Here is a 57309-nt window from a genome sequence, read left to right on the forward strand (position 1 = left end):
CCACCGCAAAGTTGCTGCCGCCGCTGGTCGATGGGGCAAGCGCAATGCCCAGTTGTGCCGCGAGGTGTTCGGCCGCTGTCGGGCCATCCGTGAATCGCTCGGCGTAGGGCGGCGATGGCGGCCAAGGGGCGAACGGCGCCCCGGCGGCGGACGACAGGGCATAGGCATTGCCGCCGTCGGAGAGACTGTCACCAAACACGAACATGGCGTTATAGGCAGCCTGGGCCGGCAGGCCGGCCAGGAGCAGGCAGGACAACAGGAACGCGCGCATCTTGATGTCTCCTTTTGTTGTTTGTCAGCCGACACGGGTGGCGTGCCCGACTGCGGCACTTTTAACCCAGCGCCGGGGCGCGGGCAAGCGAGGGGATTCCCTGCCCTCGAGGTGGCGCGCGCGTCGGGCAGTGCATGAAGCCTGGCGTATCGCCTTGTGCAAGGTTTCCGTGCAGCCATTGGCTACAATGCATCTCCGCATCATCGACTTGGAATGCTCTGGTGACCAACCCTCATGCAGGTTGCGACCGCAGGGCGGCGTTGTCCACGCGTGCCCGGACAGCACCTGAATCCTTGCCCCTGCCTACCGCGGCCGTTCTTCCCGACTACGGCGACGAAGGCTTGTACGGCTTCGCCGCCGGCTTGCGCACCTGGCTGCATGACCTCCGTGCCGGTTGGCACCATGGTGGTGTCGAGCCCGGCGCGAGCAGCACGGTGGTGGTGATCGTCATCGATGGCTTGGGCGACGGCTTTCTCAACACCGTGGGCGCGGGCTCGACGCTGCTCGCGTATCGGCGTGGCAGCATGAGCTCGGTCTTTCCGAGCACGACTGCGAGCGCGCTTACCACGCTGCTTACTGGGGTCGCGCCGGCGGTCCATGGGCTGAACGGCTGGTTCATCCACGACCGTCGCTTCGGGGGGGTGATCGCGCCGCTGCCGCTGCTGCACCGGGGCGGGCCTGAGATTTCTGCGTTCCGCCTGCTGCCACGCCTGTGTCCGGTGGCGCCGATGTGGCACCACGCGTGCCGCCCCGTCAATCTGGTGTCGCCTGCCGAGATTGCCTACTCGCGTTTCTCGCTGCATCACGGCCGCGGCGCCCATATCGAGCCCTACGATGGCATCGAGGATTTCGGCCAGCGCATCATCGACATGGTCGATGCCCTGGCCTCCAGTGGTGGCCTCGTCCACGCCTACTACCCGGGCTTCGACGCTTTGAGCCATCTTCATGGCTGTCGGTCTGCGCATGTGCAAGCCTGTTTCTGGCGGCTCGATGCACTGTTCGCAAGCTTGCTCGATCGCCTGTCGGGGCGTGGCGTGCATCTGGTGGTGACGGCTGACCATGGCTTCATCGACGCGCCTGCCGCTGGTCGGGTGGATATCGCGCCGGGCAGCGAGTCTGCGGCGATGCTCGCCGCACCCTTGTTTGGCGAGCGCCGCCTGGCTTTCTGCAAGGTTCGGGAAGGGGCTGGCGACGAGTTCGAGGCTTGGGCAGGCACGGCGCTGGCCGGCAAGGCGGTTGCGATTCGCGCCCACGATTGCCTCGCTGCCGGCCTGCTCGGGCCGGGTGAGGCGCACTCTCGCCTGCTGGAGCGGGTGGGGACGCACGTGTTGCTGATGGAGCCCGGATGCACCATCGTCGATCAGGTCGAAGGCGAGACGCCTTATGCGCTCATTGGTGTCCACGGTGGCCTGACCGCGGACGAGATGCGAGTGCCGCGAATTGTCGCCTGCACCTGAGTGCAGCGGCGACTGCGCTTCAGTGCAGATCGTCGTCCTTGACGGGTACGGGTAACACCATGATGCCTTCGTCGAGCAACGCCTCGACGTCGTCGCGTGATGCGGCTCCGCGGATGTTGCGTGCCTCGGCTTCGCCGTAGTGGATGCGCCGCGCCTCCTCCGGCAGGCGCTCGCCCACGTCCTCGGCGTCGCGCGCCAGATTGCGCAGGGCATGGACAACCTGCGCAATCACTTGTGAGGGTGGCGAGGAGGCAGCGCTTGCAGGTTGGCCAGCATGTTCATCGTTGCCAACTGGCTTGCGTGTGCCGGGCATGGACGTGCGGGTCTGCACGTAGGGGGCGCTGGGCAGGCGGCAGATGCCGCGGCTGCTACAGATCGGACAGCTCACCAGACCGCGGGCAAGCTGATCCTCGAAGGCTGCGCTGGAGGCGAACCAGCCTTCGAATACGTGCTCATCGGGACAGGACAGATTCAGTACGATCAAGGCGGGCGTCCAGCGAAAAGAGGGTGCAGGCCCTATCCGGGCCGCAGTGCATGGACTTCAGCTGTGGTAAATGGTGCCCGGAGCGGGGATCGAACCCGCACGCCATGAGGCGAGGGATTTTAAGTCCCTTGTGTCTACCAGTTTCACCATCCGGGCGTTGTCGCGTCAGCGGCCCTGTTCGGGCAGCACGATGTTGACCTCAAGCACCTCGTAGTTGTCCTGCTTCTCGAGCTGCACCTTGATGTCGTCGGGGTTCACCGCGACGTACTTGGAGATGACCTCGATGAGCTCACGCTGGAGCGCAGGGAGGAAATCGGCCGTGGCACTGCCGCCGGCGCGCTCGTGGGCGATCAGCAGTGACAGGCGGTTCTTCGCGATCTCCGCGGTCTTCTTCTTTTCGCCGAAGAGGCGGGCGAGGAAGGACATGTCACTTGCCTCCGAACAGACGCTTGATGAGGCCCGGCTTCTCGTAATTGACGAAGCGTAGCGGACGGTCTTCGCCCAGGAAGCGGCCGACCACGTCGGAATAAGCCTCGGCCACGTCCGTACCCTTGAGATGGATGGCGGGAGTGCCCTGGTTGGAGGCGTGCAGCACCGACTCGGACTCGGGGATGACGCCGATGAGCTGGACCCGCAGCAGTTCCTGAACGTCCTTGTAGGAAAGCATCTCACCGTCATCGACACGCTTGGGCGAGTAGCGGGTGATGAGCAGGTGCTCCTTCACCGGCTCGCCGCCTTCGCGTGCGCGCTTGGACTTGGACTGCAGGATGCCGAGGATGCGGTCCGAGTCGCGCACCGAGGAAACCTCGGGATTGGTGGTCACGATGGCCTCGTCGGCGAACGTCAGCGCCATCACGGCGCCGCGCTCGATGCCGGCCGGGGAGTCGCACACCACGTATTCGAAGCCCATGTGCTCGAGTTCCTGCAGCACCTTCTCGACACCCTCCTCGGTCAGCGCATCCTTGTCACGGGTCTGCGAGGCGGGGAGAACGAAGAGGTTCTCGCAGTGCTTGTCCTTGATCAACGCCTGGTTCAGGCGCGCTTCGCCATTGACGACGTTGACGAGGTCGTACACCACCCGCCGCTCGCAACCCATGATGAGGTCGAGGTTGCGCAGGCCGACGTCGAAGTCGATCACTGCGGTCTTGTAGCCGCGCAGGGCGAGGCCGGATGCGAAGGCTGCGCTGGTGGTGGTTTTGCCCACACCGCCCTTGCCTGAGGTTACGACGATGACTCTCACGCTATCCCCTTGGTCTGATGCAATGCGCTGGCTCAGCCGAGCTGCAGCGCGTCGATGTTGAGTTGATGGTCGCTGCCCGTCAGTCGCACCATGGCCGGACGGCCTGCGATGGATTCGGGAATGCCGCGTTCGAACGTACGGAAAACGCCAGAGATCGAGACGAGCTCCGGCCCGAAATTGCTGGACATGATGCGAGCCGAGTGGTCGCCCTGGGCGCCCGCGATGGCGCGCCCGCGCAAGGGGCCGTAACAGTGGATGCTGCCATCGGCGATGACCTCGGCGCCCGGGCTCACGCCCCCGAGCAGGACCAGGTCGGCGCCGCGTGCATAGACCTGCTGGCCCGAGCGCAGCGGCCGGTCGACAAACAATGTCGGCGCGGGGCTGGGCGACGCAGCCGGCTGAGCAGCGGGCTGGGAGGCAGGCGCTGCCGCAGGCTCGGGCTGGCGCGCCGGCTCTGCGGCCGGCCGTTCCGGAAGCAGGGCGGCGTCCAGCAGCGCCAGTCCGGCCTGGCGGGCGCCGGCGTGGTGGTGTTCGGCGAGCCGGCAGGTACCGATCGGCTGCAGGCGGTAGCGTCGCAGCAGGGACTGCAGGCCCGCCCAGTCGATGCGCTCGGGGCCGTCGCGCAGGCTGCCGAAGTCGAGCACGACCGCCTCGCCGTTGAAGAAGTCGGGCATGCCGCCGAGCATCTTGTGCAGGGCGTCGGCGAGGACGGTGGGCTCTGCGGCCTGCAGCACGGCGACGGTGGCGCCCAGCGTGGTGTTGCGAAACTCGATCGGGCGGGCGGGCGCGGGCATGGACTGAACGTTCTTCAAAATCAAGGAAGTGTACTGATGCTCAGGCCATCGGGCAAGCGCGTACGGTGCATGCGTCGTGGGTGTCGCCTGATCCGCCGCCCACGCGTTGTGTGCCGTCAGTGCAGGGTCGGCGGCCGGAACAGTGCGTCGATGTCGTCCGCATCGAAGCGGTAGGTGTGGTTCGACAGGTCGTCGTGGACGACGATCTCTCCGTGTTCGGCGAGCATTGCGCGAACCTCCTGCTCGCCCAGGCCCTGTAGCATGGCCCCCACCTTGGCAGGGTCGGCAGGCCAGTCGTGGCGAACCGGCCGAGCCTCGAACAGGCGCACGGTCTCCTCGGCGAACAGCCGGCGCAGGATCTCCTCGGCCTCCAGGCCAAGCAGTTCGTCTTCGCGCACGGTCTGTGCCAGATGCTGCACCCGTGCCCATCCGTCGGCGTCGCGTTCGTCGGCGCCGGGCAGCTTCTGGACGAACAGCGCGACGGCGGCGTCCGCCGAGCAGGCCAGCCAGAGGCCTGCGGGTTGTTGCTCCGACTGGGCGAGATAGTTCTCGAAGCAGCGGGCGATGCTGTCGCCTTCGAGCGGGACCAGGCTCTGATAGGGCTGATCGAGGCCGGGGATGTCGAGCGAAAGCTGCAGGCGGCCGTCTCCGACCAGGTCGGCGACCCCGCCGTCGAGGGCCACCGAGGCAGGCACGGCGTCGGCCTTGGCGTAGGCGCGCAGGTTGAGCGATTCATTGCAGTCGACGACGAGCAGGCTGACCGGACCATGGCCGTTGACCTGGAAGGTCAGCCGCCCGGGCTGCTTGAGGTTGCCGGCGATGACGGCAGACACGGCAGTCATCTGGCCGAGCAGGCTTGCCACGGCAGGCGCATACCCGCGCTCGCGCTGCAGGGCCTGCCAGACGTCGGTCAGACGGACCACGGCGCCGCGGATGTCGAGTTCTTCCAGCAGGAAGCGCTGGACGTAACTTTTTGGGGGAAGGGCATTCATCAGTCGGTATTCCGTTGTCCCTGCACGCATGCAGGGGCTGTGTTGTTCAGCGTCGGGCGAGGTGCTCGAATGCTGCGGTATCGAGACCGACGACGAGTTCGCCGTCGGCGAACTCGACCACCGGGCGGCGGATCAGGCTGGGCTGGGCCTGCATCAGCGCGATTGCGGCAGCGGTGTCGGCAAGCGCTTGCTGTTCGGCTGAGAGTTTGCGCCAGGTCGTGCCACGTGTGTTGACGAGGGCCTTCCAGCCCAGGCGGTCGCACCAGCGGGTCAGCGTTGCGGTGTCGATACCGACCTTCTTGTAATCATGGAACGCATATGCGATGCCCTCGCCATCGAACCAGGCGAAGGTTTTTTTCATGGTGTCGCAGTTCTTGATGCCGTGGATGATCGGTTTCATGTCCTGAATCAGTGCTCTGAGGGTGGCGTGCGGCGGCGCGGTCCTGACTACTTGCCGTTGCGGGCGCGGGCGAAGGCATCGGCAAGGGCGTTGCCGGTCGCTGCGCGTGATGCGTCCTGGCGGCCAGCCGTCTTGTCCTGGGCGGGGGCACGACGGCCGTCATTGGTGCGGGGGCGCTGGTCGGCGCGTATCGCCGGGGCGCTGTCGCCACGGCGTGGCGTGGCGTCGTGCCGTCTTGCTCCAGGCTCGTTGCGCCTGGGCGTCGCTTCGTCCCCGAGCCGCATGGTCAGGGCGATGCGATGGCGCGGGATGTCCACTTCGAGCACCTTTACCTTTACGACTTGGCCGGCCTTGACCACGCTGTGGGGGTCCTTGACGAAGGTGTTCGACAGCGCGGAGATGTGGACCAGGCCGTCCTGATGCACGCCGATGTCCACAAAGGCGCCAAAGTTGGTCACGTTGGTGACCACGCCTTCGAGCAGCATGCCGGGCTCGAGGTCCTTGAGCGTTTCCACGCCCTCCCGGAAGGAGGCGGTGCGGAACTCGGGGCGCGGGTCGCGGCCGGGTTTCTCGAGCTCGGCGAGGATGTCCTGCACCGTGGGCAGGCCGAAGCGCTCGTCGGTGAACTCCGCCGGCTTCAGGCTCTTGAGGAAGCTGCCGTTGCCCATCAGCTCGCGCACGCCTTTCTGCACCTTGGCGAGAATGCGCTCGACCACCGGGTAGGCCTCCGGGTGCACAGACGAGGCGTCGAGCGGGTTGTCGCCACTCGGGATGCGCAGGAATCCCGCGGCCTGCTCGAAGGTTTTGGGGCCGAGGCGTGGTACGTCCTTGAGCGCGTTGCGGCTGCGGAACGGCCCCTTGGCATTGCGATACTCGACGATGTTGCCGGCCAGCGTGGCGTTGAGCCCCGAGATGCGTGCGAGCAGCGGCGCCGAGGCGGTATTGACGTCCACACCGACCGCGTTCACGCAGTCTTCCACCACCGCATCCAGGCTCTTGGCCAGCCGGCCCTGGTTGACGTCGTGCTGGTACTGGCCGACGCCGATCGACTTGGGGTCGATCTTGACCAGTTCGGCGAGCGGATCCTGAAGGCGACGGGCGATCGAGACGGCACCACGCAGGCTGACGTCGAGCTCGGGGAACTCGCGTGCGGCGAGCTCCGAGGCCGAATACACCGATGCGCCGGCCTCGGATACCACGATCTTCGTCAGGCGCAGCTCGGGGTAGCGCTTCATCAGTTCTGCGACCAGCGCGTCGGTTTCGCGCGAGGCCGTGCCGTTGCCGATGGCAATCAGCTCGACACCATGCTTTTTCGCCAGCGCGGCGATGGTGGCGATCGAGGACTCGCGGTCGCGGCGCGGCTCGAAGGGATACACGGTGGACGTGTCGACCACCTTGCCGGTGGCATCGACCACCGCGACCTTGACCCCTGTACGAATGCCCGGGTCGAGGCCGATGGTTGCGCGCGTGCCGGCCGGTGCTGCAAGCAGGAGATCCTTGAGGTTGCGCGCGAAGACACGGATCGCCTCTTCCTCGGCGCGCTCGCGCAGCTCGCTCATCAACTCGAGCTCGAGGTGGATGGAGATCTTTACGCTCCACGCCCAACGTGCAGTCTCGGCGAGCCAGCGGTCGGCCGGTCGGCCCTGGTTGCGAATGCCGAAGTGCACCGCAATGCGCCCCTCGCAGGGGTGCGGGGCGTCGGGGTCGTCGCGGTCGACGTCGAGTGCAAGGCGCAGCACGCCCTCGTTGCGCCCGCGCAACAGCGCCAGTGCGCGATGCGAGGGCATGGTCGCAATCGGCTCGGCGAAGTCGAACCAGTCGCGGAACTTGGCGCCTTCGTTCTCCTTGCCCTCAATCACGCTCGATCGTACCTGTCCGTGTTCGTGCAGCCAGCCACGCAGCTCGCCGAGCAGGCGGGCGTCCTCGGCAAAGTGCTCCATCAGGATCTGGCGCGCGCCGTCGAGCACCGCTTTGGTGTCGGCGAAGCCAGCCTCGGCATTCAGGTATTTCCCCGCCTCGGCCTCGGGCGTCAGGGTGGGGTCGGCGAGCAGGGCTTCGGCAAGCGGGCCGATGCCGGCTTCGCGCGCGATCTGGGCCTTGGTGCGACGCTTGGGCTTGTAGGGCAGGTAGAGGTCTTCGAGGCGCTGCTTGGTGTCGGCGTGCTCGACCTCGGCGCGCAGTTCGGCGGTGAGCTTGCCCTGCTCGTCAATCGACGCGAGCACGGTAGCGCGCCGGTCTTCGAGTTCGCGCAGATAGCCAAGTCGCTCCTCCAGCGTGCGCAGCTGGGTGTCGTCCAGGCCGCCGGTGACTTCCTTGCGGTAACGGGCGATGAAGGGCACGGTGGCGCCGTCATCGAGGAGCTGGACTGCGCAGATGACCTGGCGCGGTGAGACACCGAGCTCGTCGGCGATGCGATGTTCGATCGGGGGAAGCATGGGCGGAATACGGCCTCTAGGCGCTGGAGAGGGGGAGGGGCCGGATAGTGCAACAGGCAGCGCGCGAAGATCAACCGCGATTGCGTGATTGTGTGGGCGTGATTGCGGCCAGCGTGGCCGGGTGTCGATACAATGGCGCCCATCATGCGTCAAACAGTTCGCTCCCTGCCTCCTGCTGCCCCTCCGCCCGCCTTGCCCGCAGGCGCTCCCAGCATTCTGCCCGCCGCCGAAAGTGGCGCCGCCGCGCCTTTCCTGCCCATGTCGCGCAAGGAAATGGACGCGCTCGGCTGGGACGAATGCGATGTGATCCTGGTGACGGGCGATGCCTATATCGACCACCCCAGTTTCGGCATGGCCCTTGTCGGGCGCCTGCTCGAAGCCCATGGCTTCAGGGTCGGCATCATCAGCCAGCCCGACTGGCAGTCGGCCGAGCCCTTCCGTGCGCTGGGCCGGCCAAGGCTGTATTTCGGCATCACCGCCGGCAACATGGATTCGCTGGTCAATCGCTATACCTCGGACCGCAAGATCCGCTCCGAGGACGCCTACACGCCGAATGCCGAGGCTGGCAAGCGGCCCGACCGCGCGGTGACGGTCTATGCGCAGCGCGCCCGGGAAGCTTTCCCGGGTACGCCGATCGTCATTGGCAGCATTGAGGCCTCGCTGCGCCGGATCGCGCACTATGACTACTGGTCGGACAAGGTGCGGCGCTCGGTGTTGCCGGACGCCAAGGCCGACATTTTGCTCTTCGGCAATGCCGAGCGTGCGCTGGTGGCGCTCACCCAGCGCATGGCGGCGGGCGAGGCGATCGACTCGATTCGCGATCTGCGCGGCACCGCCTTCATGGTCAAGCCGGGCTGGCGCCCGTCCGACGAGTGGCATGAAACCGATTCACTGGCGCTGGACCGGCCAGGGCGCATCGACACTCACCCCGACCCCTACGCGATGGAGCCGGCGGCGGCTGCGCCCAGGCCGACGGCGGACGGCGCCCAGCCGGTGCGCATCGTACCCGCAGCAGAGCGTGTCGCCGCACGCCGCGCCGACCGTGCCCACACGGTAATCCGCCTGCCGTCCTACGAGCAGGTGAAGGACGATGCGGTGATGTACGCGCACGCCTCGCGGGTGTTCCACCTCGAGTCCAATCCGGGTAACGCGCGTGCCATGGTGCAGTGTCATGGCGAGGGGCCGGGCGCGCGTGACGTGTGGATCAACCCGCCGCCGGTGCCGCTCACCACGCCCGAGATGGATTTCGTCTACGGTCGTCCCTACGCGCGTGCGCCGCACCCGAGCTATGGCAGTGCCCGCATCCCGGCCTGGGACATGATCAAGTTCTCGATCAACATCATGCGCGGCTGTTTCGGTGGCTGTACCTTCTGTTCGATCACCGAGCACGAGGGCCGCATCATCCAGAGCCGCTCGCACGAATCGATCATCCACGAGATCGAGGAGATCCGCGACAAGTCGCCTGACTTCAAGGGCCACATCACCGATCTTGGCGGGCCCACGGCCAACATGTACCGGATGGCGTGCAAGAGCAAGGCGATCGAGGAAAACTGCCGACGCCTGTCCTGTGTGTACCCGGGCATCTGCGAGAACCTGAACACCGATCACAGCTCGCTCGTCGAACTCTACCGCAAGGCGCGCGCCGTGCCCGGCGTCAAGCGCATCACCATCGGCTCGGGCCTGCGCTACGATCTGGCAGTGCGCTCGCCCGAGTACGTCAAGGAACTCGTCACCCATCACGTCAGCGGCCTGCTCAAGATTGCGCCCGAGCACACCGAGGAGAACACCCTCGCCAAGATGATGAAGCCGGGCATCGGTGCCTACGAGGAGTTCGCCCGCATGTTCGAGAAGTTCTCGGCGCAGGCTGGCAAGAAGCAGCACCTGGTGCCGTACTTCATCGCTGCCCATCCGGGGACGACCGACGAGGACATGCTCAACCTGGCGCTATGGCTGAAGAAGCACAACTTCCGCCTCGATCAGGTGCAGACTTTCCTGCCCACGCCGATGGCGATGGCGACCACGATGTATCACTCGCGCAAGAACCCGCTGAAAAAGGTGTCGGCCGACTCCGAAGTGGTCGAGACCGCGCGTGCTGGCAAGATCCGCAAGCTGCACAAGGCCTTCCTGCGCTGGCACGACCCGGAGAACTGGCCGATCCTGCGCGAAGGCCTGATGCGCATGGGGCGCGCTGAACTCATCGGCAACGGGCCCAACTGCCTTGTGCCGCGGCATCAGCCGGTTGCCAACCAGGCGAGCGTTGCAACGCGCAAGCCGGCACCCGGGACGTGCCGATCGTCCGCGAAAGGCCGCAAGGCCGTTGACCGGCGGGGGGCGCGCTAGGAGCGGGCGCTTCCTTGGCCGCCTGGCAGTGCGAGTGCCGATGCCGCGCTGGTCTCGACGCGGTTGCGCCCGCCCGCCTTGGCGCGGTACATCGCAGCGTCGGCCCGGCGCAGCAGCGACTCGGCGCTGTCGTCCTCGCCGCTGAAGCAGGTCAGGCCGATGCTTGGCGTGCTCTGGAGCGTCGCGGAGCCCACTTCGAAAGGCTGGTTCAGCGCGGCGAGGATCTTGTCGGTGATGACGGTGCCCTTGGCAAAGGCCTCCGTGCTGGAGTCGCCCAGGTCCTCGAGCATGATCACGAATTCATCCCCGCCCAGGCGTGCGACCGTGTCGCCCTCGCGTACGCATTGGCGCAGGCGGCTGGCAACCTCGCACAGCAACTCGTCGCCGGCTTCGTGGCCGTGGGCGTCGTTCACCGCCTTGAAGTGGTCGAGGTCGACGAACAGCAGTGCGCCGTGGTGGCCGTGGCGCCGGCTGTTTGCAAGGCCCTGCCGTAGCCGGTCGAGCAGGAAGCGGCGATTGGGGAGTTGGGTGAGCGTGTCGACGAAGGCGAGGCTGCGCATGGTCTCCTCGGCGTGCTTGAGCGCGCTGATGTCGACGATCACCCCATCGAGCCAGAGGTCTCGACCCAGCGCATCGGCGTGCACCCGCCCGCGCTCGCTGACCCAGCGCACCGCTCCGTCACGACCGAGCATGCGGTATTCCACCTCGTAGCTCGTCTGCTTGTCCGCGGCGTCGCGGATGGCCTGCTCGATGCGAGGGATGTCCTCGGGCTCGATGAAGTCGGCGAAAGACACCGCTCCGGAGACGAACTCATCCGCCGTGGCACCGGTCAGCGCCTCGACGCTCTGGCCGATGTGGATCACGGGCCAGGGGGCGCCGACCTGGCAGCGGAAGACCACGCCAGGTACGTTCTCGACCAGGGCGCGGAACTCGTCCCTGCTGGCGGCAAGGCTGTTCGCCGCGGCCTGCATGCGCCGACGGTGGAGTGCGTTGGTACGCAATACCGTGAACAGCAGCACCCCTAGTGCCGAGCCGCCGACGAGGATCAACATCGGTTCCGCACTTTGGGAGTCGGCCTCGAAAGCCGCCGTGCTGCTGAAGCGCACCACCCAGTTGCGGCCGCCGACCTCCACCGCATGCGTCACCGTGTGACGTGCGTCGTGGCGCGCTGGGGCAGAGGCGAACAGCAGGTTGGCGTCGTCGGGGTGGTCGTCGAAGAGCTCGACGATGGCGTTGCGCAGGCCGTCGGCGAAGATGCTGCGCATCATGTCGTGCGCACGAAATGGGCTGTAGACATAGCCGAGCAGTGCGGTCCGTCGCCCCACGACATCACGGGTGTCGATCTGGCGATCGAAAACGGGGAGATAGATCAGGAAGCCGGGCTGAGTGTTCCGGCCGTCCTCCTGGACCAGCGTCACCTTGCCCGATAGCGCGGCTTGGCCACTGTCGCGCGCGCGCGACATCGCCTCGCGCCGCACCGGCTCTGAGTACATGTCGTAGCCGAAGGCACGCAGGTTGCGGTCGATGAAGGGCTCGAGGTAGACGATGCTCGTGTAGGGGTCGCGCGCGCCCGGCGGGTGGACGCTGTAGCCCGGAAAGCCCTCGCTGCGCACTGCGGCATGGTGCTCATCGAGCCTGGATGCAGGGATCAGCTCGGCAAAGCCGATGCCCTGGATGCCTGGCAATCCATCGTCGAGGTCGAGTGCAGCGACGTAGTCGTGCCACTCCTTGCGGTCGACATGCTCGCTCGCCGCGAACAGCGCCGCGCCACCGCGCAAGACCTGCTCGTAGGCGCGCATGCGCGACAGGAGCTGGTTGCGCGCCACTTCCGTGCCGATCATGAAGCGGTCCTGGGCCCGCGTGTCGAGATGGGTAGCCACGTACTGCGCCAGTGCGATGGTCAGCGCACAGCTCACGCCCAAGGCAAGCCACGCGGCGGCACTGCGGTCGAGCAGTCCCGGGGTGCGGCCTTGCGGAGCATTCGCTTCTGGCGGCATGGGGCGACGTTTCCTGCGCTGTCGTTACCGATCAGTGTTTCACGAATTTCGGGCGCCTGCCAGCGTCGTGGCCGGCGGGCTGCAGCGCTGCCGGGCTTGGCGGCAAGTGCCCCGACTTACATTCGCATGCGCTTTGGTGTCGCGCTGCAGGCCAAGGGCGGGCACAATGCCGGGCTTGTCCGAACCGGGCTGAGGATACCTGAATTCCATGCGTTATGAATTTCTCGTGGGCATGCGCTACACGCGCTCGCGCAAGCGCGCGCAGGGGCGCAACCGTTTCATCTCCTTCATTTCGTTCGTATCCATGTTTGGCATCGCGCTCGGGGTTGCGGCCCTGATCGTCGTACTGTCGGTCATGAACGGCTTCCAGGAGGAGTTGCGCACCCGCATCCTGGGGGTTGCCTCCCATATCCAGGTGCAGAGCCGCGGCGAGGGGTTGGAGACCTGGCAACAGGTCGCAGAGGAGAGCATGCAGCATCCTTCGGTGCGCGCGGCCGCGCCCTACGTGCAGGAGCAGGGCATGCTGTCCTTCGACGATGCAGTACGCGGCACCGTCGTGCGCGGGGTCATTCCGAGCGAGGAAGACAAGGTGGCCGACTTCGGCGGCTACATGCAGAGTGGCGACTTCCACGCCTTGCAAGCCGGGCGCTTCGGCATCGTGCTCGGGCGCGACCTTGCATTTGCCCTGCGCGTGCAACTGGGCGACAAGGTGACACTGATCGCGCCTCAGGGGCTGGTCACTCCAGCCGCGGTGCTACCGCGCGTCAAGCAGTTCGAGGTGGTGGGCATCTTCGAGGCTGGCATGTACGAATACGACTCCGGCCTTGCCCTGGTGCATGTCGCCGATGCCCAGGCGCTGTATCGGCTCGGTGATGCGGTGAGTGGCGTGCGGCTCAAGCTCGACGATCTGTTTGCCGCGCCGCGTGTGGCCCGCGAGCTGGCGCTGATGATCAGCGAGCCCGGGCTGATCGTGGCTGACTGGACGCGCAGCCATGCCAACTTCTTCCGCGCCGTCGCGCTCGAGAAGACGATGATGACGCTGATCCTGTTCCTGATCGTCGCGGTGGCCGCCTTCAACATCGTATCCACGCTGGTCATGGCAGTGCAGGAGAAGTATGCCGACATCGCCATCCTGCGCACTCTGGGTGCGAGCCCGGCCTCGATCATGACCATCTTCGTGCTCCAGGGCTCGATCATCGGTGTCGTCGGTCTGCTGGCCGGCGTCGCTGGCGGGCTTGCCATCGCCGGCAACCTCGATGTGGTGATCCCCGCGCTCGAGACGGTGACCGGGGCTACGCTGTGGAACAAGGAGGTGTATTACATCGACGAGTTGCCATCGAAGGTGTTGACGTCCGACGTGGTCAGCATCGTGTCCGTGTCCTTTGTACTCACCCTGCTGGCGGCGATCTACCCTAGTTGGCGCGCGTCACGGGTGAACCCGGCGGAGGCCCTGCGCTATGAGTGATCCCGTGATGATGCCGGCGGCTTCGTCGGTGGTGGCCTGCGAAGGCCTGAGCAAACACTTCCGTGAAGGTGCCGATGCGGTCAAAGTGCTCGACGGCGTGAATCTGCGCATCGAGCGTGGCGAGCGCGTCGCCATCGTCGGCGCCTCGGGTTCGGGCAAGAGCACGCTGCTGCATCTGCTCGGCGGGCTGGACGTACCCAGTGCGGGCAAGGTCAGCCTGATGGGGCAGGATTTCTCGGGCATGTCGGAAACGGCGCGTGGCCGGTTGCGCAACGCTGCGCTGGGCTTCGTGTACCAGTTTCATCACCTGCTGCCCGAGTTCAGCGCGCTGGAGAATGTCGCCATGCCGCTTTACGTCCGCCGTATCGCCCGCGAGGAGGCCGAGGCGCGGGCGGCCAGGATGCTCACCGAGGTCGGTCTTGGTCATCGCCTCGATCACGCGCCGGGCGAACTGTCCGGTGGCGAGCGCCAGCGTGCGGCGATCGCTCGCGCCCTGGTGAGCGAGCCGGCCTGCGTGCTCGCCGACGAGCCGACAGGCAACCTCGATAGGCGAACTGCGGGTGCGGTGTTCGAGCTGATGCTGTCGCTCAATGAGCGCTTCTCGACCAGCTTCGTCATCGTCACCCATGATGAAGCGCTCGCCGCACGCGCCCAGCGCACCTTGCGGCTGAGTGATGGCCGGCTCGAATAGTGCCGTCGCGGGAGGCGCTGCTGCCGTGCTCAGCGCGGAGCGGCGCCTCCCGTTCTTGCGCGCCGGGCTTTGCGCTGAGCCCACTGGCGCAAAAGCCAGTAGCGCCAGCTCCAGCGCACGCCCAGGTAGCCCACGATCGACAAGCCCGCCGCGAGTGCCACCAGGCCGATGAACAGGGGTCTGCCCAGGCTTGTCGTCCACGCGAGCAGATCGCTGATCCAGGTCGCCGGGTTCAGGCTGGCGAGTTCGGGGGGTGGAGCAAACGCAATGTCCCCGTTGCCAGTGATGAGGCTGCCGATCCCGAAGGCCAGCACATACAGGGGCACGATGGTGATCGGGTTGGTGTAGAGCGTCGTCAGCAAGGCGAGCGGCAAATTGACCCGAAAGGCCACGCAGAAGAGCGCAGCACTGAGCATCTGCAGCGGGCCGGGGACAAGGCCGCAGAACAGGCCCACGGCTACCGCGCCTGCGGCGGAATGGCGGTTCAGGTGCCACAGGCGCGGATGCAGCAGGGTGGATGCGAACGGGCGCAGCCAGCGGTTCGCGCTGATGGTCTGGTGATCGGGCAGGAGGCGCTTGAGTCGCTTGCGCATGGACTTGTCTTGCTGGCGCAGGGTTCCTGGACGGCGGCGCAGTCTAGCAGTTCGGCAGCCGTCCGGGCCCTTGTGTCCCGGCTGATGTGGGCTGCCGATTGTCACCACAGGTTTCGCTGCGGATAGGCAGCAGGCAATGCTTTTGGCATCATTCGATGTCATGAGGATGGTTGCGTTGGGTTTCCTGGCAGGCGTGTGCCTGCTTCAAACCCGCAGCACGCTCGATGCCGGGCCTGCAGCGGCGGGCATTGCACTTGCGTGCGTGCTGCTCGGGGCGCTGTTCGGCGCGAGCGCCAGGGGCTGGGCGGGGCGCTACGCCATCGCTGCCTGTGTCGTGGCGACGGCATGTGCGACGGGGTTCGCGTGGGCGGCGCAGCGTGCGGAGTGGCGCATGGCCGATGCCCTCGCCCACACGCTGGAAGGGCAGGATATCTCGGTGGCGGGGCGCATCACCGGCTTGCCGCAACCCTTGGCCGGCGGCTGGCGATTCGTGTTCGAGCCCGACGCCGCGCCGGAAGGTGTGCCCGCTCGCATCCAGTTGTCGTGGTACGAAAACCATCGTGCGCCGAACCCCCTTCCGGCCTTGCAGGCCGGCGAGCGTTGGCACTTCGTGGTCCGCCTCAGGCCCCCGCATGGTTTTGCCAATCCGCATGGTTTCGACTACGAGGGCTGGCTGCTCGAGCGCGCCATTCGTGCGACCGGCTACGTACGTGCGGATGCCGAATTGCTCGACGCCGCGCCAAGCGGTGTAATGCAATGGGTGCACCGTCAGCGTGGGGTCGTGCGCGAACGCATTCTCGCCGCATTGCCGGAGGGCGAGCATGCAGGCGTGCTCGCCGCACTGGCCGTGGGCGACCAGCGCGCAATTGCAGAGGCCGACTGGACCGTATTCCGCAATACCGGCATTGGCCATCTCGTGGCGGTGTCGGGGCTGCACGTCAGCCTGGTCGGCTTGCTGTGTGGCGGCTTGTGCAGCCTGGCGTGGCGGCGGGCTCCGGGCTTGGCGTTGCGTCTGCCAGTACACAAGGCGCGCGCCTTGGCAGCCCTTGCGGGGGCAAGCGCCTATGCACTGCTGGCCGGGCTTGGCCTGCCGGTGCTGCGGGCCTGGCTGATGCTGGCGGTGGCGGTACTGGCGCTGCTTTCCGGCCGCAGGCTGGCAGCTTCGCGCGTGCTGGCGGCAGCGCTGCTGGTGGTGCTGGTGGCCGACCCGTGGGCCGTGCTGTCGGCCGGGTTCTGGATGTCATTTGCGGCGGTGGCGATCATCCTGGCCGTGCTCGGTGGTCGCGTCCGCCCGCCTTCGGGATGGCGCGCCGCGTTGCGCGTGCAGTTGGCGATCAGCTTTGCGCTGGCGCCTGCGCTGCTCGCCCTGTTTCAGTCCTTCCCGCTCGTGTCGCCGCTGGCCAATCTGGTCGCCATCCCGGGGGTGAGCTTCGTGATCGCGCCGCTCGTGCTGCTCGCGCTGATCGTGCCGGTCGATGGCCTGTTCGTCCTGGCACATGGCGCCACCGTGATGATGATGGATGTCGTGCGGCCGCTTGCCGAGCTCGAACACGCGCTCTGGGAGCAGGCCCGGCCGCCGCCATGGCTGATTGCCGCTGGGGCGCTCGCCGTCGCCATGCTGTTGTTGCCACGCGCGACGCCCGGGCGTCTGGCGGCGCCGGCGCTGCTTGCCGGACTGGCGTTGTGGGCACCCCCGCGGCCGGAGCCGGGTGCTTTCGTAGCCCGCACGCTCGATGTCGGCCAGGGCTTGGCGGTGCATGTACAGACACACCGCCACGACATGCTGTTCGATGCCGGTCCTGCTTACGGCATGAGCGCCGACGCGGGTAGCCGTGTCATCCTGCCCTACTTGCGCGCGCACGGCGTTGCCGCGCTCGATCTGCTCGTGCTTTCACACGATGACATCGATCATGTCGGCGGTGCTTCGAGCCTCCTTGAGGCGATGTCGGTGGGCACCGTGCTTGCCGGTCCACATGACGCTGATGCGCGCTGGGGAGCGGCCTGGGCAGCCCAGGCCGGCGCGGCGGGTACGGCGCGGCGTTGCCAGCGCGGCCAGGCATGGGAATGGGATGGCGTCCGTTTCGAGGTACTGCATCCGGGCGGTGAGGTGGCGCTTGCTGGCTCGTCACGCCACGATAATGACAACTCCTGCGTGCTGCGAGTGCTTGGCCCCGGGGGCGCGCTCTTGCTTACCGGCGACATCGGACGCAACGCGGAGGCACAACTGATCGCCCGCGAGCGCGAGGGTTTGGAGAGCGACGTGGTACTGAGTCCTCACCATGGCAGCCGCAGTTCGTCTTCGCAGGCGTTCGTGGCAGCGACCTCGCCTGAGCACGTGATCCATTCGGCGGGCCGGCGTAACGCCTTCGGTCATCCGCATCCCGAGGTGTTGGCACGCTGGACGCAGGCGGGGACACGCAACTGGCGTACCGACAGCCAGGGCGCGGTGACGGCGGCGTTCCCGGCGCGTGGCGGCGAGCGCGTCCGCATCAGGGCGGAGCGCACCGAACGGACGCGATACTGGCATGGGCGCTGAGTGCCGTCAGCGACAGTCGCAGCCTCAGTCGCATTCGGGCTAGACTTGGGTCACTGCCGATAACACGGGATCTGCCTGCTGCCATGACTACATCGAGCCCCCTGTTCGCCGCGTCCTCCCTCGGTGCAGGTTCGCGGCACAACCTGCGCGAGCGTCGTGTGCAGTGCCTCGGGCCGCATGGCCTGCACCGCATGGCCTACACCGAATGGGGCGACCCCGCCAACCCGCGCGTACTGCTCTGCGTCCACGGACTGACGCGCAACGGCCGCGATTTCGACGACTTGGCGCGCGTGCTGGCCGACGACTACCGCGTCGTCTGTCCTGACGTGGTTGGGCGCGGGCGCAGCGACTGGCTGGGGGTCAAGTCCGATTACGGCTTTCCCGTGTACGTGGCGGACATGGTGACGCTGATCGCGCGCCTGGATGTCGAGGAGGTGCATTGGGTCGGTACTTCGATGGGCGGCATCATCGGCATGCTGCTCGCCAGCCAGCCGCATACGCCGATCAGCCGCCTGGTGCTCAACGATGTCGGTCCCGTCATCACCCGCGTGGCGCTCGAGCGCATTGCTCAGTACGTCGGCATGACGCCGCGCTTTCCGACCATGGAGGCGGCCGAGGCCTACATCCGCGAGGTAAGCGCGCCGTTCGGACCGCTCAGCGACGCGCAATGGCGCCACCTCACGCAATACTCGGTACGGCCGGTTGGCGGCGAAGGCGGTGGCTTCGCCTTTGTGTATGACCCAGGGCTGGGCGATGCCTTCCGCGCCGGGCCGATCGATGCCGATATCGACTTGTGGCCTGTGTACGAGGGCGTGCGCTGCCCGACCCTGGCCTTGCGTGGTGCGCAGTCCGATTTGCTCGCGGCCGACGTCTTCGAGGCAATGGGTACGCGAGGGCCGCGGGCGCGCACCGTCGAATTCACCGGGGTGGGGCACGCGCCGATGCTGATGGATCCGGTGCAGATCGAGGTGGTGCGGGGCTTTCTGCTCGAAGCCTGATCATCAGGCCCGCCGCGCCAGCCCGGGGCCGCTCCCGTCAGGACTACCAGCCCGGATTGAGCCTACGTGCGGCGGCAATCTCTTCGCGAATGCTGCGGTAATGTTCCCAGCGTCGGCGGTGGATTGCTCCGGACTCGAGGGCGGCACGCAGCGCACAGCCTGGCTCTGCCTCGTGGCGGCAGTCGCGGAAGCGGCATTGGCCTAGATGAGGGCGGAACTCGACGAAGGCTTCGGCGAGGTCCTCGGCTGAAAGGTGCGCAAGCCCGAAAGCCTGCAGCCCAGGGCTGTCGATGAGCCAGCCGGCAGGCTCGCCGGCCCGTGCCGGCGGTAGTGGATAGAGGCGGGCGAAGGTGGTGGTGTGCTTGCCGGAGTCGAGCGCGGCCGAGATTTCCCGAGTGGCGGCATTGGCCTCGGGGACAATCGCGTTGGTCAGGGTGGACTTGCCCATGCCCGATTGGCCGACGAAGATCGCGCGCAATCCTGCGAGGCGCTTGCGCAGCACATCCGCACCCTCCAGGGCCGAAACCTCGATCACCTCGTAGCCGAGGCGCGCGAAGGGTTCCAGCTGGGCGCGTGCAGCAGGCAAACGTTCATGCAGGTCGGCCTTGTTGAGGACCACCAGCGGCGTGATTTCCTGGCTCTCGGCGGCGGCAATGCAGCGCGACACCAGCAGATCCGAGAAGCCCGGCTCGGTTGCGACGACAATGACGATGTGGCTGAGGTTGGCGGCGATCAGCTTTTCGCGGAAGGCATCCGATCGCCACAACAGGTTGCGGCGCGGTCTCAGCGTCTCGATCACGCCCTGGCCGTCACCCCCGGGCAGGACTTGCACCTCGTCGCCGCAGGCAAAGCTGCTCTTCTTGCCGCGTGGATAGCAGCGCAGGCGTCCTTCGGGCGTGTCGATTTCGTAGTGGCGGCCAAAGGCGGCGACGATCACGCCATCCACCCCATGTTCTTGGCCACCGCCGGGCCGGACGCGTTTTCTCACTCGAACCTGTCGCTGTGCTTGTTGTGGAACCGGGCGCGATGGTATTCGCCCTCGGCCAGGAGGTCCACGATTCAGTGCGGCAATGCCTGCAGGCGCGCCACGCGCAGCACCGCGGGCGGGTGCGAGTCGAACACGCGCGAATACAGGGGGTCAGGCGTCAGCGTCGAGGCATTGTCGCGGTAGAGCTTGACCAGCGCTGCGACGAGATCCGATGCGCGCGTCTGCTTCGCCGCGTAGGCGTCGGCCTCGAACTCGTGCCTGCGCGACATGTGGCTGAGCACCGGCGCGAGCGGAAAGGTGAAGGCAGGCAGCACGAGGAAGAACAGGGCCAGTGCGGTCGCCATGTCATTTGCCGAAGTCCCCAGTCCGGTGAAGAACCAGGGCTGGCTCGCGAGCCATCCCAGCAGGGCGAGCAGGACCAGGCTGGTCGGTGCAAGCACGGCCAGGCGCTTGATGATGTGGCGGTGACGGAAGTGTCCGAGTTCGTGGGCGAGCACGGCTTCGACTTCGTCTGTGTTGAGCTTGGCGAGCAGGGTGTCGAAGAAGACGATGCGTTTGGCGGCACCGAAGCCGGTGAAATAGGCATTGCCATGCGCCGAGCGCCGTGAGCCGTCCATCACGAACAGCCCCTTGGACTGGAAGCCGCAACGTGCCAGCAGGGCTTCGACGCGTGCCTTGAGCGCGGAGTCGGCTAGCGGCGTGAAGGTATTGAAGAGAGGCGCGATGAAGGTGGGCCAGATGATCATCGCCAGCAGGTTGAAGCCGAGCCAGAAGGCCCACACCCACAGCCACCAGAGTTCGCCCATTGCGCCCGCGAGCCATAGCAGCAGCGCAAGCACGGGCAGGCCGATCAAGGCCGCGAGTGCGCCCTGGCGGACAGTGTCGGTGACGAAAAGGCGCGGGGTCATGCGATTGAAACCGAAGCGTCGCTCGATGCCGAAGGTGCGTGCGAGCACGAAGGGTAGGTCCACCAGCCAGCCCAGCACACCCAGCGTCGCCAGCAGGGCGACACCGTGCGCCAGGCTGCCGGCACCGAGCAGCGGCGCCCACGCGTCATGGATGAACTGCAGTCCGCCGCCCAGTGTCAGCACCAGGACCAGCACCACGCCTGCCACTGCGTCGCGCATGCCGAGGCCGACGCGTGCTGCCGTGTAGTCGGCCGCACGCTGGTGTGAGGCGAGCGGGATGGCATCGGCAAAGGCCTCGGGCACGCGATCGCGATGTGCCTGCACGTGGTGCCTGTGGCGCTGCATCAGTGCCAGCCGCGCGGCGAGGCCGAGCAGCAGGACGCAGACGAAGAGGGCGGTGAATGCATTCATCGGTGGTCAGGGGAGGCGAGGGTGACTGTTGAACAACGGGCCTGCTGCCGAGGACTGGGCGTTCGGCCATGGGGTGCGGGGCGCCAGCTTCGAAACACGGGCTGGCGCTCCTGCGATTGCGGCAGCCAAGGCGAGCCGTGGGTGCAGCGAGTCATGCGAACTGTGACACAATCGCCCCCTTGATTGTTTCGTGGCAACGCACCGACAGGGCGCATCGATTATGGCACAGGACCCCAAGACCCTTATCTGGCTGGACATGGAGATGACCGGCCTGGAACCCGATCGCGATCGCATCATCGAGATCGCCATCGTGCTCACCAACGAGCAGCTCGAGACCATCGCCGAGGCGCCGGTGATCACCGTTCACCAGCCCGACAGCGTGCTCGACGGCATGGACGAATGGAACCGCAACACGCATGGCAAGTCCGGCCTCACGGCGCGGGTGCGGGCATCGACCGTGTCCGAGGCGGAGGCCGAGGCTACGGTGCTGGAATTTCTGCAGCAATGGGTGCCGGCGCGCAGTTCGCCGATGTGCGGCAACTCGGTGTGCCAGGATCGTCGCTTTCTTGCACGCTGGATGCCGGGCCTGGAGGCCTGGTTCCATTACCGCAACCTCGACGTGTCCACAGTCAAGGAGCTCGCCAGGCGCTGGCGCCCGGAGGTGTACGAGGGCGTCAAGAAGGCCGGCACACACACCGCACTGGCTGACATCCACGAATCGATTGCCGAGTTGCGCCACTATCGCGATCACTTCCTGCGCCTGGACTGAGCAGCGGTCTTACTCCCTCCGCCGCAACAGCCTGAAGTTCTCCTGGCGCTTGCCGGCGCCACGGCGGAACTCCCACACTGTCTCCCATTCGGGCGCGAGCTCGACGGCGCCCTCGCGACGCTCGAGCTGCACCAGCAGCAGCGGGCACGGCGTACTGCCTGCGACGATACGTTCGGCGCGCAGCCCGGCGTAATAGTCCATCGAGGTGCGCATCGCGTCGGATAGTCCGGTGGTGGCAATGCAGCTCAGTGGCCGTTCGCTGCGTTCGCCCTGGACGGCGATATCCAACGATTGCACCACACCGCGGTAGCTGCGCCCATGGTCGAACCACGGCATCAGCAGGACCACGGCAAGGCTCCACAGCATGACCAGGCCGATTGCCCAGTTGGCAGGCGCTCGCGAGATGCTGCGTGGCAGGCGCGCCACGAGCAGGATCCACAGCGCAGTGATCGCCACGCCTGCGATCAGGCGGTATTGTTCCTGTGGCAGGACGAAGTCGGGCGCATTGCGCTCAACGTGGCGGGCAAGCCCTGGCGGCCACTCGAATGCCTGAGCGCTCCACGCCAGCCAGACCAGGATCCCGAATACTGCCAGGCTCATCAGCGCGAACCAGTCGAAGGCGCTCGCTGCGCCGCGACGCAGTTGCACGACCCCCACTGCCGCGAGCAAGGCGGCACCTGGAATCAGGGCGAGCAGGTTGGCCTGCGACAGGTCGCCGGACAGGACCACCCAGCCCAGGCCCAGCGCGAGGCTGAGCACCGGCAGCAGGGCGGGCAGAGAAGTGAGGTGGCGGCGGGCGCGCCACAGCCCCCACAGTGCGACTGGCCACAGCGGCCACAGGAACCAGCCGACGAGTTCGAGCAGGCGGGGTGTTTCCGCGACGGCGAGTGCTGCGGCCGACAGCCTCAGCCATTCGGCACCCAGCCACAGGTTGAGCAGTTCGGGGGCGTTCAGGTGCAGGGCAAGTGGCCAGGCACCCGACACGGCCAGCATCAGGCACAGACCGGCAAGCAGTCCGCCGCTGGCGCGTGGCTGGCGGCATTCGGCGCTGAGTAGCGCCAGCATCATCAAGGGCGCTGTGATCAAGAGCCCGCCGAGGCCGCCGGCGAGGAAGGCAAGGCCGCTGCCCAGCCCGGCCGTGACGCCGCCGGCGAGGGGGCGCCGCGGCAGTTCGGCCAGACCGCTCAGCGTCAGTGCGAGCATGGCGAACACCGCCAGCAAAGGCTGAGTCTCATGGGCATGCAGGACGAGACCGAGCGTACCGAGCGCAAGCAGGGCCGCTGGCGTGCGACTGGACCGACCGTGGAGGGATTCTGCCGCGCGGGCGGTGAAGAAAATGGCGATTGCGACGAATAGCGCACTCGCAAGGCGTGCAGCGCCATGTGCCGTGAGCAGATCGCCAGCCAATGCGGCAAACACCGCTGCCACCCAGTAGTAGAGTGGCGGATAGTCTGTCAGTGGCTCGCCAGCCAGCATCGGGAACAGCGCTGACTCGCCCTGCAGGATGCTCAGCACGGGGCCGAAATAGCGCGCATCGTCGCCGCGCCAGGGGTCGTGCACGGTGAGACCGACAAGCAGGTAAGCCGCGATCAGCACGGTCAGGCCGACGGTGCCATAGATGCGGCGCTGGAACAGGGTAGGCGTGGCGGGCTCGCGAATCATGCGCGCATTGTGCGGGTGAGTTGTATTGCATGGCAAACATGCCGGCAGCGTGGGCTGAGGGTGCGGTGCGGGCGCAACGCCCGCTACGCCCGCCAGGACGGTGCAGCGCTGCTGCGCCGGGGCTTTGGGCGCCACGCTTGTGTATGCGCCGGACACAAAAAAGGCAGCCGAAGCTGCCTGTTCTGTGCTGCCGAGGCGCGTTTGGGCGCTCTGGCGTGCAGCGCCTCGTCGGGCGCCGCGCGTGCCGGATCAGCTGGCGCGCTGGACGCTGCCGTACTTCTGGCGGAAGCGCTCGACGCGGCCGGCGGTGTCGACGATCTTCTGCTTGCCAGTGTAGAACGGGTGGCAGGCCGAGCACACTTCAACGTGGTAGGCGGGCTTGCCCAGGGTCGAGCGAGTGACGAACGTGTTACCGCAGGAGCAGGTCACGTTGACGTCGTTGTACTTGGGATGGATGTCCGCTTTCATGGTGGTTTCCTGATGCTGGCGGGCGGCGGATGTGACCACCCTGTTGTGAAGAATCCAGGATTATCCGACAGTCGCAACACCCATGCAAGGAAAATGCGCAGCGCGGGCCTGGCTGCGGTATTACAATCGCGCCCTTTCGGACCGGCTGCCGCCTCTGCGGCAAGGAGACCGCGGTGCTGTTGCTCGCGCCCATGGAAGGCTTGCTCGATGACGTCCTGCGCGCGGTGCTGACGCGGGTGGGCGGCTACGACCACGCGGTGACCGAGTTCGTACGCGTTTCCGGCACCCTTCTGCCCGACCGCTACTTTCGCCGCATCGCCCCCGAGCTGGATGCCGGTAGCCGCACGGGCGCCGGAGTTCCTGTGCGGGTGCAGCTGCTCGGCTCCGACCCGGCCTGCATGGCGGCCAACGCCGAGCGCCTGGCGCGGCTCGATCCCGCCGGGGTTGATCTCAATTTCGGCTGCCCTGCGCCCACGGTCAACCGCCATCGTGGTGGTGCCGTGCTGCTCGACGAGCCCGAACTGCTGCATCGCATCGCCGCAGCGCTCGCGGCTGTGCTGCCGCCTGGCCTGCCGCTCACGGCCAAGATGCGCCTGGGGGTTGCCGACCCGGGCCGCGCGCGCGAGTGTGCGCTGGCCCTGGTCGAAGGCGGTGTGCATGGCCTGGTGGTCCATGCGCGCACCAAGGTGCAGGGCTACAAGCCGCCTGCGCACTGGGAATGGGTTGCGCGCATCGCCGATGTGGTGAACGTGCCGGTCGTCGCCAACGGCGAGGTGTGGACCGCCGCCGACTGGGTGCGCTGCCGCGCCGTCGCTGGCGTGCCGGGCGTAATGATCGGGCGCGGCGCGGTGGCTGACCCCTTCCTCGCCGCGCGCATCCGTGCAGGGCGGCTGGACGCGCCGGACGCCGCCGAGCGCGCGCGCGAATGGCAGGTGTTGCTGATGCTGCTGGAGGATTTTCGCGTCCGCGTGCGGCGCAAGGTCGAGCCGCGCCACGTGTCCGGGCGCATCAAGCAGTGGCTGCACCTGCTCGCCCGCAACTACCCACAGGCCGATCGCCTCTTCACCGACATCCGGCCCATCAAGGCGCTGGCCGAGATCGAAGCGGTGATGGCGCGACACGGCGTCCCGCTCGGTGCGCAGGCGAGCTGTGTGGCCGATACCGTTGCCGATGCCTTGCCTGAGGCCAAGCGCCTGCTGCCGATTGCCGCATGATCCAGACCGAACCGACGTGCCTCGCCGAGGACAGCCGATGAGCTACGCCAACTCCAGTATCCCGCAGAGCGCCCAGCAGACGGTGCACCATGCCCTCGCCGAGCGTGTGCGCAAGCACCTCGCCGAGCCTTTTCGCAAGCCCTACGCGGAGTACAACCGCGCCGCCTTCGACATCAGCCTGGCGGGCTGGGACGGGCGTGCGCCGCTCATCCTGGACGCCGGCTGCGGCGTGGGCCACAGCACCATCCAGATCGCCCGCCAGTTCCCGGACCACTGGGTGATCGGCGTCGATCAGTCCCAGGACCGGCTGTCGCGACGCAAGCCCTACCCGGATGCGCTGCTGCCCAGGAACATGGTCTTCGTACGCGCCGACCTGGTTGACTACTGGCGCCTGCTCGACGCCGCCGGGCTGCGGCTGGCGCGCCACTACCTGCTGTATCCCAATCCCTGGCCCAAGATCGGCCACCTGGGTCGACGCTGGCACGCTCATCCGGTGTTCCCGTGGATCGTCCGCGCCGGCGGGGTGCTGGAATGCCGCAGCAACTGGCAGGTCTATATCGAGGAGTTCGCGTGTGCGCTCGGCGTGGCACTCGGCAGTGCGCCGTCGTGGGAGACCTTCGAGGCCGACCAGCCGCTCACGCCCTTCGAGCGCAAGTATCGCGATTCCGGCCAGGCGCTTTACCGGCTCGTACTCGAACTGCCGTCCGCCGCAATCACTGCGGGCGCTGTAACGGATCTTTGACTTGCCGGGCGGCGCTGCATGCGCCACCCTTGGTACCGACCTGTGGAGACTGCCATGACCGACCTGCCCGAAAACACCCCCGAAAACACGCCTGTACCCCCGGCCAAGCCCAGTCTCATGCGTGACGAGGACTTCGAAGCGCTGGAGGAAATCCTGACCTCCGACGTCGTGCCCGAGGACTGCATGGATCTCGAGATGCTGGACGGCTACCTCGCTGGCGTTCTGCTGTCGCCGCGGCCGATCGGCCCCGAACGCTGGATGCCCGGCGTCTGGTCGGCTCATGGCGACGAGATCGGCTTCGGCTCGGGTAGCGGATTGCAGCGCGCGATCCGTCTGGTGAAGGCCTATCACAACGAGTTGCTCGCCACCCTCGGTCTGGACGATGACGACGAAGCCTGCTGGGAGCCGTTCTGCTTCGCCATCTCCGAAGGCGACAGCCTGAAGCTGGGCGAGGCCTGGATCGACGGTTTTGCGCAGGGTCTGGACCTGTGGCCTGAAGGTTGGGAAGAAGGGCTGGACGAGGAGGCGGTGGAGGCCGTGCGCGAGGCGCTTGACGAGGTGCTCGCGCCCTGGGGCGAGGACGACGCGGCGGGCGCCGATGATGAAACCCGTCTGGGCTGGCTCGGTGCAGTGGGCGAGACGGTCAACGACGTGTTCTCGCACTGGCGCGACCTGGGGCTGCCAACGGCAGAGGTCCTGTCGACCGAGGCGCCGCGCAAGCCCGCCGCCGCGACGCCTGGGCGCAATGACGCCTGCCCCTGCGGCAGCGGCAAGAAGTACAAGAAGTGCTGCGGCGCCGAGGGTGCGCCTCAGGAGGATTGAATCTTTCTGCAAAATGTTTTGCAGGGCATTGATTGATAAGCACTAATCAGGTGCTCGGGGGCTTGCGTGGCGTAGCCGTTGGGATAGAATCCGCGCGCCTCTCGGCCCCCGATCAATGTTCATTTCCTGCGAAAACGGTTCATGGAAGGTTTCAACCCCTGCCTGGATTGCGGCATCTGCTGCACCCACTTCCGCATCTCGTTCTACTGGGCAGAGGCGGACGATGCCCCCGGCGGGTTCGTGCCCGCCGCCATGACCGAGAAGCTCAACCATACGATGCGTTGCATGAAGGGCAGCAACACGGTGCCGCGGCGCTGTTCAGCACTCGCCGGCGAGGTTGGCAAGCAGGTCGCATGCACCATCTACGAGAACCGTCCGACGCCCTGTCGCGAGTTTCCGGTCTATTTCGACGACGGCACGCCCAACCCGAAGTGCGATGAGCTGCGCGCCACCATTGGCCTGCCGCCGCTGCCGCACTCGCCATTGCCCCAGTCGCCGCTGCCGCGTGCAGCCTGAGGGAATGCGCCTCACCCCGGCCGACCAACTGCGGCGAGCACCGCAAGCGCACCTGCAGCGCGCAGGCGCGCGATCTGGGCGTGGTCACGTACGAACAGTGAACCTGCGTACGCCAGCGAGTTGATCGATACGTCCTGCCATTTCTCCTGCGTGCGCGGCACCAGCAGCAGGCACTCGCGGCTGACCAGCAGGTTGTAGTCAGGCATCGATTGGGCGCGCGCGGGCATGGAAAGCGCTGCGCAGGCAGTCTGGAGAGCTGCGCGCAGGTTCTGGCCCGCGGCTGTGTCGTCTCGCCACGCGTGCTCTTCCAGACCGACGAACGCGTGTGCCCAGGGCAGTGCGGGGTTGCATACCGCGTACCCGGGCCTATCGAGGCAGGAGCGCGGCACGAAGGGTGTCAGTGCAGCTGCGGTCGATGGTACCCACTGCAAGTGCTTGTGCGCCTGGCTGGCACCGGCAATGCGTCCGCCGTTGTAGAAACCCAAGCCGCCATGTGCGCGCAGCACTTTTGCGAGGGCGAGCAGGTCGGAGTCCGACAGCGCTGCCGTCTGGGGCTCGAACGCACGGGTGACGATCAGCAGGTGGCGCTCGATCACCGGAAACTTGTTGAGCACGACGAGGTGATGCTCGCCGATTGCTGCCACCGTCAGCGCGGGCTCAGGTGGCAGGAATGGGTTGAAGTCGGGGCGCCGGCGAATGACGGTGTCGACGCGTGCGCGGTCCTTGAGTGCGAGCGAGGATACCCAGCGTACGGAAAAGCGCAGGCCTTCGGCGTCGAGCCAGGTCTGCTCGGTGCGAATGGGCTGCAGCGCACCGCACGCGAACGCGTCTGCGCTGCAGCGGTCTGCACGCTGCAGCAGCGCGTCCATAGGACAATCGGCTGCCGTTGCGCCGGGAGCGTCCGTTTCGTTGGGGGATGCTTCGATGCGGGGTGGCGCGATGGCGGTAGGGCGGGCGTTGCGGGTCATGCGGGCGAGTGGTCTGGGCCAAGGGCGGGGATGTCGTTCCCTGCATGCTACATGGAGCGTTAAGCTCCGACCATTGGGCTGGGCACACGCGGAGGCTCGCGGGGGGCGCTGTTCAGCCATTCATCAAACGCGTACCGGCCTGAGTCACTGACCTTGTGCGTTGATCCGGCAAAGGAGAAAAGCGACCATGGAGCAGGTCGATGTCGTGGTGATCGGTGCCGGCGTAGTGGGGCTTGCGTGCGCGAAGGCCTTGGCCGAAGCAGGCCGCGAGGTGCTCGTCATCGAGCGTGAAGACCGCATCGGCAGCGGTATCAGTGCCCGCAGCAGCGAGGTCATCCACGCCGGTCTGTACTATCCGCCGGGCTCGCTGAAGGCCCGGCTGTGTGTAGCCGGGCGGGAGATGCTGTACGCGTACTGTGCGCGGCGTGGGGTCGCACATGTGCGCTGCGGCAAGCTTGTGGTTGCCGCGCGGGCGGCCCAGGCCGATGCGCTCGAGGCGATCGCGGCGCGTGCCCGCGCCAACGGGGTAGGCGACCTGCGCCGGCTCGATGGCCGCGCCTTGGCAGCGCTCGAACCGGCGCTGGAGGCACATGCGGCGCTGCTGTCGCCGTCGACCGGCATCATCGACAGCCATGGCCTGATGCTCGCCCTGCTGGCCGATGCCGAGCGCCATGGTGCCGTGCTTGTGCTGCGCAGCCCGGTGACTGGCGGGGTTGCCGAGGATGGGGGTGTGGTGGTCGAGGTGGGCGGCACCGCGCCGATGGAGCTACGCGCGCGCTGGGTGGTCAATGCGGCCGGGTTGGAGGCGGTCGGTCTGGGGCGTGCCATCCGCAGCGCGGCCTCGGCGCAGGCGCCGCGGGCCTGCTATGCGCGCGGGGTGTATTTTGGCTATGCCGGCAAGGCGCCGTTCTCGCATCTCGTCTATCCCATCCCTGAGCCTGGCGGGCTGGGCGTACACCTCACCCTGGACCTGGCCGGCCAGGCCCGCTTCGGGCCCGATGTCGAGTGGGTCGATTCCCCCGACTACCATGTCGATCCAGCGCGGGCGGAGCGCTTTGCCTGCGCCATCCGCGACTGGTGGCCCGCGCTCGATGCAGCGCGACTGCAGCCTGCCTATGCCGGCGTGCGGCCGAAGATCGTGGGCCCGGGCGAGGCCGATGCCGACTTCCGCATCGACAGCCCGGTGCAGCATGGCGTGGCGGGTCTGGTGCACCTTTACGGCATCGAATCGCCCGGCCTGACCTCGGCGCTGGCAATCGGCGCCCATGTGGCGGGGATGGTGATCAGCGGCGCTAGCCTTCAGGCTGAGGGTTCGGCTTCTGCCTCGACCCCGCCGATGCTGTAGAAGAGCTCGACCACTGCCGTGCGTGGCAGCTCGCGGACGATGAAGACCAGGCGGCTCTTGCGGTCGTCGTAGGGCGGCTGGTCGGGCCAGGCTGGCAGGCTCGTGGGCTGGTAGATCGAGTGCTGAACGCATTGGACGATGCGTGGCAGCGGGTCGCCGGCCACGTTGAGCAAGCCCTTGATGCGCAGCACGCGTTCGCCGTAGACCTGCAACAGCAGGCCGAGCGCATCCGAGAAGGCGAACCAGTTGAGCGGCTCGGGGAAGGTCAGCACGTAGCTCGTCACGTTCGCGTCGTGGCGGGCGGGCGCCGTCGGCGCCACGATCGGCTGGCCGCTCTTGCGCCAGGCCAGCGGCGCAGCAAGTGCGGCCTTGCGTGCCTGCTGATGGCGCACCCGCTCTTCGCCAAGCCAGGCCGCGACGTCAGGCGACTTGGCGCCAGGGTCGTAGAGCCCGCAGCCGAACACGACATCCGGGTCAGTGCTGCCATGGCTGATCTCGACCTGCTGCGCGCCCGGGTTGAGTGTCGCGATGCGGGCTGCAACCTCGGCCAGGGTTGCGGTGTCGGCGAGGTCGCACTTCGTGATCAGCAGGCGATCGGCCATCGCCACCTGGCGCACCGCCTCGCGGTTGTCGCCGAGCTGGGTGATCGCATGGGTGGCGTCCACTGCGGTGATCACGCCGTCGCAGCGGTAGCGTTCGGCTATGAAGGGTTCCTCCATCACGGTGTGCACCACCGGCACCGGGTCGGCAAGGCCGGTGGTCTCGATCAGCACGCGGGTGACGGGCGGAATCTCCTTGCGCAGGGCGCGCATGAAGATGCCCTTGAGCGCCTTCACCAGGTCGCCCTGCACGCTGCAGCAGATGCAGCCGGAGTCGAGCAGTACGACCGACTCGTCGACCTGCTCGACCAGATGATGATCAACGCCGACCTCGCCGAACTCGTTGATCAGCACCGCCGCACCAGCCATTTGCGGCTGCTTGAGCAGGTGGTTGAGCAAGGTGGTCTTGCCCGCCCCGAGGAAGCCGGTGAGGATGGTGACCGGGATGCGGTGGTCGTGAGAGGCAGGTGGTGGGGGGCTGGGCGGCGTTGTGGAGCTCATGTTCGGCAGGCGGTGGAGGGCGTGAGGACGTGATGGTAGCAGCAGCGTTGGATGGAAGAATGCAAAACGCTCGCGACTGGCGCCGCTCCTGCGGTGCCCCGTAGCGCACGTCGCCTGCAGGGCGCGCGGCGCGGGCCGGCAGGCCGGATTCAATTGAGTTGGAACGGGCTCGCAGGCTACAGTGGCGGCCGTTTGTGGAGAAGATGATGACGATGCAGTTTGAAGTGCGCGGGGAGTACATCCAGCTTGACCAGTTGCTCAAGGCGAGCGGGCTGGTGGGCTCGGGGGGTGAAGCGCATGCCCTGGTCGAGCAGGGCGGTGTGGCGGTGGATGGCGTGTGCGAGACGCGCAAGCGCGCCAAGCTGAGGCCCGGGCAGCGCGTGCGCCTGGGCGGTGAGGAGGTGGTACTGGTCGCCGCGGGCGCTCAGGGCAGATAGCTGCCGTTGCTCTTTGGTCTGCCGTTCGCCGGGGCGGGCAGGCTTGCTCGCGCCTTGCTGCGCGCGAGACGCTCCCAGATCCAGCCGCCGGGCAGGTCTTCGCCGGTGAGCACGTAGTTGAGCGTGTGCTCGTTGCCGACGATGAGCCGGAAATCGTTCAGCGCGGCCGCGGTACCGGCGAGCAGCAGTTCGTCACCGGCTCGGATTGGCGTGTTGGCGGCCGGCATCAGCAGGTGGTCGTCGTCGTCGCGATCGAGGAATAGCACTTCGCAGTGCAGCGCCACGCTGCGATCGACCGGCGAGCGCAGCAGCATCGACAGCGTCACAGTCTCGCCGCGCATCAGGCGCCGGTAGAGGGCTGGGGCGCGGCTGAGGTTGATGCGTTCGCTGCGGATCTCGGGCACGGTCCAGCCCAGGCGGGTGGTGAGGCGTTCGAGGTGGGCACCGCACCAGTCCTCGTCACGCGTGCGCACCTCGGCGAGGAAGGGGGCGAGCAGAGGTGTGCTGAGGATGGCCAGGCATTCGTGGGCGATGATGCGGCTCGGTACTACGGTGATGTCCGATTCGAAGGCATCGAACAGGGCGCGGTTGTCGTAGTGGTTCTGGCGCAGGATGACGAACAGCCCGGGGTTGAGCTCGCGCGCGGTCACCGCGATCGACAGGTTGTCGACATCGGAGCTGGTGCCGCACACGATGCCGCTGGCGGTGGTCACGCCTGCTTCGGTGAGGGCGTCCTGGCCGGTGCCGTCGCCCTGCACCCAGCGGTGCACGCCGTCGCCCTTGGGCTCGATGTCGATGATCGTCACCGGCACCGCCTCGGCATCCATGGCATCCACCATCCAGCGCCCGAAGCGGCCATGGCCGCAGATGATCCAGTGTCCGCGCGGCGGGTCGCGTCGGCGTTCGAAGCGCGTGCCCGGCAACCCAGTGAGCCAGCCCATGAGCTGGGAAGCGTTGGGCGCATGCAGCGCTAGCGCCAGCGTCTCGCTGAAGCGTTCGAAGGGGTTGATGATGTGGCGGGTGCCGAAGGAGGCCATGTTTGCCGAGGTAGCGCGATGCTCGGCACGGCATACCGCCGGCACCTTGGGCGCCAGCAGGCGCGCCGAGATGGCCAGTGCGAGGTTGGTCTGGTCGTCGTTGGTGAGCGCAACCACGCCCGCGCAATGGGGGTGTGTGAGGCCGGCATACTTGAGCGTTTCGGGGTTGCCGGCGTCGGCGCAGATTGCCGGTACATCGAGCGCGTAGCTGTGCAGGTCGATCTCGCCCACCTTGTTGTCGTCGATTTCCAGCACGACGGCGCGCACGCCCTTGCGGTCCAGTGCCTGGCAGATGAGCCGGCCGGTCTCGCCATAGCCGGCGACCAGGTAGAACGGTTCGCGCAGGCGGCGCACCGCGCGCACGAAGCGCTGCATCGATATGGCCTGGCGCAGGCTGCGGTCCGACAGCAGGTTGAACACCGAGCCCAGCGTATAGGCCCAGCCGATCACCGACATGTAGATGGAGATGGTCACCCACAGCCGCTGCTGGTCGGAGAATGAGTAGGGCACCTCACCGAAGCCGATCGTCGTCGCCGTGTAACTCATGAAGTACAGGGCGTGGAAGAAGCTCAGGTAGGTGACCTTGCCATCGTCGTCCACGCCGGGTACCAGCGTGAGCCCGAGCACCGAGATCGCCATGATCGTGATCAGCATGATCAGCGGTGTGCGCATGCGCCGCATGATCAGGAAGAAGACGCTGTGGTGGCGGGCGAGCGGTTCCATGGCCGTTATCCGGGCGGGAGCAAGTCAGCGGCGCTGGATGATGGTCTCGGCGATGAGGATGACCACCGACACCATGTTGGCCAGCAGCGCGCCTGCGGACAGCGACACGATGCTGGCCGTGGCCTCCGGTGTCACGCCTGCTGCGGAGACGTGGGCAGCGTAGCCCCACACCATGGCCGCCGCCACCAGCTGGAGGTCGGCCACCAGGCTTGTCGACAGGTGGATGGCACCGATCTGGGTGCGATCGCCGAACTTGAGCACGGTGGCGATCATGCTCACCACGAGGGCGGCGAACAGTTCGTAGATGTGATGATGGGTGGGGTCGTCGAAGTCACCGAGCACGAAACCGAAGTTGAGCGTGGCAGCGAGCACGATGAAGAAGCCGAAGATGACTTTTTCGAGGTTCATGGCGGGCAGGTCCGGGTCAGAAAAGGGTTCCGTCGACGTAGTACCAGCGCTCGTCGACGCGCACGAACCTGCTGCGCTCGTGCAGCCGGTGGGCGCGGCCACCGATACGGTAGCGGGCGACGAACTCGACCTCGGCGCGGTCGGGGGCGCAGCGTACATGGTCCCTGACCTGCAGGCCGATCCAGCGTACCGCCGGCTCATTGGCTAGGTCGAGCGCAGCCGGGCGCGTGCTGGGGTGCCAGGTGGCGAGCAGGTAGTCTTCGCGGCCGAGCACGAAGGCGGTATAGCGCGAGCGCATGAGGGCTTCGGCACTCGCGGCCGGTGCGCCGCTGTCTAGCAACAACGCGCAGCAGTGCGCATGGAGGCGGCTGGAGCCGCAGGGGCAGGGCTGGTCTGGCTTCATGCTGGATCAAAATGCTGCAATGCCCCGATTCTGCCCGAATTCGACGCATGCACAGCGAAAACCGCTGACGCGCATGGGATGCCGCGCGGCGGGCAGCGGGCTTGCGGTATCCTCGCACGCTTTCACATCCGCTTAACGAACCGCGCTCGCGATGGACAAAGACACACAACAACGCATCCGCACCACCCGGCGCTACCTGCTGATCGGCCTGTTGACGGCCGCACCGCTGTGGGTCACCTGGCTCGTATTCGACTTCATCTTCACCCAGCTCTCGAAGCTGGGCACGCCCTGGGTCGTTGCCATCTCGCGCGGCCTGCGGCGCAACTACCCGGCGATTGCCGATTTCATCCTGCTTCCGCAGTTCCAGTCGGTACTGGGCGTCATCTTCACCCTGGTGGTGCTCTACCTGCTGGGCTGGCTGGCTTCGCTGGTCATCGGTCAGCGCATCATCGGCTGGCTCGAGCGCCTGGTGCAGAACATTCCGCTGGTGGCGGCCATCTACGGCGGCACCAAGCGATTTCTCGCCGCCGTCAAGGAGAAGCCCGCTGGCGTGCAGCGCGTCGTGCTGATCAGTTTCCCCAGTCCGGACATGAAGGCCGTGGGCTTCGTCACCCGGGTGATCCGCGACGAGACCACCGGTGAGGAACTGGCCGCCGTGTATGTGCCGACCTCGCCCAATCCGACCTCCGGATACATCGAGATCGTGCCGGTGTCGAAGGTCGTGTCGACCGACTGGACCATGGACGAAGCAATGAGCTTCGTGATGACCGGAGGCGCCACCTCGCCGGCGAACATCCGGTATCGCGCGGCAGGCGAAAGCCGCGCCGGAGAGGAGTAGAATCTGCAAGTTTTCACCCGGATCACATGTCTGCTTGCTGCGCTGCACCGCAAGTCTTATAAAAGACATATAATCCAGTTCGATCCGCAAGGGTGATCCCCGTGCGGAGCCTTGATCACCGCCACGAAAAGTGAGGAAGTCGCCGTGCTTGAAGCCTACCGTGCCCATGTCGCCGAACGTGCCGCCCTCGGAATCCCGCCGCTGCCGCTGTCCAAGCAGCAGGTCACCGAGCTGGTCGAGCTGCTGAAGAACCCCCCCGCCGGCGAGGAGGCCTTCCTCGTCGAGCTCCTCACCTATCGTGTGCCGGCTGGCGTCGATGACGCAGCCAAGGTCAAGGCCGAATTCCTCGCCAAGGTTGCCAAGGGCGAAGAGGCCTGTGGCCTGGTATCGCGCGCCAAGGCCACCGAACTGCTCGGCACCATGCTGGGCGGCTTCAACATCAAGCCGATGATCGACCTGCTGGGCGACGCCGAAGTGGGCGCAGTCGCGGCCGAGGGCCTCAAGAAGACCCTGCTGATGTTCGACTACTTCCACGACGTCAAGGAACTGGCCGCCGCCGGCAACGCCAACGCCAAGGCCGTCATGCAGTCGTGGGCCGACGCCGAGTGGTTCACCAGCCGCCCGGAAGTCCCCGCCTCGCAGAAACTCACCGTGTTCAAGGTCACCGGCGAGACCAACACCGACGACCTGTCGCCCGCACCGGACGCCTGGTCGCGCCCCGACATCCCGCTGCACGCGCTGGCCATGCTCAAGAACCCGCGCCCGGGCATCGAGCCGGAAGAGGCCGGCGTGCGTGGTCCGGTCAAGTTCCTCGAGGAGCTCAAGGCCAAGGGCAACCTGGTCGCCTACGTTGGCGACGTGGTTGGTACCGGTTCCTCGCGCAAGTCCGCTACCAACTCGGTGCTGTGGTTCACCGGTGAGGACATCCCCTTCGTGCCGAACAAGCGCTTCGGCGGCGTGTGCCTGGGCTCCAAGATCGCCCCGATCTTCTTCAACACCATGGAAGACGCCGGCGCGCTGCCGATCGAGATCGACGCCGGCCAGATGGACATGGGCGACGAGATCGAGCTCAAGGTCGACCACGCCACCGGCAAGGTCACCGCGCTGAAGAACGGCGCCATGATCGCCGAGTCGCAGCTGAAGACCCTGGTGATCCTGGACGAAGTGCGCGCAGGTGGCCGCATCCCGCTGATCATCGGCCGTGGCCTCACCACCAAGGCGCGTGAGGCCCTCGGCCTGCCGCCCTCGACGCTCTTCCGCCTGCCGCAGGCCCCCGCCGACACCGGCAAGGGCTTCTCGCTGGCGCAGAAGATGGTCGGCCGCGCCTGCGGCATGCCGGAAGGCCAGGGCATCCGCCCGGGTACCTACTGCGAACCCAAGATGACCACCGTCGGCAGCCAGGACACCACCGGCCCGATGACTCGCGACGAGTTGAAGGACCTCGCCTGCCTCGGCTTCTCGGCCGACCTGGTGATGCAGTCCTTCTGCCACACCGCCGCCTACCCGAAGCTGGTCGACGTCAAGATGCACCGTGAGCTGCCGAGCTTCATCAGCACCCGCGGCGGCGTCTCGCTGCGTCCGGGCGACGGTGTCATCCACTCCTGGCTCAACCGCCTGCTGCTGCCCGACACCGTCGGCACCGGCGGCGACAGCCACACCCGCTTCCCGATCGGCATCTCCTTCCCGGCCGGCTCCGGCCTGGTGGCCTTTGCCGCCGCGACCGGCGTGATGCCGCTCGACATGCCGGAATCGGTGCTGGTGCGCTTCAAGGGCACGATGCAGCCGGGCGTCACGCTGCGTGACCTGGTCAACGCGATCCCGCTGTACGCCATCCGCCAGGGCCTGCTGACGGTCGAGAAGAAGGGCAAGAAGAACATCTTCTCCGGCCGCATCCTCGAGATCGAAGGCCTGCCGGATCTGAAGGTCGAACAGGCTTTCGAACTGACCGACGCTTCGGCCGAGCGCTCCGCCGCCGGCTGCACGGTCCACCTCAACAAGGCGCCGATCGTCGAGTACATGAACTCGAACATCACCCTGATGAAGTGGATGATCGCCAACGGCTACCAGGATGCCCGCACCCTCAAGCGCCGCATCAAGGCCATGGAAGACTGGATCGCCAACGGCGAGCTGCTCTCCGGTGATGCCGACGCCGACTACGCCGCCGTGATCGAGATCGACCTCGCCGACATCAAGGAGCCCATCGTCGCCTGCCCGAACGACCCGGACGACGTCAAGCTGCTGTCCGAAGTCGCTGGCGACAAGATCGACGAAGTCTTCATCGGCTCGTGCATGACCAACATCGGCCACTTCCGCGCTGCCGGCAAGGTGCTCGACGGCAAGACCGACATCCCGACCCGCCTGTGGATTGCCCCGCCCACCAAGATGGACGCGATGATCCTCAACGAGGAAGGCTACTACGGCGTGCTCGGCAAGTCCGGCGCCCGCATGGAGATGCCGGGCTGCTCGCTGTGCATGGGCAACCAGGCGCAGATCCGCAAGGGCAGCACCGCGATGTCGACCTCGACGCGTAACTTCCCCAACCGCCTGGGCATCGACACCCGCGTCTATCTGGGTTCGGCCGAGCTGGCCGCGGTGTGCGCGCTGATGGGCAAGATCCCGACCGTGCAGGAGTACCTGGCGCAGGTGGAGGTGGTGAACAAGAAAGCCGCCGACATCTACCGCTACATGAACTTCGACCAGATCGAGGAATTCCGCTCCGTTGCTGACACTGTGGAGGTTTAAGGTTCCAAAGTGTCTAAGAAATAAGGCTAGTTAGGCTTACTAAAACCCCCGTCGTTACTGATGGGGGTTCTTCTTTTTAGACACTCATTTGGCATTTTTGGCCGGCTTTGTTTTTATGGCATCCGGGTGATGATGGCTGTGCGGCACCATGACTTTGAGCCCTTGGTAACGGTGCTTGGGAGGTGTCGTGGGTTCGCTGCTGTCGGGCTTCGGGCAGATCATGATCAGATGGGTTGGTGTACACTCCGCCCGCAGACCGGGCCTCACCGATGCGATCCGTACGACTATTCCTCGACACCGAATTCACCGCTTTCACTCGCCCCCGCTTGATGTCCTTCGCGCTCGTTGCCGAAACCGGCGAGGCGCTGTATCTCGAGCGCTCAGAGGGCTGGACGATTGAGGACTGCTCGGGCTTCGTACGAGAGGCAGTCCTGCCGCTCCTGGGCCCTCCAGAAGCGCGCGCTGTCGCTGATGGTGACACCCTCACCGTGTTGAAAAGCGACTTCCAGCAGGTAAAGGTTCGGCTCGCCGAGATCGACGCGCCTGAGAAGCGACAGCCCTTCGGAACGCGCTCGAGGCAGTCGCTTGCTGCGCTGTGCCTCGAAAAGCGCGCGGAAGTCCGTGTCGTAGATGTCGATCGATACAAGCGCATCGTGGGGCGTGTGCATTGTGGCGGTGTCGATGCGAACGCGGCCCAGGTGCGACGAGGGATGGCTTGGGTGTATGAGCGCTATGCGACCGATGCCGCGCTCCCCGAACTTCAGGACGAGGCGCGTGCCGCGAAGAGGGGATTGTGGGTAGATCCGGCGCCAGTGCCACCCTGGGAGTGGCGAAAGCGCTGAAAGCTTGATGATAGTCGGCTACGTGGAGGAAGCCCTGCGGAACCGAATGGCTGTTGCTGATCGGGAGGAGGGACTATCTGCTGTGGTGGCGCTGTTGGCAATCAAGTGGGGTGTCACGTGCACAAGGCGAGGCTGGGTACCGTGCGTGCTCTCGGGGTCCCAGCCTTAAGCCCTGCGGACAACAGCAATCGGGCAGAAGCGGCCTTTGCGAAGCGAGGCCGGTAAGCGGGTACTCACAATCTCTTCCTCGCTCGGACGAGGTTCGCATGTCATCCGCGCGTCGACGGGTATCAAGCGACACGTGGACGTCCGTCGGCAAGGCACCCCTCGCCCTCCTCCAATTACCAATAACACTGCCCCAGAAAGGCGCGACCACGCGAACCGCATCCGAGAGGCCGGATCGCTGGCGCCGGAGCCGACCTCTTTCTGGCCTTCGCGAAGACATGTCCCAATTGGCCAGCTCTCGCTCTGCGGCCAACATCCCCCCGGCCCGCCCCCACGAGGAGCTCCACCGTCGACGATTTACGCAGATCCGAAGCGCATCCATTGACTTGCGCACTTTGTGCGCGCACACTGTGCGCACAACTGGAGGGAGCACCAATGGCATGGGAACACACCATTCACAGCGGCACGGCAACACACATTGAATCTGGCGCGGTCTTCGAGGTTGTCTATCGATCTCGAGACGTTCAATCTGTCGACGACTTGGACCTCATTCCCACGAAGAAGGGAAAGTCGAGCCCTGATGACATCGCGAAGCTCAAACAAGACTTATGGCGCCACATTGAGGCCGAGCAGGACAGAGGCGCCCTCTTGGGGATGATCCAGAAGGACTTCCTCGGGGACTGCCAACGGGCAGCGCGAGCGATCACGGGAGTGTCCGGCCAGAAGGTCTCCGAAAGAACTATTCAGGCGTGGCTCATCGACCCTAGCCGGGTGAGTAGCCGCAAGTGCCCTATGTGGGCCGTGAAGGCACTCCGCGACTACCTTGCGGTTCCGGAGAACAAACGCAACCTCGCCGAGTTGGCCGAATACCGCGAGCAAATTGGCCAACAGCGAAGCAGGATCAACGACGTAATCGACCGGCACCAGGTGCGCATGGCGACCACCGAAATCGAGGTCGAGCATGCGAATCGCCAACGCTGGGCCGAGTGCAGTTTCAACGAGCTGCCTACGAGGCTTTTCGAACTGGAAAAGCGCTTCGCTGATCACCTCGAATATCTAAATTGCAAGCTGTCTGCCGTGATGCACGCACTGGAGACAAGCAGTACGTTCGAGGACTTCAAGAGGCTGGTGAAGGACAAGATCAACGAGGAGTGGATGGTCTCGAACGTAGTCAGGAACGCACGCAGGGCGATCGAAGACGGCACTGACGAATTCGCGAACGAGGACGGGGTGCAGAATCATGGGCGGCACACCTAGCTCACGGTTGCCGTCTCCAACGGTGCCTCCTCGCCGCATTTCTCCCGACTTCTCACACCTAGTGATCAGATCGTATCATGCGCGTTCGTCGCAGCTCCTCAGCTCTTCCGAGACGGCGTGAGCGCGACACAACAGGGGAAACCTGCCGTTCGAGGCACCGACCGCGTGCGGGACGCCCCGTTCGATAGGACACACTGACGTCGATTACTTGAGCTCCGGGTTTTGGGCGCTCCAGACGCTCGCAACCGCTATCCCAAGGTCTCAGCCCGGCCAACTGCTGCCGCACGACTATCGGATATACCTGCTGTCACTGCCGCTCGAACGGCCGCTTCGCTTGGCCGACTACCTCTCGGCCAGTGGAGGCTCTTTCCGCTTAGCCTAAGTACGGCGTGAGTAAGACCCTCGTTGTGGAAGGTCGGGTTGCCTGCGGGCAGGATGTGCCGTTTTGTCTCTAGTCGGATCGTATCCGCGTCCTAAGCAACCGACACGGCACCACGCGTGCTACGTGGGGATTCGACAGCGCTTCGGTCGAACAAGGTCTGAAGTATCTTATACGTCATAATGAACGACGCCGCCTAGCTCACGCCCTCGACCCTATCTGCGCTTCGGACTAACTTGCCCTCTGTTCTGCGAATCTTCGCTCGAATCCGAACAACATACGGCCTGGTCGCCCCATGAACAGACCCGTCCGCCAACACAGCGATCGAAAACCTTGAAAAGCGCTCTCTTCGTCGATTTCGACAACGTTTACTCCGGCCTCCGCAAGCTCGACCAAACCATCGCCGACCGCTTCGCCCGCCAACCGCTGGAGTGGATGAACTGGATCATCAATGAACTCGAGTTGCCAGACCACACGCCCGACGGCGCGCGACGGCGCGTCCTGGTCAGGCGCTGCTACCTGAATCCACAGGCGTACCAGCGCTTCCGGCCCTCCTTCAATCTTGCCGGCTTCGAGATCATCGACTGTCCCGCGCTTACGAGCGAGGGCAAGACCAGCACCGATATCCACATGGTGCTCGACATCATTGACCTCCTCCAACACGAGACCCATTACGACGAGTTCATCGTCTTCTCGGCGGACGCCGACTTCACGCCCGTTCTGCGCAAGCTGAGGCGGTGGGATCGTCGCACGACGGTGCTGGCAATCGGCTTTCCATCAGCGGCGTATCGCGCCTCTGCCGACCTTCTGATCGATCAGGATGAGTTCGTCCGCAATGCACTTGGCTTCAAGGACGAGGACGAGCCACCGGTCACGGAATCCGTGGTGGCCCCGCCGAAGCCAGCGTCGGATGCCAGCACCTTGTCAGCCGCTGCGCGGGTGCTCGTGGAGGAAACGGTCCGAGAATCTGCTGTCGCCGTGCCCATGGCGAAGGTTGCAGCGCACATCTTGGACACCCTGGAGGGAATGGACGCATCGACCTGGGCGGGCCATGGGAGCTTTCGAGGGCTCATCGAATCTTGGGATGCCGACTCGGTTCGTTTCACCACGGCGGGAGGCGGCGTAATCTACGATCCACGCCGCCACACCGCCCCGACCGCAACACCCGTCGCCAGTGCAAAGCCGCTTGACCGAGATACCGACAGCGTGACCGAGGCCATACGAAAGGAAGTCGCGCGATCCTCCACCGTCGTCCCCTGCAGTCGCCTCGCCAAGCACCTCACGGAGATGTTCAGCACTATCGCAGCGGACTGGAATGGCAAGGGCAGCTTCCGAAAATACGTCGAAGGTCTCGATCTCGCGCCACTGTGCTTCGATTGGACCAGCGGAGGCGGGGTGATCTACGACCCAACTCGGCCCGAAGCACGCACTCGAAACGGGAACGGCACGACCGACTGGGGTAACGATCGGGACATCTTCGTCGTCGCCACCCAGATCCATGAGGTCTCGGACGCGCCCCTGCTCAGGCCGAACGATTACCGCGCGCTGTTTTCGATCATCGAACAGGACACCCGCTCGCACCCGTTCGATCTCAAGGAAACTGGCAAGCGCGTTCGCGATGGTCTGCGAGAGCGCGGGCTCGGGGGAAGCCGCCTCGACGTCAACTGGGTTTTACGCGGTCTGCTCATGCGTGGTCATGTTTTCGGCAAAGTGTTGGCGCCGGCCGAAAACTGACCATCTAACGGGGTGAATTCCGGTTGAAGACTGACCAGGGTGTTTAACCTCTCTGCCTCATTTTGAGGCAGAGGACATGAGGTGATCACCATGGAACTGTTGGGGAAGGTCAGACGGATGCATTACCGGGACGGGCTGTCCCGTTCGGAGATTGCGCGGCGCACGGGGCTGTCGCGCAACACGGTGAAGAAGTGGCTGACGGCCCCTGAGGCCGTCGAGCCGCGTTACCGGCGCTTGCAAGCACCGGGCAAGTTGGATCCCTTCCACGGTGCGCTGTTGCAGGCGCTGGAAGCCGATGCGCGGCGCCCGAAGCGCGACCGGCGTACGGCGAAGGCGCTTTACGCGGAACTGAAATCGCAGGGCTATGCCGGCGGTTACACGGTCCTGACCGATTTCATCCGCCACTGGCGTGAGCAGGCGGGCGCGAACGCGCCGACGCGCGCCTTTGTGCCGCTGAGGTTCGAGCTGGGCGAAGCGTTCCAGTTCGACTGGAGCGAAGAGCGGCTGGTGATCGGCGGGGTCTGGCGGAAGCTTCTGGTGGCGCACCTGAAGTTGTGTGCGAGCCGAGCCTTCGTGCTGATCGCCTACCCGAGCCAAAGTCACGAGATGCTGTTCGACGCCCACACACGCAGTTTCCAGGCGCTGGGCGGGATTCCCCGGCGCGGCATCTACGACAATATGAAGACGGCGGTCGACAAGGTCAAGAAGGGTAAGGGCCGGGTGGTCAATGCACGCTTCTCGGCGCTGTGCTCGCACTATCTGTTCGATCCGGACTTCTGCAACGTCGCCTCGGGATGGGAGAAAGGTGTCGTCGAGAAGAACGTGCAGGACAGCCGGCGGCGGATCTGGCAGGAGGCCGGCACGTTGCGCTTTGGCAGCTTTGCTGAGCTGAACGCCTGGCTGCTGGCCCGTTGCCAGGCCCTGTGGCAGGAAGTGCGTCATCCCGAGTACGCGTTGTCGGTGGCCGAGATGCTCGAACACGAGCAACCGCACCTGATGCCGATGGTGTCTGCCTTCGATGGGTATGTCGAAGAGCCGGGCCGCGTGTCGAGCACCTGTCTGGTGACGGCCGCCCGCAACCACTACTCGGTGCCGTGCGAGCTGGCGGGCAAGCTGATCAGCAAGCGGTTCTATCCGGAGCGCATCGAGATCGTGTTCGACGAGGTCGTGATGGCAAGTCACCCGCGCCTGTTCGAGCGGGGGCAAACCCGCTACGACTGGCGCCACTACCTGCCGCTGGTGGAGCGCAAGCCCGGGGTGTTGAGGAACGGGGCGCCGTTTGCCGAGATGCCCGAGCCGCTGGTGCGGCTGCAACGCCTGCTGCTGCGGCGCGAAGGCGGTGACCGGGTGATGAGCCAGATGCTCGCGGTGGTGCCCAAGGCCGGGCTCGACACGGTGCTCGTCGCCGTCGAGTTGGTGCTCGAATCGGGTGTGGTCAGTGTGGAGCATGTGCTCAATGTCATTGCCCGGCTCAACCAGGCGCCGTTGCCCGAATCGGTGCCGACCACGCTGCAGGTCAAGGAGGCGCCGGTGGCCGACACCGGTCGCTACGACCGCCTGCGTACCCAGGAGGCTGATCATGCGTGAGCTCGGCGCCGAACTGAAAGCCTTGCGTCTGTATGGCATGGCCAGCACCTGGGCCGAGTTGAGCGCCAATGGCGGTGACGTCGGGCTCCAGAGCGCGTGCTGGCTCATCGAGCGCCTGTTGGAGGCCGAATCCACCGACCGCGCCATGCGCTCGGTCCGCTACCAGATGTCGGCCGCCCGCTTCCCCGTTCATCGGGATCTGGCGGGTTTCGACTTCGGGCAGTCGTGCGTTGAGCGCAAGCTCATCACAGGACTGGCCGATCTGTCGTTTACCGACCAGGCGCACAACGTCGTCTTCATCGGCGGGCCGGGCACGGGCAAGACCCATCTGGCAACGGCGCTGGGCGTCTCAGGGATTACGCGTCATGGCCGGCGAGTGCGCTTTTACTCGACGGTCGATCTGGTCAATGCGCTCGAACAGGAGAAGGCCGCTGGCAAAGCCGGGCGGCTTGCGCTGTCGCTGCGCAGCATGGACCTGGTCATCCTCGATGAGCTGGGCTATCTCCCCTTCAGCCAAGCCGGCGGCGCCTTGCTCTTCCACCTGCTCTCCAAGCTCTACGAACACACCAGCGTGATGATCACGACCAACCTGACCTTCGGGGAATGGGCCAGCGTGTTCGGCGACGCCAAGATGACGACGGCGCTGCTGGACCGGCTGACGCATCACTGCCACATCGTGGAGACCGGTAACGAGTCGTGGCGCTTCCAGCACAGCAGCGCGGCCGCCAAGTCCCGCATCCAGTCAAGGGAGAAGAGCAAGCGGGCTGTAGCGTCTGAAAGCGACGGGGCTGACCCGTTCTGAGCCGGCGCGACGCGGGGGAATCTGCTTCGGGCTACGCCCTTCGCAGATTCCCCCGCGTCGCCTCTCCCTCGCTCGACAGCAAGCACACAGGAGGGCAAACAGGACCGCGAATCCGATACACTTATCCACAGCTGCAGCAATGACGAGCAGCTATCGCCCCTGGTCAAAATTCAACCGGTACACCTGGTCAATATTGGACCGGCGCCGACACACCGGGCTCCGTCACCAGCCCGGGTCTTGCGGTGTCGAACTCCGTGTCCGACACGGCGAGAAAACGGTCGGCGCCCGCGCGGAAGCCGTAGCCGGCGTGAAAGAAGACAATTAGAGCGTCCTGCACCGGCAGTGACGGCTGGGGCTGCGCGCCATCGGGTTCCACAGTAATGCCCACACGTCGAATCGACGCGGCCACCTCGTCTGGAGTGGAAACGCAAATTGCCTCGATCGACGCCAGAACGGACGCCCGCGTCGGATCGCGCAGCGTTTGCACGTTGAATCCGCTCGCAGACGGCGCTTGGGGGATGGGTGGCCGAGGAATACGTCACCGTTCATGTCGGACGAAATGAACGGCCGCTGACTGCCGTTGGTGGCTTTCGCGACCTGGGTCGTCGTCTGGGAGAGCGCCACCCACAACGAGATGTTGGGCGACTGCAGTTCCCGCAGCAAGGTGCCAGTGTAGGGCGAGTGGCTATCCGCGCCACTGTCCATCGCCAACTGGCCGGGCGATTTGGCGTAGGCCGCGATCTGTCCGCTAGTCGATGCTCCCAGTCCTCCCCCGCTGCGATGTCGCTGCGGTCCAGGTAGCCCTCGAACTGCAGCAACTTGAGTGCAGTGACCAGTTCCTCGGCCAGCGTGCCGCAGTCCTGCCGGGCATAGGACACGAACACCTTCGGGGCGATCTTCGCTGCAATGTCCAAGGTCCGCCCTCCTGCGCGTTGGCGCCCCCTCTGCAAGGGCACGGTCAACTTTGGTCCACGTCCAGGCGCGGGTCCAGCCCGTCGAAATATGTCTCGGCCCGCCAGGGGCGTTCGATTACGCGACTTCAGCAGGCCGAAAACAGCGCGCTCGCCCGAGAGCGAACTTCAGTCAGTCAACGGCATTTCGGGCCATAACGGGACGCCAGATCGCCGGCTTGGTCATCGGTTGCAAGAACATACACAATCAGCCGGAAGCAGCAGTGGCCGTTAGTTTCACTTGCAGGCCGATGGAGCTCGTCTATGTTGAAGTAATGGCGTGATACAAGGTTCCCGTCCGGGAGAGGTCCGCAATCCTCATTTTTCTTTTCGAACCCTTAGCTAGAAATCCTGCCGAGACGAATATCGCATCACTTCGACTATTGCAACGTCCGAAGTGCCCCTGACTTTCGTCTTTACTGATTGATGGATAAAACATGGCAAGTAGGCAACTCCTCGCTGTCGCCAACTATTGGCTTCTCGAGATCGGTAAATATAACAAATGAAGAAACTCGCGCCGCATTAGAAGTCAAAACCAATATCTCTTAAGATTGAATCGCGCATTAGTACCGCAACTCCGATTACTCGCGATTAGGCGGAGGAGAGAGCTATGATTCGCACGAGACATCCATCACTATTGATTTTCATTGCGGCGATCTTCGTGTCGTCATCTAGTTTCGCGCAGGGCATCATCGAGCAGAAAAGATGCCCAAATGCAGAAAAGGGGCATCACGATGGTAATGGTGGTGGGTATTCGGACCAATTTACCTACGAGTCTTGGGTTGACGACGACATGGATCGGGACGGTAGGTATTTCCGGCGATGCATTGAAAACAAAGCATCGAAGAGTATCTGGACTCATTGGAAGGGAGTGCTTTCTAGCAGTTGGATTCCAGTTGAGCATCGCCTATTCGGTTCCACATTCATCACTAGAGGGGAGGTTGATAATAGCAAAACCGATCTCTGGTGGGGAGATAATAGGAGCCAAAGGTTAGTTGCAGAGGCGAGGTGTTACAAAGGAGAGGACGCCTGCAAGGGAGCCAAGACCTCAAGAGTCGGGCAGTTTATGATGGTTCAATGGTCGGGCTCTATCGGCCGGGCTTTTAGTCTCTCGGAAGAACTCGCGAGCGCGCTGGACTCGAAGAAGGACTTCGCCGTTCACTCCTACCAAGAGTTCTTTGTATCCTCTGACGGACAAAGTCAAAATGCGAATCTTTCTAAGATTGCACTCAGTGTAAGTAGCCGATTAAATGCAGGCGAGTTGGCTTACTCCGTCCGCGTACAGACATCGGTTGGACTATCACTGAAGAACTCGGAGGAGACTCTTTTTCGTCTTAGCGTGGCTGATAGCAAGTTTTCGAAAATGGTTCCGATCGATGAAATTAGATTCACCAATTATTTGCTAAACTGGGCATCAGGCCGACGTATTGATGTCATGAAGGAAGTCAAGTTCAGGCCAAGCCGTATTTTCGCTCGCATGATTAGCATCGACGTGATCGACTCTTCCGAGGTTGTTATTGCCTCGATACCCATGACTGTCCTTGAGGGTGAGTAAGTTGCCTCGGTCCGCCCCCTCACTACGTGACCTTATTTTTGGGTGGCCTAATTGGGCGCTGCCGGGAATTCTCTCACTACTTTCCCCATGGCTTGCTCATGTTATGAGGCTGCCTCTTATCAGCGATTGGTACCAACCACATCTCAATTCCGCAACCAGTGCCTTGGTAGCTGTCGTTTTTCTTTGCGCCTATGCTTTACTTTTCAGAGAATCCGAGAAGGCTAAGAGAGCTTGGCTTTTGCGAGTTGTATCGGTCTTCATTGGTTCTTTTGTTGTTTGTCTTCTTACTCCAGTTCTACTCAGTCAAGGTTGGGAGATCCCAACTCTGATCGTGGATCTCATAAACTTGATGCATGTTCTCTTATATGTCGTGTTATTTTCCGCATTTTCTGTAGGGCTGATGATTGCATTTCTCCTTAGCGCATCTGTTTATAGAAAATCGAAGAAATTCGATAAACCTGCTGAGAATGATACAGAGAATGCGCACTCTGAAAGGAGAATCCTTGTGCTGTTCTTGGGAGCAAATCCTAAGGACACAAGCAGACTGAGGCTTGATGAGGAGGTCCGGAGTATCGACGAGGCTCTCAGAATGGCGTCACAGCGTGATAAACTGGAGATCGTACAACACTGGGCTGTACGAGTTTCCGACTTACAAAGTTGCCTTCTTCGTTACAGTCCTGACATTCTGCATTTTAGTGGACACGCGAGTGCCGCTAACGGAATCCTCATAGAGGATCAGAGTGGAAACGGCCGACCTGTGTCTACAGACGCGTTGCGTAAATTGTTTTCGATATTCAAGGGAAAGGTACGGTGCATAGTGCTCAATGCGTGTTATTCCGAGCAACAAGCTCGCGCTATCGCGCAGGAGATTGACTGCGTTATCGGAAATTCGGAGGCAATAGAAGATCAAGCCGCGATTACTTTTGCAGCAGGGTTTTACGAAGCAATCGGGCATGGGAAAGATATACATACTGCATATGAGTTGGGCTGTAGTCGTTTGCAAATGGAGTGGCCCAGTGAGCGCACGACGCCGAAATTGATAGCTGTGAATGTCGACCCCAAGGACGTCTTGCTCGTACCAAAGCCTAAAGCGACATGACTAGGTGGCGAACTCCGAGACTCGCTAAACTAGCTGTCCTCCGACGCCCAAGTCTACTTGTTGTGGTTCAACTTGATTGCGGTTGGGGGTCAGGGTGCAATCTGAATGACCGTCCCCTCGGGGTCGGGGTCCAGATAGCCGCAGTGAGGTCGCAGCGTTTCCGTGCGCCTGCTGGGCTGGAAGTCTCAGTCCCGCCATCACGGGCCGCAACGGCCCCGCCGGTCTGACCGCGCTTGACGTGCTCATAGACCCGATTGGGCTGCGGTAATTTCCTGGCTTCCCGTTGATCCGCGACCTGGTCGTGGAGAGGATGCAGTTGTTCGCCCATCCCCATTACCTCAGCGCCTTGGTGAATAACGACGAGCTACTGCTCGAGCGGGAACCGCTGCAGAAGCCGGCCGAGCGCGAGCGCCTGGACGGGCGGCGAGACGAATGCATCCTGTGCGCTTGCAGCAGTGTGCCATGTCCGCCTACAGGTGGAATCCAGGCAAGTTCATCGGGCCTTCGTGGCCGTTGAAGGCGTCCAGCTTCATCGCCGACAGCCGAGAGACCGCTTCGGCCGAGCGCCTGGATTACGTTGACGATCTGCATCGCCTTCACTTCTCCCGCATGACCATGGCCTGCACCGAGGTCTGCGCGAAGGGCTTGCGTCTCTCGCAGGCGGTTTAGCGTATCTGCCTGGCACTTCTGGGCTGTTCATCCGAGCCTCAAGCACCGCACACTGCTGCAGTCACTTCGCTGCGTGCGCAAACGGGAGTTGGCGCTGCACCCTTCGAGTCCGAGCCGGTTGAGTGAGAGCCATCTCGGAGTGCTGGTGTAAGTGGAGCACAAAGTGCGAGACATCCCGCCCGGTGGTCTGCGCCAGGGAGGGTTCGCCCCAGATCGTGAGCAGGGCTCACAACCGTCGTTGTGCTGGATGTCCGTAAGGACGCGGACAGTCGCGTGTTGCACGCTTGCACCAGCGTGGCCGTGAACGCGCTCATGTCCAGAGCAGTGGTGATCCGAGGCGCGATTGTGCGATCCAACATCACACGCTGGTTATTATCGAGCACGAACTGGATCGACCCCTACAGTCGGGTTGTCGATGGCCGGCCGAAGCAGACACCGTCCAGCGCGCCATCAAGCCTGCAGACTGGATCAAGTTGCCTGGCCAATTATGTAACGAGGCACCTGACCAGTACGTGGCCTAGTTCCACCTAGCTGAACACGTTGCTTAGACCGATCGATTCGTGTTCTCCTCAGGCTAAAACAATTGTTGCTGCAGTCTGACTGGAAAGTCGGATGCGAATCCCTTCGTAGAGGGGATTGCGATGAATGTGTAAATGGCTATAGTTAAAAACTTGACTATTTTTATTAGATTAGAATACTGGAGTCACCTTTTTTATAAGGATGGATATCCGGCTATTAATCGAAAATATCAGACTGTCCGTTTTGGGAAAATGAAAAAGTCATCAAGTTTTGGAACAATTGTTAAAAAGGCAAGTGGGGGGTGATTGAGAAATGCGGTGCAGTTGAGTTATGTTTAAATGGCTCCGTGAGAACCCTCGTTTTTTTGTTGGTTGTGTGATAATGAGTAGCTGCGTGGCTTATCTATTAACGGGCTATTCAAATCATGTCTTCGAGAATCCAGCAGGGACCCGCCTCAACAACTCAACGAAGGCAGGGAATTCGAAAAGCCTGCTGTGATGTAGTGGAAGTGACCTACGGCGATGCTCTTCAGGCACTCCTTGACGGGAACTTGCCCGCAGATTTCGCTGGCTGGGGGCTTCGTGAGCCACGCCGCCCTTTCAATGGTGGACCGCATACCTTGGCGCACTATGCAGCGAGGCGAGGACTACTTCCCGATGGCTTTGAATGTTGGGGCCTTGTAAACGGTCGTGGAGAGACCGTCGCACATGTTGCGCTTGAGCGCGGTCCGCTGCCGTCCAGTTTCGACCGCTGGGAACTGAAGGGAGCCTTTTATGAACCTGTTGCGCATGTCGCAGCGAAGACTGGGCGTCTCCCACAAGGCTTCTGGCTCTGGGAACTGATGAATGACTACGGCAATACGGTCGCTCATTCTGCAGCCTACGCGGGTCGGTTGCCTAAAGACTTCGATCGCTGGGAACTGAGAGCCGCTGACCTGTCAACAGTCGCTCACGCATCTGCGTTTGCTGGAAACCTGCCCGAGCGCTTCTCAGCCTGGCACCTACGAGACGGCTTCGGAGAAACAGTTGCTAGCCTGGCACTGCGTCATTGTCGCATGGGGAGTGAGTACGCCCGGCGTTACGCCGCTTATCAAGCCGCAAGACTTGCGGACGCCATCGAGGTGGAGCGCCGGGATAATAAAGGGATGGCTGGCATTGCGAGTAAGCCGGCTTGCATTTCCCCTTGCAAGTCCGCAATTGCGCGAGATAGTGGTCCTTAATATCACCTTAGATCTTCGAGCATGGCTTCGCGTGCTTTTAGATGCCGTAGGGCTCAATCCCGCAAAACTCGATGTGATCAGAGAAAATGTCGATCATCAGGAATTTTTTCTTTCCAGCGAGGCATCTGGAAAGATCCTCAGGAGCCAAGGAGTACATGCAAGGCTCCCCTTTATGAAGCGCTGAAAGCTGATGAAGGAGAGGCATGCAGTTTGCCGATTGGCTTTGAAGTGGAAGAACTGCTGTTTGATCCTCCCGGCTGTGGATGCCATCGATAATGCAAACTGAGAAATATGGTTGCTGGTCTCCGAGTGAATTTACGTTGCTCGAGGAATTGATCACAAGCCATATTCCCGGATCAGCCTGGTGTGAACGTTTATCGGGAATTTTTGAAGCAGAGATTGAGCTGATCCGGGATCGGTGCAACAGCTTGGCAATGGTATCTGCGTTGAAAGAAATGGTATAGAAAGCCATAGAAGTAAAGACTGTGATTAGTTGGATGATACATCATTTCATAAATAATCTTGTTTTTAATGTCGTAAATTGAGTTCAAAGGGCAGCCGGATAGAGGTAACGATCGCGTTGATGATAATGCAGGCTGGTCGCCAGGAGCTTTTCAGAAGTCGGGCTCTCTTTGATTAATGATCCAGGTCAGGGAATCTGTTTGGTCTTTGAGGGGCTGTGCTGATTGCGCTGCCTGTTTCGCCCATTTTGGGGGTGCTTGTTGAGCGCCAAGATGCCCTTTTTGACCGTTACAAAGCGCAGCTGATGGGGTGCCTTCATCGTCGGCCGGTTGCAAGCCTTGCTATGAACTGCTCGCTTCGCTCCTTGATTCTTCCGTCCGCGTGGTAGCCCTCAGCACAATGTCACCAGAACGCGTTTGGTCTTCACGAACCGCTTTCCACCTGGCATCTGTGGGACTACCTACCTACGACTGCCACCATCTTAGTGAATGGCAGGGAAGGGGCCTGGCTGGGCAAGGTGGTCATTGGTGCGCCTGCGAGGAGCGAAAACAATCTCTGTTTGCTATCGTCAATACTTTCCGTAGAGCAATGAGGTCAATTCGTGTCCGAACGGGGCGTCGATGGTCGTGCAGCCAAGCGCACGGATGATCAGAGGTACATGAAGGAAGTCGAGGCCCTACGTGAGGCTGCCCATTTCCTGGCCTCTGCAGGCTCTGAGCTCGAGTCACTGCGTCTAGAGCTTGCGGTCCTTACGGTAACTGGTGAGCGCCGTTCGAGGGCATCCCCCGGTGACATCCGTCCCCAGAAGGTCCGTCGTCGAGAGCTTTAGGGTAAGCGTCCGCCCAATGCCGTCTTCCCTTCAGCGTAGCTGTCGCTGACGATCACCCCCTCGGAGGGGGCACCCAACTTTGTGCCCACAATGGATTTCATGGACACAAATTTGGACCAACGCCCGCATCGCGACCTGCGCGGCCCATACCGCCGCCATTCGATCGATTTCAAGCGCACCGTCGTCGAACAGTCGCTGCAGCCGGGCGCCTCCGTGTCGCGTCTCGCGCGCCAACACGACGTCAACGCCAACCAGATCTTCGCGTGGCGCAAGGCCTACCAGGAAGGTCGCCTGGGGGTGGCTGCGTTCGTGCCGATCATCCTCGCCGACACCGACGATGAGGACGCGCCCGAGATGCTCGATACCCCAGCGGCCGCGTTCGGTCGGCTGACGATCGAGCGCAAGGGCGCACGGCTGACTGTCGAAGGACGTCCCGACGCCCAGGTGCTCGCGCAGGTTCTCGCGGTACTGCTGCGGTGATCGTCCCGCCTGCGGGCACGCGGATCTGGATCGCAGCCGGGATCACCGACATGCGGCGCGGCTTCGACGGCCTGGCCGCGCTCGTTCAGACCCAACTCCAAGCCGATCCCTTCAGCGGACAGATCTTCGTGTTCCGGGGCCGGCGTGGAGATCGGATCAAGGTGCTGTGGTGGGACGGCGACGGGCCGTGCCTGTTCGCCAAGCGGCTCGAGCACGGTAAATTCGTCTGGCCGCAGGTGACTCATGGGACCGTGGCGCTGACGCCGGCCCAGTTGTCGATGCTGCTCGAGGGCATCGACTGGCGGCGTCCGGTCAGAACGGCGCCGAATCGCGCTGCATAGCGGCTTATAGGAGCTTTTTAGCGTCATTTGGCGGCTTTTGGCGGCATGCTCCGGTATCATGTCGCCATGTCGAACACCCCTGTTTCCTCTCCTGACGAAGTCATCGCCCTGCGGGCGAAGGTGAGCGAACAGGCCGCCGAGATCGAGCACCTGAAGCTGGTGATCGCCAAGCTGCGCCGCATGCAGTTCGGCCGCAGCTCGGAGCAGATGAACGAGATGCTCGGCCAGTTGGAGCTCTCGCTCGAGGAGCTCGAGACCCTGCGTGCCGAGACCCCGGCCGAACCGCCCGCGCCAGCCGATATGCGCGAGGTGCCCCCGCCCCGCAAACCGCTCCCCGATCATCTGCCACGCGACATTGAGGAGCACCTGCCTTCGGCGTGCGACTGCCCAGCCTGTGGCACCTCGCTCAAGAAGCTGGGCGAGACCGTCAGCGAGATGCTCGAGTACGTGCCGGCGAGCTTCCGGGTGATCCGTCATGTGCGCCCGAAGTTCGCCTGCAGCCGCTGCGACACGATCGTGCAGGCGAACGCGCCCGCGCGACCGATCGCCCGGGGGCTGGCCGGCGCGGGGCTCCTGGCCCATGTGCTGGTCGCGAAGTATTGCGATCACCTGCCGCTGTACCGCCAGAGCACCATCTACGCTCGGGAGGGTGTCGAACTCGAGCGCTCCACGCTGGCCGACTGGGTGGGGCAATGCAATGCGCTGCTGCGCCCGTTGGTCGAGGCGCTGCGCAAGCATGTGCTCTCGGCCACCAAGCTGCATGCCGACGACACCCCGGTGCCGGTGCTCTCGCCGGGTGAAGGCCAGACCCGGACCGGTCGGTTGTGGACCTACGTGCGCGATGACCGCCCTGCAGGCGATGAGACACCCCCTGCCGTGTGGTTCGCCTACTCGCCCAATCGCCGGGGCGAGCACCCGCAACGCCACCTCGCGCGCTTCAAGGGCGTGCTGCAGGCAGATGCCTTTGCCGGATTCGCGCCGCTCTATCTGGGCGGGGCCATCCAGGAGGCCGCCTGCTGGGCACATGTGCGGCGCAAGTTCTACGATCTGCACAAGACGCAGGCCTCGCCCCTGGCGGCCGAGGCGCTCAAGCAGATCGGCCTGCTGTACGCGGTTGAAGAGGCGATTCGCGGCAAACCGCCCGAACTGCGCCGGGCCGAGCGGCAGGCGCGCGCTGGCCCCGTGCTGGTCGCGCTACGCGCCTGGTTCGACGCCACGCTCAAACAACTCTCGCAGAAATCGGCATTGGCCGAGGCGATCCGCTATGCGCTCGCCCGCTGGGACGCGCTCGTGCGCTACAGCACCGACGGGCGCATCGAGATCGACAACAACGCCGCCGAACGGGCGCTGCGCACGGTCGCCCTGGGTCGGAAGAATTTCCTCTTCGGGGGCTCCAACGCCGGGGGCGAGCGTGCGGCGGCGATCTACAGCCTGATCGGCTCGGCCAAGCTCAACGGCCTCGACCCCGAGGCCTACCTGCGTCATGTGATCGGCCGCATCGCCGAGCATCCGGTCAATCGTGTCGATGAGCTGTTGCCGTGGAAGGTCGAGCTGAAGGTGCCGGCTCCCGAACAGAAGGCCGCCTGATGAAGTATCCCGCCGTCGACCCGCTGGCAGCGCTCAAGAACGTGGACTGGCTGATATCAAATGGGGGCCAGATCTCGCTCGGCGCTGTCGGCCCGGTTGAGTGTGCCGCAGTGGCCAGTGACGAGAGTGAATGCCTGGCGATGCTACAGCGCCGCGATGGTGAATCCCTCTACCAGCTTCTGACCCGCCTCGATGCCGCCATCGCCCGCGCATGGAATGAGGGCGAGTTCACCGACGAGATCAACCCGGACTGCTGAATAACTGGCAAGACGGCGATCGTCGGACGCTTACGCTTTAGGCAACGTGGTCTGGTAGATGCGAAAACCAAGAACCTGAAAATTTAAAAGAACACGAAATCTCTTAAGAAAAAACTTGCATTGGTTTTAAAAATGATTTAGGCTCTCTTCATCTTATAGAGGAGGGGAGATTGTTTTACATCGGAAGAAAGGATGTAGTCTTTAGGGAATTTGGTGTCGTCAGGGCAGTCGATTCGCGCTCCGTCGGGCAGCGGAACGGGAGGCTGTCATGAGCACGCGGCACGGTTTCTTGTCAGCAGATTTTATCGATCATCTTCATTCAAACGTGCCGGAGTACGCGAAGCTGACCCGGCGTCAGCAGTGGGCGCTGGCCGATATGCTGTGGTGCAGCTCCTCAAAGGCGCGTAGGCATAGCATTCTCGAAGATTTTCAGAGCTTCCATTACGCAGAGCTTGAGAACTGGTTCGGTCGAGAGGGCTTCTCCCGGATCAATGAGCGGCTGCAGATCTTTGATGTAACCCCAAACTGGTTCTATGAGGAAGGTGCAACTAAGGGGTATCGGTTGCGTCCTAAATTCCAGCGCATTCTGGATAGCTACTTCCTTGACCCTGGCTCGTCGCCATCCTACTTGGTGACAGGGAACCTTCGCGCGATCAAGAAGTTCCGGGCGGCAGTTGCATCTACGGACATGCGTGGCTCCAAGGCTACGGAATGGCCTTGCGGGAGCTTTCTGAACTGCGTTCCGGTCCGGGTTGATATGCTTGAGTCTCTGCATGCAGGTTTGAGCGAAAAATTTCGTTCCTCTTGCGATCAAGGGTCAGGTGAAGGTAGCGAGACCATTAGGCGTCTTCTCCTTTCGGCCGCTTGTGCAATCCGTCTCTCGACATCGCTCTCTGCACGGCCTGGTTTCATGCCCCATCTCTATGTTGAAGCTGAAAGCGGCCGTCTCTATGCACGAGGGCTGAGTCTTCAGAATGCCCCGAGAATTGTGAAACGGGCAGCCTTGTATGGGCTCTGGGATTACGACTTTTCTAACTGCCACTTCACTATCTTTGCCCAGATGAGCGAGAGGAATGGCTACAGGACTGAAGCCATTCAGGACTACCTCAGCAGAAAGGCAGAAATCCGCCAGAGCATTGCTCAACAAGCTTCAATCTCAGTCGAGCAGGCCAAGCAGTGCTTGATCGCAGTCATGTACGGAGCATCAACAACGCTCTGGTATAACAATGCGATCCCCAGGGAGATCGGACAGGACGCTGCCGCACGCTTGTTTGCAGTGCCGTTTTTCAAAGACTTGGTCAGAGACATCTATAGGGGGCGCGAGGTCATTCTTAATGAGCGACCTCGAACAGCCAACTGGCGACTCCCCAACGCTATGGGGAAGGCGATCAAGTTCGAGAAGAGCAAACCGATGCGTGCGATTGCCCATCTGATTCAAGGTGTTGAAGCCCTTGCGCTTAAGAGTACGCTCGAGCTCTACAACGATGAGATCGTCCTTCTTCAGCATGATGGATTTGCCGCACATAGCCGCTTGGATAGGCTGAAGATTGAGCAGTACGTAGAAAATCGTACAGGATACAGGCTCACGCTTGATGAAAAGAGGATTGGTTTTAATTCCAGTGAGCTTGATGTGCTGGTTGAGGGAACCCATCAGAATCAAAAACAAGAGGCTTGCAAAACATGAGTAGTTATATCACTTTTTCAAGCCGAAATAATCTTCTTGCGCAAGTTAGTAGGTATCCTGTTCCTCGGGTAGTGGCGCCCCTGTGGCCCTCTCCCTCCTCCTCCTTCGCTTCTCTCGTCCGTGCTGTTTGCAATTTCGATCCTGTTCGACATGGTTTCTATCTTCACTCACGTCTCGAAGATCCGATAGGGCGGTTTTCTAATCGGAGGGTGGGAGATGCTTGAGGCTAGGGCACGAGATGATGGGGGCTATGTCCCTACGAAGTTTTTCAATGAGCGTGGTCAATCCATTCTTCTTCCGCGAGAAGCGGCGCGGCGGATCGCCGAAGAGAAGGTCAAGGCGCGCCAAGCCGAGCAGAAGGAACTGGAAGACAGGCGGCAGGAGGAGAGCGGGGATGTAGAGGTGGCTGGAGAGGGGGAGTGCGCGCCGTTGCAAAGTGACGCCCCTCCTGGACCTATGCGTCAGATCTTCGACCTCGTCGCGTTCTCGGGCGTCATCGAGATGCGTGGCAAAAGTGATCGGGAGCGGCGCGAACAGCTACAAGGCTGGGAGAAGCTGATGCGCAGGCATCGGGGGCGCCGCGCTGTTCGCCAATTTCCCCACCGCCTGGACTCGCTTCGGGAACGTTTTCCGAACTTCGCGCGTGTCGTGGATGCAATTGAGGCGCTGGTCGCTGTCAGTTCCGACCTTGCGCACGGACTGGTGGTAGAGCCGCTGTTGATGGTCGGCCCTCCAGGCGTCGGGAAAACGCTCTTTGTCGAGGCACTGGCTGAGGCTGTTGGGGTCGACATGGCATCCATCCCGCTCGGTGCGGCGCAGGGTGGTTTTCAGGTTGTGGGAACGTCCACCCACTGGTCGAACAGCTCCCCGGGCCAGGTTTGGAAGCTTTTGGCCTCGGGCGACTTCGCAAACGGCGTGTTGCTGCTCGATGAGATCGACAAGATGAGCGGTGACTCCAGGTACAGCACGGAGAGCTCGCTGCTTGACCTCCTTGACCCCCGGACGGCCAAGCGTTTCGAAGACCAGGCCGTGGACATCGCCTTTGACGCATCGGCGTTGTGGAAGCTGGCTACGGCAAATGAGCTCGGGACCCTGTCGAAGCCGATCAAGAGTCGGTTCGAGATCGTTGAAATCAAGCCGCCAACTGCTAGCGAATTGGCCGAGATCTATCGGCGGCAGTGGCTCGCCCATTGTGAAGGGCACCCGAGTGCGCCGGAACTGAGTCGGGCGGTCTTGGAGAGGATGGCCAGTGAGCGGATCTCGCCCCGTGAGGCCAGCCGGCGCTTGCGTTTCACCCTCGGGGCGGCGATCCGGGATGGACTTGGCCGTGTAGATGCTCTTTTCGAGATCGCCGGAGGATCGAAGAAGGGCGCGAGGATCGGGTTTGTGACCGAGTAGTTGCTCGGCCGTCAAGCTTTCGGCTCAATAACGGTGGCAGCCTTATCGATGCCCTAAAAAAGATGATTCTTGGGCTCTATCTATTGAATCGAAAAGTAAAGGGTGTTCCAGGATTAAAGGCGCGACGATCAATACTAAACTGGGATCCTATGATGCTGAGAATCACTGAGGGCGGTCTTGTCGAGAAGTATCCTCTGATCTTTCAGGATCGTTATGCATCAGTGAGAAATAGCTGCATGGCTTTTGGGATTGAGTGTGGTCCCGGTTGGTATCCGATCCTCGATGTACTGTTTGATAAAA

50 protein-coding genes, 1 tRNA gene and 2 pseudogenes (2 of these 53 running past the window's edge) are annotated in these 57309 nt (G+C 63.9%); 30 read left to right on the plus strand and 23 right to left on the minus strand.

The genetic code is table 11. The features are described 5' to 3' along the window. Positions 1–271, minus strand: partial view of an SGNH/GDSL hydrolase family protein gene (locus C662_RS09415; RefSeq protein ID WP_002927905.1) — the start only. Its footprint begins 728 nt before the window's first position; the window shows 271 of its 999 coding nt (coding positions 1–271); it begins with the start codon at positions 269–271; its stop codon lies off the left edge, out of view. A 293-nt stretch (positions 272–564) separates the two neighbouring features. On the opposite strand from C662_RS09415, the gene C662_RS09420 reads away from it, so the two are divergent. Beyond that, positions 565–1728 (plus strand): alkaline phosphatase family protein, encoded by a 1164-nt coding sequence (locus C662_RS09420; protein WP_002927913.1) that lies wholly within the window; start codon positions 565–567, stop codon positions 1726–1728. A 19-nt stretch (positions 1729–1747) separates the two neighbouring features. On the opposite strand, the gene C662_RS09425 is transcribed toward C662_RS09420, so the two are convergent. The 8 genes from C662_RS09425 to C662_RS09460 all read right to left on the minus strand — a co-directional run bounded on the left by C662_RS09425 (position 1748) and on the right by C662_RS09460 (position 8073). Next, complete coding sequence (locus C662_RS09425; protein WP_002927914.1) at positions 1748–2212, minus strand: DUF1178 family protein; 465 nt, start codon at positions 2210–2212, stop codon at positions 1748–1750. A 71-nt stretch (positions 2213–2283) separates the two neighbouring features. After that, positions 2284–2368: transfer RNA gene (locus C662_RS09430), tRNA-Leu, on the minus strand. Between the two features lie 9 nt (positions 2369–2377). Further along, positions 2378–2638, minus strand: coding sequence for a cell division topological specificity factor MinE (gene minE / locus C662_RS09435; RefSeq protein WP_002927916.1), 261 nt, complete (start codon positions 2636–2638; stop codon positions 2378–2380). A 1-nt stretch (position 2639) separates the two neighbouring features. Next, positions 2640–3452, minus strand: coding sequence for a septum site-determining protein MinD (minD, locus tag C662_RS09440; protein WP_083485749.1), 813 nt, complete (start codon positions 3450–3452; stop codon positions 2640–2642). 32 nt (positions 3453–3484) lie between these two features. Next, positions 3485–4246: a septum site-determining protein MinC gene (gene minC, locus C662_RS09445; RefSeq protein WP_002927923.1), complete on the minus strand. Its 762-nt coding sequence runs from the start codon at positions 4244–4246 to the stop codon at positions 3485–3487. 116 nt (positions 4247–4362) lie between these two features. Further along, the gene (gene hslO / locus C662_RS09450; protein ID WP_002927924.1) at positions 4363–5238 is read right to left on the minus strand and encodes an Hsp33 family molecular chaperone HslO; all 876 of its coding nucleotides are present in this window, start codon (positions 5236–5238) and stop codon (positions 4363–4365) included. A gap of 46 nt (positions 5239–5284) precedes the next feature. Next, on the minus strand, positions 5285–5638 hold the full coding sequence (locus C662_RS09455; RefSeq protein ID WP_002927927.1) for an ArsC family reductase: 354 nt from the start codon (positions 5636–5638) through the stop codon (positions 5285–5287). Between the two features lie 47 nt (positions 5639–5685). Beyond that, positions 5686–8073: a Tex family protein gene (locus tag C662_RS09460; RefSeq protein ID WP_002927929.1), complete on the minus strand. Its 2388-nt coding sequence runs from the start codon at positions 8071–8073 to the stop codon at positions 5686–5688. A gap of 258 nt (positions 8074–8331) precedes the next feature. Between C662_RS09460 and C662_RS09465 the strand changes: the two genes are divergently transcribed. Next, the gene (locus C662_RS09465; RefSeq protein WP_002927932.1) at positions 8332–10413 is read left to right on the plus strand and encodes a YgiQ family radical SAM protein; all 2082 of its coding nucleotides are present in this window, start codon (positions 8332–8334) and stop codon (positions 10411–10413) included. Here C662_RS09465 and C662_RS09470 read toward each other — a convergent pair. Then, positions 10410–12410, minus strand: a complete 2001-nt coding sequence (locus C662_RS09470; protein WP_002927933.1) for a GGDEF domain-containing protein — start codon at positions 12408–12410, stop codon at positions 10410–10412. The two genes, C662_RS09465 and C662_RS09470, sit on opposite strands and share 4 nt — an antisense overlap. A gap of 208 nt (positions 12411–12618) precedes the next feature. On the opposite strand from C662_RS09470, the gene C662_RS09475 reads away from it, so the two are divergent. Then, a complete protein-coding gene (locus tag C662_RS09475) occupies positions 12619–13875 on the plus strand; it encodes a lipoprotein-releasing ABC transporter permease subunit (protein WP_002927934.1) in 1257 nt (418 codons plus the stop codon). Then, positions 13868–14566: a lipoprotein-releasing ABC transporter ATP-binding protein LolD gene (gene lolD, locus C662_RS09480; protein WP_002927935.1), complete on the plus strand. Its 699-nt coding sequence runs from the start codon at positions 13868–13870 to the stop codon at positions 14564–14566. Before C662_RS09475 ends, lolD begins: the two co-directional genes overlap by 8 nt. A 29-nt stretch (positions 14567–14595) precedes the next feature. Here lolD and C662_RS09485 read toward each other — a convergent pair whose 3' ends face one another. Then, positions 14596–15159, minus strand: coding sequence for a DUF2062 domain-containing protein (locus C662_RS09485; protein ID WP_002927936.1), 564 nt, complete (start codon positions 15157–15159; stop codon positions 14596–14598). Between the two features lie 175 nt (positions 15160–15334). Here C662_RS09485 and C662_RS09490 point away from each other — a divergent pair, with 175 nt between their 5' ends. Then, positions 15335–17695 (plus strand): DNA internalization-related competence protein ComEC/Rec2, encoded by a 2361-nt coding sequence (locus C662_RS09490; RefSeq protein WP_002927940.1) that lies wholly within the window; start codon positions 15335–15337, stop codon positions 17693–17695. A gap of 83 nt (positions 17696–17778) precedes the next feature. After that, on the plus strand, positions 17779–18693 hold the full coding sequence (locus C662_RS09495; RefSeq protein WP_002927943.1) for an alpha/beta fold hydrolase: 915 nt from the start codon (positions 17779–17781) through the stop codon (positions 18691–18693). A 43-nt stretch (positions 18694–18736) separates the two neighbouring features. Here C662_RS09495 and rsgA read toward each other — a convergent pair whose 3' ends face one another. Next, a complete protein-coding gene (gene rsgA / locus C662_RS09500) occupies positions 18737–19639 on the minus strand; it encodes a ribosome small subunit-dependent GTPase A (protein WP_002927946.1) in 903 nt (300 codons plus the stop codon). Between the two features lie 113 nt (positions 19640–19752). Next, positions 19753–21000: a M48 family metallopeptidase gene (locus C662_RS09505; RefSeq protein WP_002927951.1), complete on the minus strand. Its 1248-nt coding sequence runs from the start codon at positions 20998–21000 to the stop codon at positions 19753–19755. A gap of 220 nt (positions 21001–21220) precedes the next feature. Between C662_RS09505 and orn the strand changes: the two genes are divergently transcribed. Beyond that, positions 21221–21769: an oligoribonuclease gene (orn, locus tag C662_RS09510; RefSeq protein ID WP_002927955.1), complete on the plus strand. Its 549-nt coding sequence runs from the start codon at positions 21221–21223 to the stop codon at positions 21767–21769. A 9-nt stretch (positions 21770–21778) separates the two neighbouring features. Here orn and C662_RS09515 read toward each other — a convergent pair whose 3' ends face one another. Beyond that, entirely contained in the window at positions 21779–23431 is a 1653-nt protein-coding gene (locus C662_RS09515) for an ArnT family glycosyltransferase (protein ID WP_002927958.1), read from the minus strand. A gap of 249 nt (positions 23432–23680) precedes the next feature. Then, on the minus strand, positions 23681–23899 hold the full coding sequence (gene rpmE, locus C662_RS09520) for a 50S ribosomal protein L31 (RefSeq protein ID WP_002927961.1): 219 nt from the start codon (positions 23897–23899) through the stop codon (positions 23681–23683). A gap of 173 nt (positions 23900–24072) precedes the next feature. Between rpmE and C662_RS09525 the strand changes: the two genes are divergently transcribed. The 4 genes from C662_RS09525 (at position 24073) to C662_RS09540 (ending at position 27193) form a co-directional block, all read left to right on the plus strand. Next, on the plus strand, positions 24073–25113 hold the full coding sequence (locus tag C662_RS09525) for a tRNA dihydrouridine synthase (RefSeq protein WP_002927962.1): 1041 nt from the start codon (positions 24073–24075) through the stop codon (positions 25111–25113). A gap of 37 nt (positions 25114–25150) precedes the next feature. Then, entirely contained in the window at positions 25151–25855 is a 705-nt protein-coding gene (gene trmB, locus C662_RS09530; protein ID WP_002927964.1) for a tRNA (guanine(46)-N(7))-methyltransferase TrmB, read from the plus strand. 54 nt (positions 25856–25909) lie between these two features. Then, complete coding sequence (locus C662_RS09535; RefSeq protein WP_002927967.1) at positions 25910–26677, plus strand: YecA/YgfB family protein; 768 nt, start codon at positions 25910–25912, stop codon at positions 26675–26677. Between the two features lie 141 nt (positions 26678–26818). Beyond that, positions 26819–27193 carry a YkgJ family cysteine cluster protein gene (locus tag C662_RS09540; RefSeq protein ID WP_002927970.1) on the plus strand — a complete coding sequence of 125 codons (375 nt, stop codon included), beginning with the start codon at positions 26819–26821 and terminating at the stop codon, positions 27191–27193. An 11-nt stretch (positions 27194–27204) separates the two neighbouring features. On the opposite strand, the gene C662_RS09545 is transcribed toward C662_RS09540, so the two are convergent. Then, a complete protein-coding gene (locus C662_RS09545) occupies positions 27205–28062 on the minus strand; it encodes an ATP adenylyltransferase family protein (protein WP_002927973.1) in 858 nt (285 codons plus the stop codon). Between the two features lie 286 nt (positions 28063–28348). On the opposite strand from C662_RS09545, the gene C662_RS09550 reads away from it, so the two are divergent. Continuing rightward, a complete protein-coding gene (locus C662_RS09550; protein WP_002927974.1) occupies positions 28349–29506 on the plus strand; it encodes an NAD(P)/FAD-dependent oxidoreductase in 1158 nt (385 codons plus the stop codon). On the opposite strand, the gene C662_RS09555 is transcribed toward C662_RS09550, so the two are convergent. Further along, positions 29461–30606 (minus strand): CobW family GTP-binding protein, encoded by a 1146-nt coding sequence (locus C662_RS09555; protein ID WP_002927979.1) that lies wholly within the window; start codon positions 30604–30606, stop codon positions 29461–29463. The genes C662_RS09550 and C662_RS09555 overlap by 46 nt on opposite strands. A 206-nt stretch (positions 30607–30812) precedes the next feature. On the opposite strand from C662_RS09555, the gene C662_RS09560 reads away from it, so the two are divergent. Further along, complete coding sequence (locus C662_RS09560; RefSeq protein ID WP_002927982.1) at positions 30813–31043, plus strand: RNA-binding S4 domain-containing protein; 231 nt, start codon at positions 30813–30815, stop codon at positions 31041–31043. Here C662_RS09560 and C662_RS09565 read toward each other — a convergent pair. Genes C662_RS09565 through C662_RS09575 form a run of 3 tightly spaced genes read right to left on the minus strand, consistent with a single transcriptional unit; the run spans position 31031 to position 33614 of the window. Then, positions 31031–32803: a potassium channel family protein gene (locus C662_RS09565; RefSeq protein ID WP_002927984.1), complete on the minus strand. Its 1773-nt coding sequence runs from the start codon at positions 32801–32803 to the stop codon at positions 31031–31033. The two genes, C662_RS09560 and C662_RS09565, sit on opposite strands and share 13 nt — an antisense overlap. Before the next feature lie 24 nt (positions 32804–32827). Beyond that, a complete protein-coding gene (locus tag C662_RS09570; protein ID WP_002927986.1) occupies positions 32828–33211 on the minus strand; it encodes a DUF6394 family protein in 384 nt (127 codons plus the stop codon). A gap of 16 nt (positions 33212–33227) precedes the next feature. Then, entirely contained in the window at positions 33228–33614 is a 387-nt protein-coding gene (locus tag C662_RS09575) for a YchJ family protein (RefSeq protein WP_002942320.1), read from the minus strand. Between the two features lie 151 nt (positions 33615–33765). Between C662_RS09575 and C662_RS09580 the strand changes: the two genes are divergently transcribed. The 7 genes from C662_RS09580 to istB all read left to right on the plus strand — a co-directional run bounded on the left by C662_RS09580 (position 33766) and on the right by istB (position 43960). After that, complete coding sequence (locus tag C662_RS09580; protein WP_002927989.1) at positions 33766–34452, plus strand: DUF502 domain-containing protein; 687 nt, start codon at positions 33766–33768, stop codon at positions 34450–34452. A 144-nt stretch (positions 34453–34596) separates the two neighbouring features. Then, positions 34597–37194: a bifunctional aconitate hydratase 2/2-methylisocitrate dehydratase gene (gene acnB / locus C662_RS09585; RefSeq protein WP_002927992.1), complete on the plus strand. Its 2598-nt coding sequence runs from the start codon at positions 34597–34599 to the stop codon at positions 37192–37194. A gap of 269 nt (positions 37195–37463) precedes the next feature. Beyond that, positions 37464–38036, plus strand: coding sequence for a thermonuclease family protein (locus tag C662_RS09590; protein WP_002928002.1), 573 nt, complete (start codon positions 37464–37466; stop codon positions 38034–38036). 600 nt (positions 38037–38636) lie between these two features. Continuing rightward, positions 38637–39458 carry a hypothetical protein gene (locus C662_RS09595; RefSeq protein ID WP_002928004.1) on the plus strand — a complete coding sequence of 274 codons (822 nt, stop codon included), beginning with the start codon at positions 38637–38639 and terminating at the stop codon, positions 39456–39458. A 712-nt stretch (positions 39459–40170) separates the two neighbouring features. Beyond that, positions 40171–41571, plus strand: a complete 1401-nt coding sequence (locus C662_RS09600; protein ID WP_002928006.1) for an NYN domain-containing protein — start codon at positions 40171–40173, stop codon at positions 41569–41571. A gap of 90 nt (positions 41572–41661) precedes the next feature. Further along, a complete protein-coding gene (gene istA, locus C662_RS09605) occupies positions 41662–43158 on the plus strand; it encodes an IS21 family transposase (RefSeq protein ID WP_037984367.1) in 1497 nt (498 codons plus the stop codon). Beyond that, entirely contained in the window at positions 43151–43960 is an 810-nt protein-coding gene (gene istB, locus C662_RS09610) for an IS21-like element helper ATPase IstB (RefSeq protein WP_002928008.1), read from the plus strand. Before istA ends, istB begins: the two co-directional genes overlap by 8 nt. Positions 43961–44147: 187 nt before the next feature. Here istB and C662_RS09615 read toward each other — a convergent pair whose 3' ends face one another. Then, positions 44148–44447 carry a hypothetical protein gene (locus C662_RS09615; protein WP_002928011.1) on the minus strand — a complete coding sequence of 100 codons (300 nt, stop codon included), beginning with the start codon at positions 44445–44447 and terminating at the stop codon, positions 44148–44150. Between the two features lie 65 nt (positions 44448–44512). Next, positions 44513–44962 (minus strand): annotated as a pseudogene (locus tag C662_RS20750) (caspase family protein); the annotation flags it as partial. A gap of 558 nt (positions 44963–45520) precedes the next feature. Here C662_RS20750 and C662_RS20280 point away from each other — a divergent pair. The 3 genes from C662_RS20280 (at position 45521) to C662_RS19765 (ending at position 48233) form a co-directional block, all read left to right on the plus strand. Next, positions 45521–46465, plus strand: coding sequence for a hypothetical protein (locus C662_RS20280; RefSeq protein WP_157354497.1), 945 nt, complete (start codon positions 45521–45523; stop codon positions 46463–46465). 103 nt (positions 46466–46568) lie between these two features. Then, positions 46569–47564, plus strand: coding sequence for a CHAT domain-containing protein (locus tag C662_RS20285; RefSeq protein ID WP_198291889.1), 996 nt, complete (start codon positions 46569–46571; stop codon positions 47562–47564). A 462-nt stretch (positions 47565–48026) separates the two neighbouring features. Continuing rightward, a complete protein-coding gene (locus tag C662_RS19765) occupies positions 48027–48233 on the plus strand; it encodes a hypothetical protein (protein WP_002928019.1) in 207 nt (68 codons plus the stop codon). Between the two features lie 1775 nt (positions 48234–50008). On the opposite strand, the gene C662_RS20290 is transcribed toward C662_RS19765, so the two are convergent. Next, the gene (locus C662_RS20290) at positions 50009–50443 is read right to left on the minus strand and encodes a hypothetical protein (RefSeq protein ID WP_157354501.1); all 435 of its coding nucleotides are present in this window, start codon (positions 50441–50443) and stop codon (positions 50009–50011) included. 1011 nt (positions 50444–51454) lie between these two features. On the opposite strand from C662_RS20290, the pseudogene C662_RS09630 reads away from it, so the two are divergent. From C662_RS09630 to C662_RS09660, 7 genes and pseudogenes are all read left to right on the plus strand, one after another. Then, positions 51455–51742, plus strand: a pseudogene (locus C662_RS09630) (transposase); the annotation flags it as partial. After that, positions 51739–52083, plus strand: a complete 345-nt coding sequence (gene tnpB, locus C662_RS09635) for an IS66 family insertion sequence element accessory protein TnpB (protein WP_002928023.1) — start codon at positions 51739–51741, stop codon at positions 52081–52083. The pseudogene C662_RS09630 and the gene tnpB, both read left to right, overlap by 4 nt. A gap of 66 nt (positions 52084–52149) precedes the next feature. After that, the gene (gene tnpC / locus C662_RS09640; RefSeq protein WP_037984387.1) at positions 52150–53670 is read left to right on the plus strand and encodes an IS66 family transposase; all 1521 of its coding nucleotides are present in this window, start codon (positions 52150–52152) and stop codon (positions 53668–53670) included. Continuing rightward, positions 53670–53927, plus strand: a complete 258-nt coding sequence (locus C662_RS09645; protein WP_002928030.1) for a hypothetical protein — start codon at positions 53670–53672, stop codon at positions 53925–53927. Before tnpC ends, C662_RS09645 begins: the two co-directional genes overlap by 1 nt. Positions 53928–54195: 268 nt before the next feature. Beyond that, positions 54196–55611: a hypothetical protein gene (locus tag C662_RS09650; RefSeq protein WP_002928032.1), complete on the plus strand. Its 1416-nt coding sequence runs from the start codon at positions 54196–54198 to the stop codon at positions 55609–55611. Positions 55612–55827: 216 nt separating this feature from the next. Further along, complete coding sequence (locus tag C662_RS09655; protein ID WP_002928035.1) at positions 55828–57009, plus strand: AAA family ATPase; 1182 nt, start codon at positions 55828–55830, stop codon at positions 57007–57009. Positions 57010–57161: 152 nt separating this feature from the next. After that, positions 57162–57309 carry the beginning of a hypothetical protein gene (locus tag C662_RS09660; protein ID WP_157354503.1) on the plus strand. Its footprint extends 533 nt past the window's final position, so only the first 148 of its 681 coding nucleotides appear in the window; it begins with the start codon at positions 57162–57164; the stop codon falls past the right edge of the window.

Source organism: Thauera sp. 28, assembly GCF_000310145.2.
In the GTDB taxonomy this organism is placed as follows: Bacteria; Pseudomonadota; Gammaproteobacteria; order Burkholderiales; family Rhodocyclaceae; genus Thauera; species Thauera mechernichensis.

What these genes read in the sequence shown, in the direction of transcription:
- C662_RS09505 (WP_002927951.1), bottom strand. Translation starts at nt 21,000, where the DNA reads ATGAATGCATTCACCGCCCTCTTCGTCTGCGTCCTGCTGCTCGGCCTC.
- C662_RS09515 (WP_002927958.1), bottom strand. Translation starts at nt 23,431, where the DNA reads ATGATTCGCGAGCCCGCCACGCCTACCCTGTTCCAGCGCCGCATCTAT.
- C662_RS09475 (WP_002927934.1), top strand. Translation starts at nt 12,619, where the DNA reads ATGCGTTATGAATTTCTCGTGGGCATGCGCTACACGCGCTCGCGCAAG.
- lolD (WP_002927935.1), top strand. Translation starts at nt 13,868, where the DNA reads ATGAGTGATCCCGTGATGATGCCGGCGGCTTCGTCGGTGGTGGCCTGC.
- C662_RS09455 (WP_002927927.1), bottom strand. Translation starts at nt 5,638, where the DNA reads ATGAAACCGATCATCCACGGCATCAAGAACTGCGACACCATGAAAAAA.
- C662_RS20285 (WP_198291889.1), top strand. Translation starts at nt 46,569, where the DNA reads ATGAGGCTGCCTCTTATCAGCGATTGGTACCAACCACATCTCAATTCC.
- istA (WP_037984367.1), top strand. Translation starts at nt 41,662, where the DNA reads ATGGAACTGTTGGGGAAGGTCAGACGGATGCATTACCGGGACGGGCTG.
- hslO (WP_002927924.1), bottom strand. Translation starts at nt 5,238, where the DNA reads ATGAATGCCCTTCCCCCAAAAAGTTACGTCCAGCGCTTCCTGCTGGAA.
- tnpC (WP_037984387.1), top strand. Translation starts at nt 52,150, where the DNA reads ATGTCGAACACCCCTGTTTCCTCTCCTGACGAAGTCATCGCCCTGCGG.
- C662_RS09540 (WP_002927970.1), top strand. Translation starts at nt 26,819, where the DNA reads ATGGAAGGTTTCAACCCCTGCCTGGATTGCGGCATCTGCTGCACCCAC.
- C662_RS09650 (WP_002928032.1), top strand. Translation starts at nt 54,196, where the DNA reads ATGAGCACGCGGCACGGTTTCTTGTCAGCAGATTTTATCGATCATCTT.
- C662_RS09645 (WP_002928030.1), top strand. Translation starts at nt 53,670, where the DNA reads ATGAAGTATCCCGCCGTCGACCCGCTGGCAGCGCTCAAGAACGTGGAC.
- C662_RS09470 (WP_002927933.1), bottom strand. Translation starts at nt 12,410, where the DNA reads ATGCCGCCAGAAGCGAATGCTCCGCAAGGCCGCACCCCGGGACTGCTC.
- C662_RS20290 (WP_157354501.1), bottom strand. Translation starts at nt 50,443, where the DNA reads ATGGCTTTCTATACCATTTCTTTCAACGCAGATACCATTGCCAAGCTG.
- C662_RS09590 (WP_002928002.1), top strand. Translation starts at nt 37,464, where the DNA reads ATGCGATCCGTACGACTATTCCTCGACACCGAATTCACCGCTTTCACT.
- C662_RS09560 (WP_002927982.1), top strand. Translation starts at nt 30,813, where the DNA reads ATGACGATGCAGTTTGAAGTGCGCGGGGAGTACATCCAGCTTGACCAG.
- C662_RS09460 (WP_002927929.1), bottom strand. Translation starts at nt 8,073, where the DNA reads ATGCTTCCCCCGATCGAACATCGCATCGCCGACGAGCTCGGTGTCTCA.
- C662_RS09550 (WP_002927974.1), top strand. Translation starts at nt 28,349, where the DNA reads ATGGAGCAGGTCGATGTCGTGGTGATCGGTGCCGGCGTAGTGGGGCTT.
- C662_RS09570 (WP_002927986.1), bottom strand. Translation starts at nt 33,211, where the DNA reads ATGAACCTCGAAAAAGTCATCTTCGGCTTCTTCATCGTGCTCGCTGCC.
- C662_RS19765 (WP_002928019.1), top strand. Translation starts at nt 48,027, where the DNA reads ATGTCCGCCTACAGGTGGAATCCAGGCAAGTTCATCGGGCCTTCGTGG.
- C662_RS09495 (WP_002927943.1), top strand. Translation starts at nt 17,779, where the DNA reads ATGACTACATCGAGCCCCCTGTTCGCCGCGTCCTCCCTCGGTGCAGGT.
- C662_RS09535 (WP_002927967.1), top strand. Translation starts at nt 25,910, where the DNA reads ATGACCGACCTGCCCGAAAACACCCCCGAAAACACGCCTGTACCCCCG.
- C662_RS09545 (WP_002927973.1), bottom strand. Translation starts at nt 28,062, where the DNA reads ATGGACGCGCTGCTGCAGCGTGCAGACCGCTGCAGCGCAGACGCGTTC.
- C662_RS09485 (WP_002927936.1), bottom strand. Translation starts at nt 15,159, where the DNA reads ATGCGCAAGCGACTCAAGCGCCTCCTGCCCGATCACCAGACCATCAGC.
- C662_RS09565 (WP_002927984.1), bottom strand. Translation starts at nt 32,803, where the DNA reads ATGGAACCGCTCGCCCGCCACCACAGCGTCTTCTTCCTGATCATGCGG.
- orn (WP_002927955.1), top strand. Translation starts at nt 21,221, where the DNA reads ATGGCACAGGACCCCAAGACCCTTATCTGGCTGGACATGGAGATGACC.
- trmB (WP_002927964.1), top strand. Translation starts at nt 25,151, where the DNA reads ATGAGCTACGCCAACTCCAGTATCCCGCAGAGCGCCCAGCAGACGGTG.
- minE (WP_002927916.1), bottom strand. Translation starts at nt 2,638, where the DNA reads ATGTCCTTCCTCGCCCGCCTCTTCGGCGAAAAGAAGAAGACCGCGGAG.
- C662_RS09580 (WP_002927989.1), top strand. Translation starts at nt 33,766, where the DNA reads ATGGACAAAGACACACAACAACGCATCCGCACCACCCGGCGCTACCTG.
- C662_RS09575 (WP_002942320.1), bottom strand. Translation starts at nt 33,614, where the DNA reads ATGAAGCCAGACCAGCCCTGCCCCTGCGGCTCCAGCCGCCTCCATGCG.
- minC (WP_002927923.1), bottom strand. Translation starts at nt 4,246, where the DNA reads ATGCCCGCGCCCGCCCGCCCGATCGAGTTTCGCAACACCACGCTGGGC.
- C662_RS09595 (WP_002928004.1), top strand. Translation starts at nt 38,637, where the DNA reads ATGGCATGGGAACACACCATTCACAGCGGCACGGCAACACACATTGAA.
- rpmE (WP_002927961.1), bottom strand. Translation starts at nt 23,899, where the DNA reads ATGAAAGCGGACATCCATCCCAAGTACAACGACGTCAACGTGACCTGC.
- C662_RS09655 (WP_002928035.1), top strand. Translation starts at nt 55,828, where the DNA reads ATGCTTGAGGCTAGGGCACGAGATGATGGGGGCTATGTCCCTACGAAG.
- istB (WP_002928008.1), top strand. Translation starts at nt 43,151, where the DNA reads ATGCGTGAGCTCGGCGCCGAACTGAAAGCCTTGCGTCTGTATGGCATG.
- C662_RS09555 (WP_002927979.1), bottom strand. Translation starts at nt 30,606, where the DNA reads ATGAGCTCCACAACGCCGCCCAGCCCCCCACCACCTGCCTCTCACGAC.
- C662_RS09465 (WP_002927932.1), top strand. Translation starts at nt 8,332, where the DNA reads ATGTCGCGCAAGGAAATGGACGCGCTCGGCTGGGACGAATGCGATGTG.
- C662_RS20280 (WP_157354497.1), top strand. Translation starts at nt 45,521, where the DNA reads ATGATTCGCACGAGACATCCATCACTATTGATTTTCATTGCGGCGATC.